The organism is Paucibacter sp. XJ19-41, assembly GCF_028462495.1.
GTDB lineage: Bacteria > Pseudomonadota > Gammaproteobacteria > Burkholderiales > Burkholderiaceae_C > Roseateles_E.
The window spans coordinates 1-41,245 of record NZ_JAQOWX010000044.1 but is presented as its reverse complement, the minus strand read 5'-3'; the positions used below and the strand labels follow the sequence as shown (position 1 = coordinate 41,245).

Here is a 41,245-nt window from a genome sequence, read left to right as displayed (position 1 = left end):
GGCCGGCGTGGCCGCCGCGCCCGCGCCGGCGCTGCAGCCGGTCACGGCCGTGCCCGAAGAGGAGCCCAAGTCGGTTGGCCTGGCCCTGCTGCTGGCCTTTGCCGGTGGCCTGCTGCTGAACCTGATGCCTTGCGTGTTCCCGGTGCTGTCGCTGAAGGTGCTGGGCTTTGCCCAGCATGCGACAGATCGGCGGGTGCTGGTGGCCGGGGGCCTGGCCTACACGGCCGGCGTGGTCCTGAGTTTTCTGGCGCTGGCCGGCCTGCTGCTGGCGCTGCGCGCCGGCGGGGCCCAGCTGGGCTGGGGCTTTCAGCTGCAGTCGCCCGGCTTTGTCGCCGCGCTGGCCCTGCTGTTCGGCGTGATCGGGCTGAACCTGCTGGGCGTGTTCGAGTTCCGCGCCGTGCTGCCGGGCAATCTGGCCGGCCTGCGCGCCGCCAACCCGGTGCTGGACCATGGCCTGACCGGCGTGCTGGCCGTGGCGGTGGCCTCGCCCTGCACCGCGCCCTTCATGGGCGTGGCGCTGGGCGCAGCGCTGACCCTGCCGACCTGGCAGGCGCTGGCCGTGTTTGCCGCGCTGGGCCTGGGCATGGCCGCGCCCTATCTGGCCGCCAGCCTGTGGCCGGGCCTGGCGCGTGCGCTGCCGCGGCCGGGCGCCTGGATGCGGCATTTCAAGGTGCTGATGGCCTTCCCGATGTTTGCCACCGTGCTGTGGCTGCTGTGGGTGCTGGGCCAGCAGGTCGGCATCGACGGTGCGGTGGCCCTGCTGGGCGTGCTGCTGGCGCTGGCGCTGGCGGCCTGGGTGTTCAGTGCACCGGACCTGGCACGGCGCGGCCGCCAGATCCTCGGCACGCTGTCGCTGGCCCTGGTGGCCGCGACCGCGCTGTGGGCCTGGCCGGCGCTGCGCGAGCCGCCGCCTGCGGCCTCGGCCGAGGCGGCTGCGCAGGGTTGGCAGGCCTGGTCGCCGGAGCGGGTGCAGGCGGCCCAGGCGGCCGGTCAGCCGGTGCTGGTGGACTTCACCGCCGCCTGGTGTGTGACCTGCCAGTTCAACAAGCGGACCACGCTGGCCGACAGCCAGCTGCTGGCCGATATGCAGGCCAAGAATGTGCTGCTGCTGCGCGCCGACTGGACCCGCCGCGATGCCACGATCACGCAGGCGCTGCGCAGCCTGGGCCGTAGCGGCGTGCCGGTCTATGCCGTCTATCTGCCGGGCGCGGCCGCGCCGCAGCTGCTGCCCGAGATCCTCAGCCTCGCCACCGTGCGTGAGGCGCTGTCTCTCTGATCTTTGCTCTGACCCTCAACCCACCCTGGAGGTTTGCATGATGATGACGATCTCGAAGAAGACCTGGATCTCCGCTCTGCTGCTGGCAGGCGCCTCGCTAGCTCAGGCCACGGCCGTGGTCGGCCAGCCGGCGCCGGCCTTCAGCATCAGCGACAGCCAGGGCAAGACGGTCAGCCTGGCCGACTACAAGGGCAAGCACGTGGTGCTGGAATGGATCAACCCCGGCTGCCCCTTCGTCAAGAAGCATTACGACAGCGGCAATATGCCGGCCACGCAGAAGAGCGCGTCCGACAAGGGCGTGGTCTGGCTGGCGGTCAGCTCGACCGCCAAATCGGCCAGCGACTATCTGCCGCCGCCGCAGTTGGAGGCCTGGCTGACGAGCAAGCAGGCGTCGCCCAAGGCCACCTTGATGGATGACGACGGCAAGCTGGGCCGTGCCTACGGTGCCCGCACGACACCGCATATGTACGTCATCGATCCGGCCGGCACCCTGGTCTACGCCGGCGCGATCGACAGCAAGCCCACGGCCAACCCGGCCGATATCAAGACCGCGACCAACTACGTCAACCAGGCCCTCGGCGAGACCCTGGCCGGCAAGCCGGTCAGCCGACCGAACTCGACAGCCTACGGATGCACGATCAAGTACGCTAGCTGATCAGGCGGTGCGCGGTCCGCGCGGACGGTCGCCACGCGCCGGTCGGCGGTCGCCGGGGCGCTGATTCGGGCGCTGATCGGGGCGTTGGCCAGGGCGACCCTCGGGGCGTCCCTCGGAGCGATTGGCGCGGCGGGCTTGGTCTTCGATAGCCTCTTGCTTGGCAATTTCCAGCAGCCCGTCCAGCTCCTCGTCGGCCACGCCCTTGAGCGCGCAGAAGTTGGCGCGGGTCAGCGTGGTGATCTGGAAGTCGTGCAGCAGGCCGGCGCGGTTGCGGCGCTGCTGCAGCTCGAGCTCGCGGCGCTCCTCATTGAGGCTGCGGCGGCGCGCCAGCTCGGTGATGGCGGCCTCGCGGTGCTCGTCGGCCAGTTCGCCGGCCGGTTGGCCGTCGAGGTCGAAGCGGTGCTTGGCCTTGCTCAGCGCGATCAGATAGGCGGTGCCGCCGGTATAGCGGCGCAGAAAGGCCGACAGCAGCTGCTTGCTGAACTGGCCCGGCGCGCGCTCCTGGATGTCGGCCTGGATGCGCAGCTTCAGCGGCTTGACCGGACCGTCGAACAGCGCCGGGAACTGGGCCTTCAGCGCCTGGGCGCAGGCGGCCGGGGACATGGTGCCGGCTTCGGCGGGCTGAGGTGACGGGGTGGACGACATAGAGCGGTCAGCAATCAACAGGAAAGGGCTGGATTGTGCCTGCTGCGCGGCCGCTCAGGCGCAAACGCGGTTGCGACCACTTTGCTTGGCCTGGTAGAGCAGGGTGTCGGCCTGCTTCATGCCGGCGCTCCACTGCGGATGCTGGGCGATATCGCAGACGCCCAGGCTGGCCGTGACCGCCAGCCCGGGGGCGATCAGGGCCCAGTCATGGTTGGCGATGGCCTGGCGCAGACGCTCGCAGATCAGCACGGCGTCGTCCAGGCCGACCCCGTCCAGCGCGATCAGGAATTCCTCGCCGCCATAGCGGGCGGCCAGGTCCTGGCTGCGGCAGTGCGCCTGCAACAGCCGGCTCAGCTGGCGCAGCACCTGATCGCCGATGCTGTGCGAGAAGGCGTCGTTGACCCGCTTGAAATGGTCGAGGTCGATCAGGGCCACGCACAGCGCACTGCCGGCACGGCGCGCGGCTTCGTGGCGCAGGTTCAGATAGGCATCGAGGCGGCGCCGGTTCGCCAGGCCGGTCAGCGCGTCTTCCATCGCGTCGCGGCCCAGGGCCTCGGCCCGCTGCGTCAGCTCCTGATTGGCCTGCAGCAGGGCCTGGGCGTTCTGGCGTGCCGTCGCGGCCTCGGCCAGCGCGCGCTCGGTCTCCAGCCGCACCGACAGCACGCGGGCGCGCTGCTGGGCGCTGTCCAGCGCCATTTCGCCACGCAGCGCATGAAAGCGCTTGTATAGCCGCAGCGCCTCGGCGAACTCCTGCTGCTGCTCGGCCATCGCCGAGGCCAGCTCGTACAAACTCACCAGCTGATTCTTGGCGCCGGCCGCCTCGCCGATCTCCAGGCCCTCGGCGGCGAGCCGGCGCGCCAGCGTGAGCTCGCCGGCCTCGCGGTACATGCGCGCCAGATACTGGGCCCGCTGCACCTTGCCGGCCTGGTCCTTGCGCGCGGCCGCCAGCTGCTGCTGCAGCTCGAAGGCCTCGATGGCCTGCTGCTGCCGGCCCAGCAAGGCCAGCGCGGAGCCCTGGTTGCTGCGTATGACCACCTGCACATGCTGCATGCCGGCCGCGACGGCAATCTGCAAGGCCTGCTCATTGAGCACCAGCGAGCGTTCCAGCGCGGCCCGCGCGGCCTCGGTCTGCTGCTTGTTCAGCAGGGTCTCGCCATGTTCGAGCTCGCGCCCGGCCAGATTGGTGCGCGAGATCGCGCGCATGCGTGGCACGCCGCTGTGCTCGGCCAGGGCCATCGCGCGCTGATGCCAGGCGATCGAGGCCTCGTCATTGCCCAGCTCGCCATAGACGATGCCCAGCTGGTTGTGGGCGTCGAACAGCAGCTCGCTATCGCCGCCCTGGGCCAGCGAGCGCATCGCCTCTTCGAGGTCGACCAGGGCCTGGTTGTTGTCGCCGACGCTCCAGCTGACCCGTGCCGCCGCGACCCGGGCGCGCGCCTGCAGCTGCGCGTCGTCCAGGCCCTGGCTCAGGGTCAGCGCGCTGACGGCATGGGCGGCGGCGAGATTGTGCTCACCCTGGCGCTGGGCCGCATGGGCCAGCCAGACATGGGCCTGCGCCTCGGCCGGCAGGTCGGCGGCGGCCGTCGCGTGGCTCAGCAGCTCCGCGGCCAGCTGACGGCATTGCTCCCAGTTCTCGGCCGTGTAGGCGGCCTGCGTCGAGCGCAGCAAGGCATACAGGGCAAGGTCCGGCGCGGCCATGGGCAAAAGAGTCGGCGAAGTGGACCCTGATGATAGGCGCCGCCGGCGCAGCGCCGGGGCGGCGCGGCCGTCAAAAAGTCTCAGGCCGTGTCATCTTTGGGTTTGACGCAGGCCGGTTTGCAGACCAGCTCGGTGCGGCCCAGCACACGCTTGGATTGCAGGCTGCTGGGCGGGCGGTGTTTGCCGCATTTGAAGCAGGAGCGTGTATGACCGCTGCCGAGGAAGGGCGAACCGCCCAGTTTGGACTCATAGCGCAGCCCGTTGTCGCTGACGCTGGTGTAGGTGTCTTTGCTCATCTGTGGTGGCCCGCTCCAAGCCGGCCAGGTCCATGGTGGATCCTGGCTTGATTACCTCTGACTTCTCACAACCCTCCAGCACATAGTAGGGCCCGGCGAGCCCGGCGGCTACCTCGCTTGCCCAGGGGTGATGTCATAAACCACCAATATCTGTGCGATTGGCGGCGGTGCCTGGGCGGATTTCGGGACAATCGGCGCTCCCAGAATGCGAGAGTCATGGCCAAACTGTTTTTCCGATATGCGGCGATTATTGGGGGTTGAGGAAATACAAACTTCCTGACGCGTAGGACTTGGAACGCTATACAGGGATGCATCTAGCCACCTCACAGCACCCCAAAGAAGCGTGATTTTGGTCACCCTCGATCTTTCTCTCCAATGCTGCGAGGGGCTAAGATGCAAAGTTCTGCATTGGGGTGGGCACCCTGGCGCAGCCCATTTGCCCTCTCAGGAGAATCGCTTGGCCCGTCTTTGGTATCGCTACGCCGCAATGAACGCCGGCAAGACCAGCTCTCTTTTGCAGGTTGCCCACAACTACGAGGAGAACGGAGAGAAGGTTCTGCTCCTCACCTCCGCCCTCGATGACCGTGACGGCGACGGCGTCATTTCCTCTCGGATCGGCCTGAAGCGCAGCGCAGAGACATACTCTCCGCGGACGGACTTCTTGGAGCGGCTGAAGGACGTCAAGGTTGCCTGCGTCCTTGTCGACGAAGCCCAGTTCCTTACCGTTGACCAGGTCCGCCAGCTCCATCGGTGGGTTCATGCGAAGAACATCCCCGTGATGTGTTTCGGCCTGCGGTCTGACTTCCAAGGGAACCCTTTCCCTGGAGCCGCTGTCCTGTTGACCCTGGCGGACAACATTGAAGAGATTCGGACTGCCTGCCGATGCGGCAAGAAGGCCACCATGAACATCCGCATCGACGAGAACGGCGAGCGGGTTCAAGAAGGAAGCCAGGTGCTCATTGGCGGCAATAGCCGCTACCGGCAGGTCTGCGCGCGCTGCTTCTACAGCTGACCATGTTCGCTCGCGTGAAGGTCTCTGTCCGGTCAGACAACACCGGCAGTTCAGTCGATGTGCCTGGCCTGCTTACCCCTGGAGGTTTGCTCACGCCCCTGTTGGACTATTTCGTCGAGAAGAGCCGAAGCCGAAGTCCATCGTGGATGGACAAGATAGTCAAGTCAGTGAGGCTCTTTTGCTACTACATACAGGCGAATCCTCATCAGCGAGACACGCGGGCTTTGTTCGACGGCTTTGACCGAGCCCTTGAGCTCGGCACGTTCAACCTGGCAACCGGAGAGGACCCCAGCGGGCTGTGTTGGCGGCCGCACAGTGCGCAGGATCGCTACGGCATCATCACTGACCTGACCCTGTTCTTCGACTGGATGGGTAAGCAGAACCCGGTGGCTGCCAACATCAACCCATTGGTCGACGCTAGCGTCTACGAACAGCGCTGGAATGCTGCCGCCCGGATGCACAAGCGTGAAAACTCCCTCCTTGGCCATCTGTGGTCAAACCCTGAGAGCGACAAGAAGAGGCGTCGATTGGAAGTTCGGCGGCTGCCAGTTGCGAAGGGCGGTGAGCCTCCGGCGTTTCCGGACGACAGGTTTGAAGACCTCATTGCAGACGGCTTCCGTATTGGCAAGAGAGTAGATCACCGCGCCATCTGCATCACGTTGCTCATGAACGGAGCGGGCTTTCGCGTGTCCGAGCCCTTCCACATGTTTGTCCAGGACGCTGGACCTGACCCAACAAACCCCGCGACAGCCCTGGTGGCTATCCACCATCCTGAAGAAGGCTTTGCACCTGAAAAATGGCGTGACCCGTCCACCGGCCGCCGGGGCACGCGCAGTGCATATCTGGCCTCTCAATATGGCTTGAAGCCGCGCAACCGCATCCGCGGACCGCTGCATGCCGGATGGAAAGGTGGCCTTTATGACGAAGACAACGCCAAATTCGCTCACTGGTTCCAGCCTTGGTGTGGTGAGGTCTTCCTGTACCACTGGAATCTGTATCTAGAACAGCTCGCGCATGTGAAGCGTGGACATCACCCATACCTTTGGGTGAACACCCTGCGAGGCGACATAGGAGAGCCCTACAAGCTGGGCACATTCATTGAAGCTCATGAGGCGGCTTGCCGGCGTATCGGTCTCGCCCCGTTGAAGGAGGCCGGTACCACTGACCACGGACATCGTCACGCCTATGGCCAGCGTGCGCGTCGGGCGGGACTCGACAGCAAGACCGTCCAGGTCATGTTGCACCATGCATCTGAAGAGAGCCAACTGATCTATACAGGTCCAGGGACCGCCGAAATCCAGGCAGCACTATCTGAAGCACATCAACGGCTCGGCGAGTCCATTCCTTCACGTTTTTTGCGCCTGATAAGCAAGGCCTGACCCCAGATTCGCACTGAATGAGCACTATTCCGCACCTTGATGAATTCCTGAAGCAGTTGCTGTCAAACCCCACGTTCACTGAGACGAAGCGGGCTCGGCTGCAGGCAATCTACGACCTTTGTGCGAAACAGTTTGCTGATGGGACGCGCAGCTTCAGGGCGGGGAGCATTGGCATGGTGCTCCAGGAAATGGGCGTCATGCCGTACAGCACGTACGCAGGGACAAAGGCTCCTGAGTACCGAGCAGTCGTTGAGGCATGGCAGGACCATGCAGACGCGGTTGACTTAGCGCTGGATGAGAACGCGGCCCCCGGTCATCCAGATGTGATTGTCGCGGAGCTTCTGGCCGACCCTAAGCGCCGCGGTGATGCCGCAGCGACGATTCGCGCGGTCCACAAGGCGTGCCGGGATCGCTATCACCGCGGCGAACTCAATTTCAGCACTGCAGCTGTGGCTCGCGAAGGTGAAGCGTCCGGCACGTTTCTCGAGAGCGCGCTGCGAGGGGGCATCAAGGTCCGAGGGTACGGACTCTTGCTGGAGGCGTGGCAACGTCTCGCTGATGAACGTGAACGCGAAGTAACCGAATCCGACACTTCACCGGAAGATGAAGACGAGCGCGGTGGAAACCGCCTCGTGAAGCCGCCGCGCTTCAGGGCATCTGTTGCGGGCATCCCGGCAGACGAGCCGAGCTTCGTTCTAAAGGAGTTGCTGCGCGGGCGCCAAGTCAAGTCGTCCACCTCCCGTCTTCTTTGCCACTTTCAAGAGGTGTGCCAGCAGCGCCTCGAGGCCGGTGAGTTCGACTTTGGCCGGTCGGCTAGCGCCAGAGCCTTCATCGAAGCCAAGGTCTTCGCGAGCAATCAGTCGCTGACGTCTCGCCTATCGGCTTCTGACCGCTTTTCTGCCCTGCTCGACGCGTGGCAAGCACAGGCGGACATCCAGTGGATCGACTTCGACCCCGACCTGCCCCCTACCAATCCCCATTCGGTGTTCCGGCGCCTGCGCGAGAAGCCGCTCAAGGCAAACATGCAAGAAACCCTGATTGGGATTCATCGCGTTTGCTATCTTCAACATGCTGCTGGGAATCTTGACTTCTCAGTCGTTAAGGTCGGAAAGCTGCTCGCGGCTATGGGGGTTATGGCAGAGGCGTCCCTCAAGAGCTCGATCTACGAGGAGTTGCGCATTCTGCTACGGGCATGGGACGAGTTTGCCCGTCCATGGCTAGCCGCGGACGGCGCGCCGCCGCCTTCGGTACGGACGAATCGTCGAAAGTCCCATAACCCGGACCTCGAGTGGGTACGGAGAGACCATCCGGAGTTCGAAGAGTTCCGGGTGCTGGCTAGCGCATGGTTGCAGACGGTGAAAGCGGGAATGGGCCAGCGCATCCAGACGCTGAATGCGTTCTTTCAGGACTACCTCACGCGCGACGACGTTCCAAAGACGCCTGCTGCCCTCTTCCTCCGTGGCAATGCGCTGCCGGATTTTGCGGACGTCGCTCTCGCTCCTGAATCAAAGGAGGTTCGAAACAACTACCTCCACGAATTCTTCGAGTGGGTGCTATTGCGAGACTTCAGCGAACATGCCGATGACGGAGAGTTGTTCGTATCGCCGGCCTTCCGCAATCCTGTCAAGCTCGCGACCAAGCCTTCCGGGCGCGGGGGGCACTCCCAATCGGTTTATTCGCCCCTTCCTTATGGATACATCCATACTCTGCGACGCATGGTTGCGCAGGGGCCAACCTTCAGGGATTGGAAGCTGGTTCAAGGCGCGCAGGGCGTGGCGGAGGGTGAAATTGGCCGGCCTGCGCCGGATTGGTACGAAATCGAGCGGTCTGAAATCGACGTGGATGACCCCGACTGCGTTTGGCGTCTGCGAACGATGTCGACGGGACGCGTCGTGTGCGAGATGTGGAGCCCGGTTAGATGGGTTGCGGTGCTTGTCAAGCTGCTGACGCCGCTTCGCACGGGCCAGGTGCGCATGCTTGATTCCGGGGAGTCCGATACGTGGAAGCTCGTCAACGGCGCGTGGGTTCTGAACGACCATCCGATTGCGGACAAGAATCAGCGCGACCCGTGGCAGCAAGGGGTCCTGCGTCGAGTGAATGACCCCCGCGATGGCGAACAGTCCGTTTCCACAGTCCTATATATCAGCACTAACAAGACCGCTGATATGGACAAGGCTGGGCCCTACAAGGGCTACACCATGGCGTGGCATGCTCCGACCGACCCGCTGGACAACGTCTACTACTGGCTTGAAAAGCTGCGCAATTGGCAGTCCAAGTACAACCCCATCAAGCGCCGGACATCTTGGCTTGAGCTTGGAAGCAAACATATCTCGGCCAAGACCGACGAACAACTGCGGTCCTACGCTGACACCTGTTTCCTGTTTCGCCAGCCGGAGGACGAGCCTGAGTTCCGCGGGCTGCCGGTCACTGATGGTGTGTTGAGCTACGCGTGGTTCAACCTGCTCGAAGCACTTCAGGCTGAGCTCGCGGAGAAGGGGGAGACCCATGGCGACGGCTCGCCCGTCACGTTCGTGGTCCGGGGTGAAAAGGGACGTATCGAGCGCAATGACTACCCGCTCCATAGCCTGCGGGTGTCGCTCATTACCGCTTTGGCCTTTGACGGCGGCGTTCCGTTCGAAATCCTGCAGAAGCTGGTAGGACACTCCCGCTTGGTCATGACCATCTACTACGCCAAGGTGGGCCATGGACGTATGACGACTACGCTAGCGCAAGCTGCCGAGAAGTTGGAGGTCAATAAGGAGGCGTCGACCATTCGCTTCCTGCGCCATACGAAGCACGACGAATTGGTCAGGACTGCCATCTGCAATAGCTCAGCGGCGCTCTCGGCCGCTATCCCGATTCATTCGGGAGAGCGCAATCCGGCTGGTTGGATGCTCATGCATCATGGCCTCTGCCTGGTTGGTGGCAACGTGAGCAAGATTGAAGACAACGCCAAGATCGGCGGCTGCTATAACGGTGGCGCCTTCCAGGGAACGGCAACCAAGGTTCACCATGCGCCAGTTCCCGGCGGCGCCCGCAACTGCGTCCGATGCCGCTGGTTTGTCACTGAGCCCCACTATCTGCAGGCGTTGTCGGCCCACTTCAACAACGTTGCCTACCGGTTTGACGAGGCGCGCAACCGAGCGGTCGACGCGGAGCTCCGATGGACGGAGCTCCTGCGCGCCAGGGCGACCGTGGAACTGTCTGGAGCGGTGTATACGGACGGAACGAAGCTTGACGCGGCCGAGCGGCTGTCCGAAACCACCGCCGTCGTCTTCAGCGACTTGGCTGAGGACTTGGTTGCGACGTGGCGTCTGATCGAACGCTGCATTGGGGTGTTGAATGCGACTTCCGGCGCGGAGGGTGGGACTCGCCTGGTGATCCAGGGCTCCGAAGCCGAGGTCAAGGCCATCTTCGAGGAGGTAGATTCCGAGCTGCTGCAGCTCAGCGGGGTCTGCAACGACGTCCAGCTCTACCCGGACCTGAATGCCGACAAGGCTGTGCTCCGCCGAAGCCAGCTGCTTGACTCTGCGCTCTTCAATGAGGGGCTGCCTCCGATGTTCATGCGGCTGAGCGAGGAAGACCAGCTCAAGGCTGGAAATGCCTTTATGCAGCGCCTATCGCGCGCTGCCTCTCCTGACGACCCTTTCATTGGGCAGCGTGAGGTCGTCAAGGTCATCGACGCAGGCAAGAAGCTGGGAGAGAGCCTTGGCATTGACCTTCGCGACACCGTGAACTCGCTCAGGTTTGGCGCCGCCGCGCCCCGTCGTGTGCTGGAGACTATCGAAGCATGACCAATCGAACTACCCCTGATGAGGCCTTTGACGCGATCCTCGCTACAGGACCCCGTCCTCAGAAGGTGCGGAACCTTCGCGAGCTGCATGAGGTCTGCAAAGCCCTGTATGAAGTCGGTCCTCGCGATTTCTCCATCAGCAACATTGGGAAGCTCTGCGAGGAGAAGGGCATCTTCAAGGGTCGCGGCCTGTACAACGACTCTGCTGAAGACTACCGCAAGCTCATCCAAGCCTGGGCGGACCTTGCCGGACCTATGCCGCCCAAACTCGTCGACAAGGAGAAGCCGTCTGAAGCTTACGTCGCCGAAATCAAGGACCCCGTCCTGCGGGTGCTCGTGAGGCGAGACCTCGCCCAACTGGCTCGAGTTACCGCCGAGCTCAACTTGCTGAAGTCGCAGAAGACCTTCGTTGTCGACAAGCGGCCAATCGTGGAGAACGTGCAGCCGGCACTGGGCAACAACGCCCTGAAGGCTCTTGAAGCCTTCGAACTGGAGGCGCTCAAGAAGGTTCTAGCCCCTAGGAGTCTGGCACGCAGGGGGTGGGAGGAGGGCAAGCTCGGCGAAATCGTGGATGAGAAAGGCCGGCCCATTTTTGAGCCCGGCTTCGCGACTGGCCTTCGCAAGCTGCTCGGAGAACTTTGAGGGCTTGGAGGCGCCTTGGTCGCGTGAGTAGCACCAAGAAGGGCTGAGCGAATGCTCCGGACATCGCGACCCAGCAAGAGTGTTGTTAGTCGCATTTTGAGAGTATGGGAGCGGTGCCATAAGCTGTGTTTTCACGCGCTATTGGCTAGCGCGCATGAAGCGCGGCCACCGTCGGAATGAGCGTAGCGGGTGACCGCGCCGCAGAGGCAGCGCGTTGCCGGTTTGAAGTAACCGTTGAACTGCTCGCCAATCATCTCCAGGACCTCGCGTCTGATGACCACGCGCCCGGAAATCCCCTCACCCACAGCGCCGTGAAATCTCAGTGACTCGCGCCTAGCCCGGCGTCCAAGACCAGCAAGAAGCCGGCACCCTCACAGGCTCGACCTGCACCCGGGGGCGATTAGCGTGCCTTATGGACGAGCGGGCAATGGCCGTTTCTCTTGAGGTGCTCAATCCGCGCCGGCATGTGACCGCCGGCGCGTTCGGATCGAGCCGCCTCGCCACATTCAACGCAGCGGAAGTCAGGGGAGCCACCAAGGCTATCCTTGATGTCGACACCCTCTTCGCCATCAATCACTCGCCCCTGGAACATAGCCTGTTTCATAACACTTCTCCTTGCACGTGGTGCCTACAACCCAGCCATATCGGGTTCTGCGGAACGGTGGCCCTTGAACCCGCCTTCTACGTTTGCCACAAGGCCCTGGCTCACTTCTAGGTTTGCCAAGGCCCTAGGGCTTAGACGCTTACAACACGTTCTTCACCTTGTTCAGCAGCGTACCTAGGAACTGGCCCCAGAACTGAGTCAGGTCGCCGTACTGCTCAACTGGGTTCGGGTTCATCGACTCGGCCTTGCCGTAGGCGATGAGCAATAGCGTCATGGCCTCGACGCTACGGCGCGCCGCCTTGACTGCTTCATCCCCAGAAACCGTCCCTGGGTCTCGTTGGGAGATAGCCTTCAGTGGTTCCCACATCTCGCGGTAGAACGGATGGCGAGTGTTGAGCCTGATGATGACCTGGTCAGCCACATGCGTGGTGCTCAGGAAGATGTTGCCCGGGAAGTTCACCGACTCGATAACGAACGGCAGCTTCTTCTTGTCCTCGATGTACTTCTGCTGCTCCTCTGGCTTGGTAAAGCCGGCGTCCTCCGCTAGCTCTTTGAGCGCCACATCAACGGGCGGCGCGTCTTCTTGAGGCTCTACACGGGGTTTCGGCATGACTGCATCGACGTCCTTAACGGCGTCGAGAAGGGCCGCATGCTCGCCAGAGGCCTCATGCTGCTCGCGGGCTGCCACTCCCCACGTTTCGTCGATCAGCTTTCGGGCGGTCGGAATGTGCTTCTTGAGGTGTTCTCGCAGCTTGTCGCGGAGTTCGCCATGGGGCTCGACGCCACGCTTCACGTTCCGAATACCAAAGTAGTCGTCGAGCTCTGGATCGAAAGAGACCTCGATGCCGATGAACCGATCCATTTCCTGGACACCTGCAGGCAGGATGCGAGGCACGTTCGAGTACGCAACTTCGCGGTTCTTCCGGACAAAGCTGAGCGCGCCTTCGTTCTCAGGGATGCGTAGCGCTTTCGCCAAGTTATCGCCACCTTTGCCGCGGCTTCGCAGGACTTCTTTCGGGTAGAGAGTCACGCGCAGACGGGCGGAATGCTGGCCGACTTTCACTGGCTCCTCGGCGATGACGGTCGCACCGTAGTGATGCAGCACACCTTTCTTCAGATCGTCGCGCTTGTACTCCTTGTTCAGTACCGTGTCGGCCCACGTGCGCTCCAGCAGCATCAGCGGGTCATGCGGGATGAGCTGCGAGTCGTTGATCGAAATCTTGATGCCGCCATCCAGGAAGTGTCGGAAGATGCGCGACAGTTCCTTCTCCAGCTCTTGGCGCAGCTCATTGAAGTCACGCGCAGCGCGTCCTTCCTCGAGACGGTCGACCTTGGACCACACCACGACGGTGCCGGTCTCTGCGGGGAAAACATGCTTCAGGTCGGCCGGGGGGGCGGCTGGAGCGGGGGCCTTCAACACGACAGACTTGCCCGAGCCCTCATCGTCGAGCGCCTCGTTCAAATCGAAGTGGACGTGCAACCACTCGGCGTCGGCCTTATCTCGGCTCCAGACGTCGATTCGGCGCCCGAAATTCAAGGCCGCCAGCTTGGCGCCGACACCGTACTTGCCGATGGTGTCTGACCGCATGTAGCGTGACGAATAGCCCAGCACCAGGTAACGGTGAAGGATGTCTGCCGGCATGCCTTCACCATCGTCACTGATGGCGATGCGATGAACGCGCTTCTTGCCACGCTCCTCGCTTTGCTCGAGCAGAACCGAGATGTTGTTGGCGTTCGCCTCGATGCTGTTGTCGATGACCTCGCCCAGGGCGGTAGGGAGGCTATGGCCGGAGTCCCGAAGCGAGAGCAGGGCCTGCCCTGTCTGGATCATGGCGATTTCGGGGGTGACTTCGCTTGTGGTGGTAGCTTTTGACATGGTGTTTCCTCAGGTTTTTGCGGCCGTCGCCATTTGGTCGGCAGCCACCGTGGACGCAGCACTGATTTCCGGGTGCGGGCGCATCAACTGCGTCCACGCCTGGTAGTCCCCCGTGCTGCAGAAGGGGCAAAGGTTCAGCTCACCCGTTGGGTGAGCGGGGTGAATTCGGTTAACGACTCCAGCGGTCAGCCGCAGCGTGTGAAACCAAGCCGACTCAAGGCGGTAAGCCTGCAGCGGGCTTGCGCATGTTTCCCACGTCACATGCGAGGCAAGAGGTAGCAATGGGTGCGCAGCCAGCCTGGTCTGCAGGCAGGTATCGGAGCGGCCGACGTAGAACGGAGCTTCTCCCCGGAGCAACATGTACACGCCGGCCCAACCCGGGGGCACCAAAGCCCTCAAGACCGAAGGAATGGCCAGAAAAGCGTGTTGACGGGGTTCGTCGAAGATCAGTTCAGCTGAGGAGTGCATAGCCGTCTCCGCGATGACCTTCAGTGGTCAGCCACAGTTCGGCTTGGACGAATTGCTCTGCGGCATGCGAGCGCAGCGTTCCGCGCCACGCCAAAAAGCGGGTACTAGCGGGGCCAAGCGGAGACGGGGATGCGATGGGCTGAGGAGGCTCAGCCGGCAATGCAAGCAGCTTGGCTTGCACCTGCTTCGTTATCAGGTTCTCGGCCTCCACCATCAGTGCCTGTTCAGCATGTGCGCCATACGCACACGCTCCGTTGAACGCCAGATCAAGCGCGCGTTCGGCAATGCGGTAGGTGGAGGAACCAGGGCGATGCTTCGAGAGAAGCGCCTGGAAAGATGCGACGGCGCGCGACTGCGCCTCGGCTTCAGTGATGGTCATGATTCGCCTTTTTGTGCACAACCGCCCCGATGGGTGCAGCCACGCCTTACTCGACTACGTGCGACCTGTTTCTGCCGCCCCACCCCTGACAGGTAGAACAACCCGGTAGCGTTCCGGACTCTAGGCGATGCCTTGTGTTGCGTCAATACGCCTGCAAAAGGGGCGTTGACTTGCGAACAGCACGCCCCGGGTCGATACTGTACACAATCACAGCATCGAGGCTGCCAACCGCACTCGGGTAGCAATCAGATGCCCTGCGACCAAGCAGTCGGGTGCTTTTCCAACGCTCAATGGGGTCTACCCGGCCGGGCTGGTGAAGTCGTCCAGTTAAACTTACCCCAAATGATTCAGCTACCTTCAGAGGCCCCGCCGCAGTTCAGCGGGCATGAGACCTTTCCCTTGCGTCAGCTATGGCTCCGCAAGGCCTATGACGCGGTGACACAGTTCGAAGAGCCCGCACCCCGGTCAGTCTTTGCGGACGAGGAGGCCATTGTTCGCTTCGGCGTCGGCAAGAACATGGCCATGTCCATCCGGTTTTGGGCCACCGCCTGCGGCATTATCGAGGACGATGGTGGGTATGTTCCGACACGCCTTGGCAATTTGCTCTTCAATAACAAGAACGGGCTCGATGCGTATTGCGAGCACACAGCCACCACATGGCTGATGCATTGGCAGGCCGCTAGCACTCACGAGAAGACCACGACGTGGTGGTTCCTGTTCAACCACGTCGTGCAGCAAGTCTTCGACCGCGAGTTCATCGTGAACTCGCTCACCGGGTTGGTGACAGAGCACAAGCTCCGCATCTCCATGGCCACACTGAAGCGTGACGTGGAGTGCTGCATTCGTAGCTATGTTCCGCGACTCGGCGGCGACTCTCCCGAAGAGATGAGCGAGCCGTTGCTCGGTGAACTCGGGCTCATTCAGCAGAACGCCAAGGGCGCGTTTGAGTTTCGTCGTGGATCGAAGCGATCCTTGCCTGACGGTATCTTTGCCTATGCGCTGTTGGACTATTGGGAGCGCATGCCGCATGCGGGGGCAGTCATGGCCTTCGACCGCGTGGCCTACGACTACGGCTCTCCTGGGCGAGTATTCAAACTCGATGAGAGCGCGGTAGCGGATAGATTGATGGCTCTTGAGGATTTGACCCGAGGTCAGATTCAATGGACTGAGCAGGCAGGCATTCGGCAGGTTACGAGAAAAGAATCGGCCCTAAAGAGTCTGACGGAATACAAATATAAGGTGCTCGAAAGTGCCTATGCGTAAGCAAACTCGACCTGCAGGCGCAGAGAAACTAATGTTGTTTGACGTCGTCACTATTTCTCGTCAGTTTCTCCGCTCTGTTCGCATCGACACTGACCTCGGACGAGAGGACGCTCTCTCCGGCTACGTCTGCCAAGGCACAGCAACGTCGTTGCTGGAGAGCATGGCCCGTCAGATCACGGAGACCCGGCAGCGGGCATTTACGTGGACTGGCCCGTACGGCGGGGGCAAGTCTTCGCTGGCACTGATGCTTTGCTCGCTGGTCGGCGCGCAGCCGAAGGTCCGCACCAAAGCCAAGCAGCTGCTCGCACTGCCCGAGGGCAGTCTCGTTCACAAGGCGTTCGAGGCGAAGGGGGACGGCTGGCTGGTAGTGCCGGTCGTCGGGAAGCGTGCCGACGTAGTCCAGGAGCTGAGCGTTGCCCTGGCGAAGGCCAAGGGCCTGCCTGCAAATCGCAAGAAGCAACCCGACGTCGTTGGTGAGCTTGTCGAAGCTGCTGAGCGTCATCCCCAAGGTGTCTTGGTCGTCATCGACGAACTGGGCAAGCTTCTTGAGGCATCCGCACAGGAAGGCGGGGACATCTATTTCTTCCAGGAGCTGGCTGAAGCGGCGAGCCGTTGTGCGGGCAAGCTCGTCATCGTTGGCATCCTGCATCAAGCCTTTGACGCCTATGCGTCGCGCCTCGGCAGGCAGTCACGTGATGAGTGGGCGAAAGTGCAAGGCCGCTTCGTGGACATCCCGCTCGTCGCCGCTGCCGACGAGGTTATCGAGCTGGTTGGTAAGGCCATCAACGTAGAGGACCCGCCCCCTCTTGGCGAGGCGTCGAAGTTCGCGGACAAGATTGCTAGCGCCATCCGAACTCGGCGTCCTGGTACTCCTGCCACGCTGGCGGCCTCTCTGCGAGCCTGCTGGCCGCTGCACCCCGTCACAGCAGCATTGTTGGGCCCCATCTCGCGCCGTCGATTTGGGCAGAACGAGCGCAGCACCTTCGGCTTCCTCGCATCGCGCGAGCCATTGGGTTTCGTCGAGTTCCTCAATGGCTACGAGGCGCAGTGGTTCACCATGTATGGCCCGGCGTTCTACTGGGACTACCTGCGCGCCAATCTGGAGCCAGCTATCGTCGCATCTCCAGACGGACATCGCTGGGCCCAATGCTGCGACGCGGTTGAGCGTGCTGAGGCGAAGGGCACGGACGTCCACGTCCAGCTGACCAAGACCATTGCGCTGATCGAGATGTTCCGCAACGGGTCAGGCCTGGTCGCGGAAGAGTCGGTCTTGGCGGTCTCGACCCCGAGCGTGGACGAGCTGCAGATTCGTAAGGCTCTCGAGGAGCTGGCCGAATGGAAGGTTCTCATTGAGCGCAAGCACCTTGGGGCCTGGGGCATCTTTGCCGGCTCAGACTTCGACATTGAAGGTGCGATCAACCTGGCTCGCGGCGAGATTGGCGAGCCAGACCTCGAGCACATCTCCACGCTCAGTGACCTTCAGCCTGTTCTGGCCAAACGCGCCTACCAGACCACCGGAACCATGCGGTGGTTCACGCGCGGCATCGTTCGTCTGGAAGACATCGAAAAGGTCGTCGAGAAGTTCGCGCTCAAGGGGGCTAGCGCGGGCGCCTTCCTCTTGTGCCTCCCTCCTCCGGGGCAGCCGGTCAAGTCGGCCGAGCACCGCGTGCGTTACGCCAGCAAGGACGCAGCCGTTGAGACGCTGCTGCTTGGCACGCCCAAGAACGCGGAGCGCATCATCGAGTTGAGCCTCGAGTTGGCGGCTTCTGAGCGCGTGATGAAAACCAGGCCGGAGCTGCACGGGGATTCTGTTGCGCGGCGGGAGGTTGTGGGCCGTATTGAGGCCGTACGTGCTTCGTTGGAAGAGGAACTTGCGGACGCTTTCGAACTCTCGAAGTGGTACAGCCATGGCACGGCCATCGAAACGAAAGGGAGCACCGTTCTTTCAGTCATCGCTTCCGACATGGTCGAGCTGGTCTACGACAAGGCTCCTCACATCTTCAGCGAGCTCATCAACCGAGAAGCCCCGTCTAGCAATTCGGTCAAGGCCCGCAAGGACCTGATGAATCGCATGGTGAGCCATGGCCATCTTCCTAGGCTGGGCTACGACGGGTACCCCGCCGACGCGGGGCTGTACTACACCGTGCTGAACGACCCGGGGCTGCATCGCGCCAGGGCGGGCGACAACTGGGACTTCGGTGAGCCGAACTTCAACAACCGGGGCAAGACCTACGAAGCCTTCTGGTGGAAGACTAGCGCCGACCTCCTTTCCGAAGGCAGGTCGCTCACTCTGAACGACCTCTATGCAGCTTGGGCGCGGCCCCCGTACGGCATCCGGTCAGGGGTCATGCCGGTGCTGTCGCTTGCGTTCTACCTCGCCAATCGGTCGTCGCTAGCGCTGTATGTCAACGGCGTTTTCACGCCTGATTTAACTGACGCCGTCGTCGATGAATGGACGCTGGACCCGAGCCGCATTCGCTTCCAACATGTCGAGGCCTCGAAGGACAAGGCCAAACTGGTTGAGGCCCTGGCAAAGACCGTCTCTGACCGGTCGAGTGCAGAGGTCGGCGCCGCGCCTTTGGACGTGGCACGCGGACTGGTCGGGCTTGTCGTTGGTCTTCCTGGCTGGACGAAGCGAACAACGACCGTGTCGTCGCGGGCGCAACAGGTTCGCGCGATGCTGCTCAAGGCGAGTGACCCGCTGCGCGTTCTGTTCTCGGATTTGCCGACATTGCTTGAGGCCCAAGACCCGGCGACCTTGAACTCACGCCTTCAGTCGGTGACCGATGAGCTGGCCGGTGCTTACCACAGCATGTTGGACGGTGTCCGCACTCACCTCCTCGACGCTCTCGACCACGCCGGGCGGCCGCTGGACGCTTTGCGCAAGCGAGCAACCACGGTGAAGGGTATGACGGGCGACTTTAAGTTGGACGCTTTCGCCACGCGGCTTGAGACTTACGACGAAGCCGATGAGACCGTCGAGTCGCTCATCAGCCTCGCTATCGACAAGCCGCAAGCAGCATGGGTCGACCGCGACATTGATGCCGCGATGGCAAAACTCGCCGAGTGGGCGGTAGATTTCCGCAAAGCGGAGACCATGGCCCCTCTCCGAGGCCGACCGTCCACGCGCCGGGTGATCGGCGTCGTCTTCGGCGCGAGCCACGGTCAGGACGCCACTGGCTTCGTCGACATCGCGGACACAGATACCCCGGCGATTGATCGCCTGGTGAAGCAGTTCCTGGCCGAAGCTCAGGGCGAACGCAAGGAGGTCATCCTGGCTGCCCTAGCGGAAGCCGGCGCCATGATGGTCAAACAGCAGGGGAAGGGGCACAAGAATGGCTGAACGTCACGTTCTGGGTCTGTCTGGTGGCAAGGACAGCGCGGCGCTGGCCGTGTACATGAGCCTGAACCATCCCGAGATTCCGCTGGAGTATTACTTCACCGACACCGGCAAAGAGCTGCCGGAGGTCTATGAGTTCCTTGGGAAGCTTGAAGGGTTCGTCGGCCGCAAGATTCACTACCTGAATCCCCACCGTGATTTCGACTTCTGGCTGAGGACCTACAACAACTACCTCCCGTCGCCGAAGACGCGTTGGTGCACGAGGAAATTGAAGCTCGAACCCTTCAAGATGTGGATTCGACCGTCCCTCGAGGCGGGCGACACCGTCTACAGCTACGTGGCCATTCGCGCCGACGAGGAGCACCGTGAGGGCATGGTCGCCCAGCACGAGAACCTCATCGTCAAGATGCCGTTCCGTGAGCACGGTATCGACAAGCCGGGGGTCTTTGAGCTTCTCGAAGGTTCAGGTCTTGGCCTGCCGAAGTATTACGACTGGCGGTCGCGCTCTGGTTGCACCTTCTGCTTCTTCCAGCAGAAGGTTGAATGGGTGCGTCTCAGGGAGAACCATCCGGAGGCCTTCGAAGCGGCCAAGGCTTACGAGAAGAACGCTCTTGAGCATGGGTCACCGTTCACCTGGAGCCAGGGCGAGCCGTTGACGGACCTTGAGCAGCCTGAACGAGTGGCCGAAATCATGGCCGATTTCGAGATTCGCAAACAGCGCGAGCTGGCTCGTCGCAAGCCCAATCCGCTCCGCGTCATTCCCATCGAGCCGATTGACATTGACGACCTGTACCTCGAAGACGAGGGCGGCGGTGCCTGCCTGGTTTGCCACAAATGAAGGGCCCGGTTGGACGATCCCTCACCTGGTCGGAGATTGACCTGGCACCTGAGTCGCCTGGGGTTTACGCTTGGTACTCCCGCCTCGTCATCTCGAAGGCGGACATCGACGCGGTCATTAACCGAGTCCGTGAGGCAAAGGAGCAAGGGGAAGCACAGGCGCGCGCTGAGGTTGAGGATGCGCTCGACCAGTTCATCTTCAGTCCGTACAGAGAGACCCCCTACCAGGTTGCGCTGCGGGGGCAACTGAAACCGAAGTTCAGCGGCGAGGTCATTCATGAGCCCAGTCGGTCCGAGTCACTTGTGGCGCGGCTGGCCGCTAACCCCGAGCGCTTCCGGACGGTCTCTGAAGTGCTGAAAACCGCTGCACCCTGGTTTACGGCTCCCCTCTACATCGGCATGGCCATCAACCTCCGCAGCCGATTGAAGCAGCATCGGAACAAGATCGTCGAACTGCGAGACTTGCAAGGGCACGGCTCCATCGACGACGCCGCAGAGGCCGGGTTTGCCAACCAGGTGGTTGCGCGGAACTTCGACCCGACCAACCTATTCGTTCATATCGCTGAGGTCAACGTGGACACCGGTGAGCACAACGACCTCGAGAACATTCTCAATCGAATCAACTACCCCATCTTCGGGAGGAACTGATATGGCAACGCTGATCGGAGGCGGCAAGAGCGCGCTCGACGTGCATCTGAATGGAACCATCGGCACGTTCCGGGTGAGTTCTGACGACGGCAAGTCGGCCGGGGTCGAGGTCCGATACCTCCTGACGCACGTGACCCTCTCTGAAAAGGCTGGTCAGGCTCAGCTGCTGAGCATGCTGGCTCCGGTCAGAGAGGTGTTTGACCTGAAGCAGCTTGGCTTCGACGAAATCATGCAGCGCGACATCGACGACGCTCGAGTCTCTCTGGAGCTGATCCCCTATCTGCTTGACACGTCCACGAGCGGCCTAATCAAGCTCTTCCCGCCCATCGTGGCCGTTGCGCTGCCGCTGAAGCCAAACAGTCGCGTTCCCGACACCAATTACCGCAAGGTTGAGCGCACGGAAGTTGATTCGCCGGAGCATGCAAGCATCAAGGATCACCGCATCACCGCCGGCGCGGTGGGCGAGGAGCAATTCGAGTTCTTCCAGCATTTCCGCAACGGTGCCCCACTGCCCGAAGGCGCACAGATGAGGTTGGCCCGCGACAACTGCACGTTGGCCATCGTTGACGGGCAGCATCGTGCAATGGCGCTCCTCGCGCTGTATCGCAACTTGACTGGTGGGTGGTCGGATGCCCGACGCAGCCCCTACGAGGGCTATTACAAGGTCTGGCCCGAGAAGGAAATCCGCTCCTACAACCTGAATGAACTGCAGCTTCCCGTCCTGATCTGCGCCTTCCCGCAGCTTGATGGGACGATGGCGCAGGACATCGACGTTGTGAGGGCTGCACGCCGGGTTTTCCTGACGCTCAACAAGACCGCGAAAAAGGTCTCTGACTCTCGGAACAAGCTGCTCAACGACCAGGACATCGTTGCCGAGTGCCTGCGGACGACGCTGTCTTACATCAAGGCTCTTGATGTCAAGGACGACACCGGCCTGCGCATCTGGAACGTCGAGCTCGACCAAGAGGGCGACCGCGTCAAGATCGTCAGCGATGCAGCCTTCAGCGGCGTCAGTCACCTGTATCACCTGACCGAGCAGTTGCTCATGAGCGGTCACGCGCGAGGTATCGAAGCTCGGGCCAAGGTGGGTGCTCCCCGCAAGCGATTGGATGAAGCGTACGAGCGACTGGGGCTCAAGGACGACCTGACATCCGACCAGCGGTCGGTGAACACCCGCACGAACTACTCCGACGAGATTGCGGACATCTTCAAGAAGCGGTGGGAGGCTTTGTATGTCCCAATCATCGACCGCGTTTTCGGCAAGCTGCATCCCTATGCTGCTTTCGCCCGCGCGACCATCAACCTGCGTCAAGAGCTCGTTGAAAGGCGAGACGCTGAGCTTGAAAAGATGCTGTTTGATGGGCAGGCTACCTCGCGTACGTTCGACGACTTCCGTGAAGGCCTGAACCGCCGATTCCAGGACAAGGAGCCGAACTGGACGACGCCTGAAATCAAGGAGACGCTCTCCCGCGTGAATGGGCTCATGGCAAGCCGGAAGTCGACGGTCGAGACTATGAAGGCACACCGAGCGCAGTTCCTGCTGGACTCCATGTCTGGCGCGGCAAAGAAGCAGGTGATTGCCGAGGGGGTCGTTGCGAGGCCCGTACGGGATGCTATCGACCGCATGTTCGGCGACGTGTTTTCGACGGTCGCCTTCCAGACTGCGGTGGTGTGCACCTATGCCGAAGCCATCCAAATCGCGTTTGGCGGCGTGCAGCATTCCACGGCGGAGCTGCTGGACGAGTACATCGAGGCCATCAACGGCTTGCTGCGGCCGAAGAACATCAACGACCTGAAGGCGCTGATGCACACCTTCGAAGGTGAGTTGGTGGTGGACCCCGAGGTCAAGTTGACCCCCGGCGGGCCGACCTTCCGCCACGTCGTTTTGCCCGGCGAACTGCAGCCTGCGGAGTGGCCGAAATTTCGCTATCTCTTGCTGGAACTCTGGAAGCCCGCCGCTGCCGAACTAAAGGCTGTCGTCGATGGCGACCGGACTCGTGCTCGGTCAGCCGTGGCTCACTCGCTTTACCGTCGTCGGCTTGCCGCATATTGCCAGGACAACCGCGTCGACGAAGCAAGCCTCACGGCTGAAGTCAAGGCCGAAATCCTGGCTAAGGCAAAGGCGATGTACGAAGAGTTCCTCACGGCTATCGCCGGAAAGAAGGTCCCGTTGGACAAGTCGTTGTTCGAGCTGTCTTCGCCGAGCACCGACTCCTCGGCAGTTGATGCTGCCGAGGAGGACACATCAGCCGATGAGTAGATCGCCCCGTGGCGGGCACGTCACAACCCGGAAAGCAAGGGCTTCCCGCAGTAGGTGACGTTGCCCCTCGAAACCTCGGAGGCGCCCAACACACGGTGGAAGTGCGTCTGCAGCCAGCAATTAGGTTCAGGGCTGCCGCCGTTCAATGTCGACGCGCACGCGGTCGACAAACGTTTCGACCCGGTGATTCGTCGAGGCTGGGCTGGCTGTCAGTGATCGGCATATACCGGCCAGTCGAGGATCGGCCTATACCGGCCAGCCATGCCGCGAACTGCCGCCCACTGTCGAAGTCCTTGGCGTCGCCGATGCTGGCGACCAATGCGGTCGCAGTCAGGGGCCCGATCCCCGGTTGAGCCAAACCCTTTCGCCTATATGGACGTCGTGGGCACTTCAAGCTGGGCGAGTGCGCTTGTGGACTGGGTCAAAGCCCAAAGTCTACTGAGACATAACGAAGATGGTCGCCGGGGCGCAGCCCCACCGCCAGTTGGATTGACCAGAGCTTTTCTGGTCCTACTCGACGCGCAGGTTGCAGTCCCGTTCCCATTGGCGTTAACCGGGACTAAGCCGCGCCGCGCGTTGCGGCTGCGGGGGCTGTAGTATGGATGTATGGAATTAAACCACTCCCCGCCGCCGCCAGCAGGCTATGCCAGCTGGTTGGACTTTGCAGTCGAGACCTTCGACACGCGGGACCCGTTCCTCGACCTGGCGTTTGCAGGTGTGAACGCTGATCGCGAGGCGATGAGAGAGGCCGCACGAGCAGAGTTGAAGCAACTCCGCATGGCGGCAGCTGCAAGCCCGAAAGGCTAGTAGCGCGCGATTGCCGATTGATCCCGACGCTGTGAAGTGACCACTGCGCGATTCGACAATCGGTGCTGAGTTTTGCAGACATTCCCTTGCGTCCCAGGGCAGCACGGTGCGCTGCTACAAGGTTGACAGCTACGAGTGGCGCATATGCCGTCTGAGAGCAGCCGACGGCCGTGATGCAGCGGATGTGTTGCTGCCGTATCCGTACCGTACCGTACTGATGTACTCGGTACCAGAACGATACGAATGCATGCAAGCGCCCAACCCGCCAGCGTCTTTGTTGCAACTGAGGTTCATAGCCTCCCCTGAATCAGCCTTGCACGCACGCTGTCGACTAGGGTTTCGACCTGCACCTCGGCCGAGACTGGAGGGAGCGCGAACCACTTGACGTCCAAAGTCATTCGATCCGGCACATCACCAAGCTCGCCACCCATCGCGACCGCAACGCGCCGCATCACCCAATCGAGCTCATCCGCGGCGAGGTCCCACCCCTTCTTCGTAACGCCGGCCCGAAAACGTCGCAGGAACTCCTCTAGGCTCAGCTCTGCGTACTCGCTTCGCTTCCATATCGCGCGCTCGGTCAACTTCGTGACCAGGTCCCTGCAGGCGTCGTAGCGCACCCAAAGCTCTTGATCGGGCTTACCGTCGACGATGAACCGGCCTTCGATCTTGCGCGCGATGAGCTTGTTCTGTACGCCGCTGAGCGCGCCGCCGCATGGGCGCGGAAAGTCTGATGGGACGTTGTCGATGGCCCGCTTGTTCGATGTCATCTTGTCTTCGTTCCCTATCGTTTGGCGCTGCTGTCCGTGGTTGGTTGGGCATGCGCGAAAGCTGGGTGCAGGCGCCGCACTGCCTCAATCCTTCAATCGAGCCTTCGGCGGCACGACTGTCAGGGCTTGGTCTAGCAAACCATCCTCCAGCAATCGGCCCTCGGCCACTTCAGTCAGGCCATCGAGAGCGGCTTGGGCAAGCATCAATCGAGCGTGTTCGGTCAGCTCCGTGAGCTGATCTTGGGCTTCGCTGTTGGATGCCCCGTTGGTCGGTCGCGAGCTCATCACAGTGCCTCGTTGTTCTAGGGTCAAGAGTACGCGCCGCTTTCCAAGCGCGCCAGTAGGTCACTGACGGTCTGTGGCCCGTCCGAGCGGAGCAGGTAGTCGCCCGGGTTCATACCGCCCAACACTGGATGTGCGGTTTGCAGCCAGGAGCCCATCCATTTCGGCGCATTGAAACCCGCAGACTTGCCCGCACGGTCGACCATCTCCTGGGCCTGACCAATCAGCCGGGCCATCCACAGCAGGCGCAACCCCTGGTCCAACTCGAGCGCTTTGCCTGGCAGCGGCGTTAGCACATGTGCGAGTGGCAGTCCGATCCATTCGGCAATGACATCTGCAGACAGTTTCATCTCGTCAGCCAGGTGGCGCACCAGTCGCACGCGCAGACCGACTTTCGCGAGCAGCACCAGTTGGTCTGGCCCGACCAACCACCAGTCACGATACTGACCTTCGAAAATCGGAACGACCGCGGTGGGATAGCCGATGTCGTCAGAAGGTTGGTCCGGAGCATCTATCAACGGCAGGAACTGGCCTGACGAGGATTCGCAGAGTCGGCAATGGGTGGCGGCGTACGCATGCTCATCGTCCAGGCCGAGCAGGATAGTCGGGCTGACTACTTGATGGACGACCCTACAGGCGGGGCAGAGCGCGAGTTGCATGTGGTGGCCGGGGAGTGATGGCAATTGGGGCGTAGCGTGCACGCGGTTTGTGCGGCTCCCGGAAGTTGGATCAACTGTTCACAGTAGCCACGGCTGGGGTTTCTGGATTGGCGCCTTTCGTCCTCGCGTGTCTAAGCCCTCTGAAGAGCTTGTGTTCATTTGACTCAACCTGTGGTGAGCGATCCACTGGCTTGTGCCCGATTGAAGTGCAAATCAGCGTAAGCCCGGTCACCTGTGATGCCGGCACTGTTGGCGCGTCGGGGCAAAAGTCAATGTTCTGGTCGTCCCTGAAGACCGCCACGGCAGCGCCGCCCAGTTCTCCAACGAGAACTTCACTGATCCTGCGTATGACCCAACTCCCGTCGACGTCGGAGCAGCAATGAAGGGTCAGGAAGGTGTTGTTTTCGAAGGAAACACCAAGGGCGAACCCAAGGCCTGACGTTGCACAAATGGTTTGGATCAACGAGTAATCGCTTGCGCCGTTTCGGACGATGGCAGTGATAAACGGCTTGGTTGTCTGGGGCCACTGGTAAGCACTTGATGCAATCTCCGCGATGTAGTCGGAGCTAGTGATGCTGAGCATGTTGGCAATCTCCGTATGGGGAATCCGGCTGGGGGCGAGCACAACGAAAGGCAAGGCGAGTGTGTGAAGCTCCGCCCCTCCGCACCAGAGAGCTAGGCACCCCGCAGACATGGGCGGGATAGAGTCAATGCATATATGCTACCTTAAAGCGGCCTACTATAAAGCGGGCTATCTTAAAGCTGTCGACTGTTAAGCTGCATGCAGCCAGACTCGTATATGTGAAAACAAAACAATACGAGCCTGCTCGAAGTCGGCTTGCACGTAACTTGGTGCGAATTCGTGGCTCCATTGGGCTGAGCCAGGAGCAGCTAGCCGACAAGGCAGGGTTCCATAGGACCTACGTGGGGCACCTTGAGCAGCAAAAGCGCAATCCGTCGCTAGAGAACGTGGAAAAGCTTGCGCAGACCCTGGGCGTCGACGTTGTTGACTTGCTGAGCTAGTGCTGGCCCTGGTATTGGCTCTTTGGGAGCCATTGATACGGGTCAAGGGGCGTCTGGCGGTATGCGTGCGGCACTTGAATGCCGGCAGCCGGCGCGATGAAACTTTGCAGACACATGTATGTGTCGACGGGTTCTTCGATAGTCGCTAAGATGTTGTCGTGCAATGGATTTTTTGGCGCATCCTTGGAGCTATGCATGGATAGGCCCCAAGAGCAAGTATGAACGCCGGCAAGTCCACCGCGCTGCTGCAGGTGGCGCACAACTACGAGGAGCGCGGCCACCGCGTGCGCATCTTCACCTCGCAGGTGGATGACCGCTACGGGCGGGGTTTCGTGACCTCGCGGCTGGGGCCGCAGCGCGCGGCCGAGCTGTTCGGCGCCGAGACCGACTTCCTGGCCGAGAACGCGGCGCAGCCGGGCGTGGCCTGTCTGCTGGTCGATGAGGCGCAGTTCCTCGCCAAGGCCCAGGTCTGGGCCCTGCACGAGCTGGCCCATGTCCACAATGTGCCGGTGATCTGCTACGGCTTGCGGACCGATTTCCGCGGCGAGCTGTTCAGCGGTTCGGCGGCGCTGCTGGCGCTGGCCGACGAGATGGACGAGATGAAGACGATTTGCGACTGCGGTCGCAAGGCGACGATGAATGCGCGGCTCGACGCCGAGAACCGCCGCATCACCGAGGGCGCGCAGGTCGAGATCGGCGGCAACGCCCGCTACCGGGCGGTCTGCGGGCGCTGCTTCCGGCTGACGGCGTGAGCGCGGGGCTCAGCCCTTGCTGAGTTGCTCGTCCAGTTCCTTGCAGCTGGGCGCGCAGACCGGCTGCGACTTGCCGAGGAGCTTCTTGGATTTCAGCATCGCCCGAGGGCGGTGCTTGCCGCACAGAAAGCACGACATGGTGGCCGCGCCGAAGGAGGAGGTCGCCGCAAACGGCGAGCCCGGTGCTTTAGAGCGGTAACGCAGACCATCTGCTTCGATGGTCGTTTTAGTACTGTCCTTGGCCACGCTGGTCCTGGGTAGTAAGAGAAAGGAATGCTCGCGACGGCGGGCGGCAAGCCGCTATTTTCGTCGATCTGGCCGTCACGCCCTGAGGGCGCTATTTTCCATCATGTGCGGGCCCTCCGGTGAAGAGTCGGGAAAGCACGGTATCGGCGCGGTGGCGGCTGCCTAGAATCGCGCCGATGGCCGCCCCCGACGATGCTCCCGCCACGACCACCGGCCAGACCGCCAGCGACTGCCTGGCCCAGGCCCAGCGCCATCTGTCCGAGGGGCGTTTGCGCGAAGCCCAGGCCCTGGGGGAGCGCGCCCAGCAGCTGACCCGGCGCAGCGCCGATCTGCGCGGCGAGGCCGCCGCGGTGCTGCTGATGGCCCAGGCCGAGCTGATGGGCTCGAATGTGCGCCAGGCCTGGCGCAGCAGCCGCAGCGCCGCCCAGCTGTTCCGGCGCGCCGCCGACGAGGCCGGCGAAGCCCGCGCGCTGGCGCTCAACGCCAATGCCTGCAGCACCTTGGGCCATGGCGAGGAGGCCTTGGAGGTGGCGCTGCGCAGCACCGCGCTGGCCGATCGCAGCGGCGATCTGCGCCTGCGCGTGCTCAGCCACAACTATCTGGCCGTCGCGCTGATGTGGAACGCCGATTTCGACGCGGCCGATACCGCCTTCGAACGCACCTGTGCGCTCGCGGTGGGCCTGGGCGATGACCTTACCGCTCGCTGGCAGCCGCTGGGTAACCGCTGCACCAGCGAGCTGTTCCGACAGTTCGGCCGCCGCCATCTGCAGGGCGAGGCGATTTCGCTGGAGCGCTTGGAGCAGCTGCTGGAGCCGGCGCGTGCGCTCGGGCCGCTGCGCCAGGGCGCAATGCTCAACGGCGCATCGCCGGTGATCGCGATGTTGATCGCCGAGTGGCTGGAGGGTTTCGCGGCCTGCTGGTCGGGCCGGCTGGAGCCGGCACGGCGCCATCTGCAGCGCAGCTTCGAGCGGGTGCGCCAGCTGCGCTACTCGCCCTGGTTGCATGCCACCGTGATGTGGTTGCGCAGCGAGATCGCCTGGGCGGCCGGCCAGTGGGACGAGGCGAGCCAGGCGGCCAACGAGATGATTGCAATCGCCACCCTGGTCGAGAGCGAGAGCCTGGCGGTGCGCGGCCATGAGCTGGCCGCCCAGGTCTATGCGGCCCAGGGCCTGCACCATCAGGCGGTCGATGAGCTGATGGCGCTGCGCCGGCGCGAGCAGGCGATCCGCGCCGAGAGCCTGGCGCACCGCAAGCAGGTCTTGCAGGAGTCGCTGCTCCTCAGCTCCCGCTGAAGCGGGGTGCGCGCTTGGCCTGCCAGGCGGCGACGCCCTCGGCCAGGTCGGCCGAGGCATTGGCGCGCTCGATATCGGCGCGCAGCGCGTCGGCGTCGAGGCGGCCCTCGGCGATCGCGTTCAGATGTTGCTTCATGCCCAGCAGGGCCAGCGGCGCCATGCCGAGCAGGCGCTCGCACAGCGCGGCGCTGGCGGCGCTCAGGGCTGCGCCGTCGTCCAGCAGCTCGTCGAGAAAGCCGCAGTCATGCATGGCCTGGGCATCCAGGGTCTGGCCGGCCAGCAACACGCGCTTGGCGACCTGCAGGCCCAGACGCGAGACATAGCGCTGCAAGCCGCCGCGATAGAAATGCAGGCCCAGCCGCGCCGCCGGCACGAACATCTCGCTGCTGCGCACGCCCAGGCGGAAGTCGCAGGCCAGGGCCAGATCGGTGGCGCCGCCGTAGATGCCGCCCTGGATCGCAGCAATGGTGATCGGGCGGGCGGCCTCCCAGTCATTGCTGAGCGCCTCGAACAGCGCGCCGGCATCGACGCCGGGCACCGCAGCGATATTGAAGCCGCTGCAGAAGTGCGGGCCCTGGGCATCGAGCAGCAGCACGCGGATCGCCGGGTCGGCATTGATCTGGCGCAGCTGTTCGCGCAGGGTCTGCAGATCGATCAGCTCCAGCCGGTTCGCGACCTGGGGGCGGCGCAGCGTGATGCGGGCGAGGGGGCCATCGATCTTCAGCAGGGGGCTGTGGGCGGGCATGGTGAGGCTTTTCTGTTGCGGCTTCGGGAAGGCGCGAGTCTAGGGCGCTGATCGCCCGATGTCCCAGCATGGTGCTGGGGTAAGCACCAATCGCCCCGGCTTGGGGCCTTGTTTGCACGCGGCGCGGGCAGGACGCTGCCCACTTTTGACACAGTGGCCAGCGGGGTAAAAGCAATTTCGACCGACTGGTCGGACGAAAGTTTGCCATTTGTCAATGCGGCCTCGCACTAGGACTTCGCTAGGGGTTTTTGTTTAGAGTGCGCCGAGACAGCCCAGCCCGGGCGCAGGTGGTGTGTTGATGGACTTCACGATTGCAAGCATCCTGATGCTGGACGGAGTGACCAACGGGGCGATCTATGCGCTCCTTGCCTTGGCCACGGTGCTGGTTTTTGCGGTCACCCGCATCATCTTCATCCCGCAGGGCGAGTTCGTCGCCTACGGTGCGCTGACGATGGCCGGTCTGCAGCTGGGCCACACGCCCGGCACGATCTGGTTCCTATTGGCGATGGCGCTGGCGGTGGCGGTGCTGGACCTGGTGGCCGGCCTGCGTGCCGGCAAGCCGGCGGCCAAGCTGCTGCTGGCGGTGCTGCGCGCGGCGGCGCTGCCGGTGGCGATTGGGCTGTTCGCGCTGTGGGCCGCGCCGCAGAAACTGGCGCTGGGCTGGCAGGCGCTGCTGACNGCGGTGCTGGACCTGGTGGCCGGCCTGCGTGCCGGCAAGCCGGCGGCCAAGCTGCTGCTGGCGGTGCTGCGCGCGGCGGCGCTGCCGGTGGCGATTGGGCTGTTCGCGCTGTGGGCCGCGCCGCAGAAACTGGCGCTGGGCTGGCAGGCGCTGCTGACCCTGGCCATCGTGACGCCGATGGGCCCGCTGGTCTACCGCCTGGCCTACCAGTCGCTGGCCGATGCCTCGGTGCTGGTGCTGCTGATCGTCTCGGTGGGCGTGCACTTCGCGCTGACCGGCCTGGGCCTGGTGTTCTTCGGCCCCGAGGGCTCGACCAACCCGAGCTTCTGGGACGCCAGCTTCGATCTGGGCCCGCTGACGCTGTCGGGCCAGACCCTGATCATCATCATGAGCGCGGCCTCGCTGATCGTGCTGCTGTGGCTGTTCTTCGAGCACAGCCTCTACGGCAAGGCCTTGCGGGCCACTGCAGTGAACCGCCTGGGCGCGCGGCTGATGGGCATCTCCAGCACCAGCGCCGGCCAGCTGTCCTTTCTGATGGCGGCCTTCATCGGCGCGCTCTCCGGCCTCTTGATCAGCACGACGACGACGATCAACTACGACAGCGGCTTCTTGATCGGGCTGAAGGGCTTTGTCGCGGCGGTGTTTGCCGGCCTGGCCAGCTATCCGGCCGCCGCCGTCGGCGCGCTGCTGGTGGGCCTGCTGGAATCGTTCAGCTCCTTCTGGGCCAGCGCCTTCAAGGAGGTGATCGTGTTCACCTCCATCCTGCCGGTGCTGCTGTGGCGCTCGCTGCGCGACCCGCACAAAGACGAAGAATGAAGTGAGCACCATGATGCAAGCGCGCAAATTCCTCCCGCTGGCGGGCCTGGCCCTGCTGATCGTCCTGCCCCTGCTGCCGGTGCCCGAGTACTGGATCACGCAGATGAACTACATCGGCCTGTTCGCGCTGGTGGCGCTGGGCCTGGTGCTGCTGACCGGGGTCGGTGGACTGACCTCCTTCGGCCAGGCGGCCTTTGTCGGCCTGGGTGCCTACACGACGGCGGTGCTGAGCACCGGCTACGCCACCTCGCCCTGGCTGGCCCTGCTCGTGGCCCTGGGCGTCACGGTCGTCGTCGCTCTGGTGCTGGCCCTGCTGACCCTGCGCATGTCGGGCCACTACTTGCCGCTGGCGACGATTGCCTGGGCGCTGAGCCTGAACTACCTGATGGGGAATATGGAGTTCCTCGGCAAGTACGACGGCATCCAGGGCCTGCCGGCGCTGGAGCTGTTCGGCTGGAGCCTGCGCGAGGGCCGGGCGATCTATTTCCTGATCTGGGCCTTTGCGATCCTGGCCGCGCTGGCGGTGCGCAATCTGCTGGACTCGCGGCCCGGCCGCGCGATCCGCGCGCTCAATGGCGCGACGACGATGGCCGAAGCGATGGGCGTCTCGACCTTTCGCTACAAGGTCCAGATCTTTGTGATCGCGGCGCTGCTGGCCGCCGTCTCGGGCTGGCTGTTCGCGCATTTCCAGCGCACCGTGAATCCCAGCCCTTTCGCGCTGAAGATGGGCATCGAGTATCTGTTCATGGCCGTGGTCGGCGGGGTCGGCACGGTCTGGGGTGCTTTCATCGGCGCCGGCATCGTCAAGATCATCGAGGATCAGCTGAAGGAAGTGCTGCCGGCCCTGTTGGGCAGCAGCGGCAACTTCGAGATCATCGTGCTGGGCGTGGTGCTGGTGCTGATGCTGAAGTACGCGCCCAAGGGCTTGTGGCCCTATGTGACCGGCTTTGCCACGCGCTGGCTGCCGGCTGCCGAGCGCGAGCGCGACTGGGCCGACGCCGCCCCGCTGGCCGCGCGGCCCAAGCCGCAGTCCGGCGAGCTGCTGCTCGATGTCGACAAGGTACGCAAGCAGTTTGGCGGCCTGGTCGCCGTCAACGATGTGAGCTTCCAGATACGCGCCGGTGAGATCGTCGGCCTGATCGGCCCGAACGGTGCCGGCAAGTCCACCACCTTCAATCTGATCACCGGCGTGCTGTCGCTGACCAGCGGAGGCGTGAGCTTCCGGGGCCAGGCCATCGGCGGCCAGGCCTCGCGCGAGATCGCACGGCGCGGCATGTCGCGCACCTTCCAGCACGTCAAGATGATTGCCGACATGACGGTGCTGGAGAACGTCGCGCTGGGCGGCTATCTGCGCAGCAGCAGTGGCGCGGCGCGCGCGATGCTGCGTCTGGACCGCGACGAGGAGCGCCGCCTGTTCAAGGAGGCCGAGGCCCAGCTGAGCCGCATCGGCATGGCCGGCCAGATGCACGAGCTGGCCGGCAATCTGGCGCTGGGCCCGCAGCGCCTGATGGAGATCGCCCGCGCGCTGTGCACCGACCCGGCCCTGCTGCTGCTCGACGAGCCGGCCGCCGGCCTGCGCCATAAGGAAAAGCAGGCGCTGGGCGAGGTGCTGCGCCAGCTCAAACGCGAGGGCATGAGCATCCTGTTGGTGGAGCACGATATGGAGTTCGTGATGGGGCTGACCGATCGCATCGTCGTGATGGAGTTCGGCACCAAGCTGATCGAGGGCACGCCCGACGAGGTGCAGGCCAGCCCCGCAGTGCGCGCGGCGTATCTGGGAACGGAGCATTGAGATGGCCAACGATTTGCTGAACGTCACGAATCTACACGCCGGCTACGGCCGCGCAGAGGTGCTGAGCGGGCTGAACTTGCGCCTGCCGCAGGGTTCGGTCGTCACCGTGATCGGCCCCAACGGCGCCGGCAAGAGCACCACGCTGAACGCGCTGATGGGCGTGCTGCCCGCCAAGGGTCAGGTCTTGTTCGACGGCGAGGACATCTCGACGCTGGGCCTGGAGGAGCGAGTCATGAAGGGCCTGGCCCTGGTGCCGGAGAAGCGCGAGCTGTTCACGACGATGAGCGTCGAGGACAACCTGGTGCTGGGCGGCTTCCGCCCGATGCGCCTGGGTCAGCGCGATTGGCGCGAGGGCCTGGAGAAGGTGTTCGAGCTATTCCCGCGCCTGAAGGAGCGCCGCGCGCAACTGGCCGGCACCCTGTCGGGCGGCGAGCGCCAGATGCTGGCCGTAGGCCGTGCGCTGATGGCGAAACCCAAGGTGCTGATGCTGGACGAGCCCAGCCTCGGCCTCGCCCCGCTGATCGTCAAGGAGATCTTCCGCATCGTCGCGCGCCTGCGCGACACCGGCGTCTCCATCCTCTTGATCGAGCAGAATGCCCGCGCCGCGCTGGAAGTGGCGGACTACGGCTACGTGCTGGAAACCGGCGAGATCGGGCTGGAGGGCCCGGCATCCGAACTGGCGCGCGATCCGCGGGTCATTGAGACCTATTTGGGGGCGGCGAAGAAGGTGGGGTGAGCCGCAGGGTGTCTGTAAGTAAGGCGGGCTTCAGATGCGTGACTTGCCGCCGCATCTGGTTCATTAACCCGGCGCGTTCGGATACCCTCTAAGCCAATCGGCGAACTGCCCGGTTTCAGGCAGCAAGCCTTCGAGCTTTTCATCGATTAACTCGACTCTGTTGATCTTCGGCCTGCTCATTCCATGCTTCGCGACGGCTTGATCGGCTAGCAGTTTGCCGTGGAGCATTAGGTCCTCGCATAGCAGTCTCGAGGCGAAGATGCATGTGTCCACATACAGACATAGCGCCGTAATCGTCCCGTCGTAGCGGCCGTCCCGACCTTGCTCACCTGGGAGTCCGTGCAAGAAGGCTGCCAATTGAATCGAACGAAACTGTCCTTGTCTGATCTCCTCAAGGAGGTCATTTCTTCCAGCAATTGAATCATCCAAGAGTTTGCTGTACTCGGCTAGCATCATCATCGCCCCGAGTGGACGCCCCGTGACGCTCAGTTGATTGATGAAAAGGTTCTGCAGGGAACTGCTTGAAAGTTTGAGGGGCAGAATTAGCGAAAGATTCGGCACGAGTCTGTGCTTCAGGTCTGGTTGATGCTGCCGTGCGCGGAAGAAAAGTTCCAATTGCTCGCGCTCAGTTTTGTGGCTGTCTGCGAGCGGTTTGATGTGTTGCTTCTTCGTGCTGGCAAAGCTGTTGACAAAACTGCTTGCCATCGCGATCGCGACATTCGTGCTGCGGATCTCGGCCAGCAGTTCTCTCCTCGATACTGCCTTTTCTGCCTCCCGATGAGCCAACCAGGAGCCGCCAAGAGCACCGGCCGCGCCGATCAAGGCGCCGAGCAAGGTTCCAAAGGCGTTGTTGCCAAACAAGTCAGAAACTGGCTTCCAATTCTGCCCACCATCCGTCACAGCAACTAGCATCGCAAACAGAATGACGGCTAACCAGAAGAGGTAGCGGCCCATTCGCTCCGTCATTCGCGGGGGCCTGTCGTCGCAATCACGCACCGGCATTCTTCCTCGATCAAATGCGGCAAGTAGGCCTCGCTCAGTGTGAAGCTGCCTTCGAGCCGGGCCGCTAACTCAGCATTCATGCTTCGACCTCCTCCTTTAACAGTACGGCCAGTTCGGGCGGGAGCCGGTACTGCTTTCGGTGTTTATCTCTCATTGCGTCATTCTGGCATTGCGCGTCTCGTCGGTATAGTGACGTGGTGTCACTAAGCATTAGCTGGCCGCCGTTGGGTACATGTTTAGAAGCCGAGGCATGACCCCGGAGCTTGGAGCTACCTCATGTGCTGGACTTTGACTGACTGGGCCAACATGGCGACCATCATCGGAGCATTGGCGATTCCGATCGCTGCACTTGCCCTGTGGGTGCCACTGCATCAGCAAACGAAACTTACTCGTGTCGCGAATGCGCAGGCGCTCACCGAGTTGGCGGCTTCTCTAAACTTGCAGCTAATTCAGGACGCGGCCGTTGCATCCCTCTGGGTTGAGGGGCCAGAAAAGTTTGACGATTACTCCAAGCTTGACCAGTTTCGGTACACGTCGCTGTTGATTTGGTGGTTGCTTCTCCATGAGAACGTGTTCATACAGAAGGAGAGCAAGCTCCTTGACGACATGACTTACCAAGCATGGCAAGCTGATTTACGCAAGTTCATCGCGGAGCATCATCTGTGGAGACACTGGGCATCCCTTAAGAAAAACCTACATCCAGACTTCGCGCTGTATGTAGAGGGGTACATGTCCGCCGGGGCGCCCACATTGCCGCATGGAAGTTCTTCCCTCAAGATCTGACCCCTGAGCTTTCAGATCAAGCGTCGCCACGCAGCCGCCAACGCGCCACGGCCCGCAAGAACAGATGGGCCGCCACAAAGCTCACCGCGATACCCAGCGCGTAGGCGCTCACGGCCAGTCCACCACCGGCCTGATCGGGGCGCAGGAAGGGGTAGGGGTACCAGCCGGTGGCCGAGCCGCGCAGCATCACATAGCTCAGATAGAGGGCCGGGAACAGCAGCGTCACACCCAGCGATCTCGCGCTGACCGCCAGGCCGTGGTCGGCGGCCGGTGGCCGCAGCCACCAGTCCAGCAGCATTGCGCAAGGCATCAGCGTGTGCAGCACGAAGTTGATCCAGGGCCGCAAGGCGCCCAGGTCCACGTCGCGCAGCAGCACGGCGAACACCAGACCCACCACCAGCATATTGGCGATGGAGCGGGCGCGCAGCCCTTGCCAGCCCGGCCGTGTCGCCAGGCGGCCGCCGTTCAGCAACTCGTCCAGCGCCAGCACCAGCAGCACGCTGGCCGCCAGCAGATTGGACAGATTGGTGAAGTAGCTGAAGAAGTTGACCGGGTCCATGCCCAGGGTCAGGCCGATGCGCAACTGCCAGGCGATGGCACCCAGCGTGAGCAGCGCCAGGCCCAGGCGCAGCAGCCCCAGCGGCTTCGACGGGCTGAGGTCGGGCTTGCGGCTTGGTGCTTGCATCGGCTGCTCCAGGTACGGTCACTGCATGGATAGGCACGCCGAGATGGTAGCGGGCGTGTTCCGATTGCTGCGCGTGGCAAGATCGAAGGCGGCCTAAACTGAGTGCCCTGTTCTTGCTGGAGACCCATGATGGAATTGATCGGCATGCTGGACTCGCCCTATGTGCGGCGGGTCGCCATTTCGCTGCAGTTGTTGGGCCTGCCGTTCACGCATCGCTCGATCTCGGTGTTTCGCGGCTTCGCGGAATTCAGTGCCATCAATCCGGTGGTCAAGGCGCCCAGCCTGGTGTGCGATGAAGGCACGGTGTTGATGGATTCCAGCCTGATCCTCGACTACGCCGAGGCCATGGCCGCTCCGGGGCTTAGCCTGATGCCCGCCGAGCTGGCCGCACGCCGCCATGCGCTGCGCCTGATCGGCCTGGCGCTGGCGGGCTGCGAGAAGACCGTGCAGATCGTCTACGAGCGTGCGTTGCGTCCGAGCGAGAAGCAGCACGCGCCCTGGGTCGAGCGCATCCAGGCTCAGGCTCGGGCCGCCTATGGCGCGCTGGAGGCCGAACTGGCCCGCCAGCCGCTGCCCGCACCCGCCTCGGCGATGAATCAAGCCGGGCTGACCACGGCCGGGGGCTGGCACTTCACCCGCGAGCTGGTGCCCGAGCTGGCGCCGGCGGCGGACTTCCCCGTGTTGACAGCCTATTCGGCGGCGGCCGAACGGCTGCCCGTGTTCATTGCCGCGCCGCACGGGGAGGCGACCTATCGGGGCTGAGGGGGCGACACGCCCGGACCGTTATCGATTCCGTTGGGTGGCGGGCGCTTCGTTCAGCCAGTTCTGGGCTGTCTTGAAAAACGCCAATATGCTGCCATCTGAGCCTTGTCAGGGCGACGACTCGCCGCCCAGCCCTACGAGGTCCCATCCATGGCCATCGCCACAAGCCGTATCGAGAACCTGATCGCGATGACGCAGCTGCTGGAGCGCGTCGACGCCAACCCCGCCCTGGTCGGCGCCGCGCAGTACCGCAAGCTGGTGCAGACCGTGCAGGCGCTGATAGACGCCGATGATCTGCCGGGCGACGCCCTGCTCGCGGTGCTGCGCGCCAGCCCGGCGGCGGCCCAGCTGTACGAGAACCTGCATTACGAGCGCTCAGGCCTGTCGCAGTCGCCGCTGGAGCTGGCGATAGCCTCGGAGCTGAGTGCCCGTCGGCTGCTGAGCCGGCTGCAACAACACAGCCGCGACGCTCAGCAGGGCTTGGTGCCACCCTCGAACATGGCCTGAGCCCGCTGCCGGACCTGCTCCGGCGTCGGATCCTCGATGTGGGTGGAGATCATCCACTGGTGGCCGAAGGGGTCGGTGATGCTGCCGCTGCGGTCGCCCCAGAACTGGTCGGCCACCGGCATGATCAGGGTGGCGCCGGCCGCGATGGCGCGCGCCACCGCCGCATCGACATCGGGCACATAGGCCACCACGCTGCTGCCGGTGCCGCCCACCGACAGGGGGCTCAGCGCCTGGTACTCGGGCCGCTCCTCGGTCAGCATGAAGCGCGCCGGGCCGACGCTCAGCTCGGCATGCATGGGCTTGCCGTCCGGCGCGTCGAGCCGGAACACCACGCTGGCACCGAGCACCTGCTGGTAGAAGCCGATCGCGTCGGCCGCTCCGCGTATCACCAGATAGGGAATCGCGCCGCGCGACTCGGGCACCGGCTCGACCGCTGCCAGCTCCGCGCGCAGCCGGTCTTCCTGCGCGCGCAGCTCCGGCGTGTACTCGGCGCCGAAATCCTCGGCCTCGAAGATCTGGCGCAGCTCGATCTCGCTGTTCTCGCCCATCGGCGTGGGGCAGCGCTTGGCCCATTCGATGGCTTCCTCGCGCGACTTGACCTGCCAGATCCAGAAGCCGGCGACCAGCTCCTTGGTCTCGGCGAACGGCCCGTCGATCACCGAGCGCTCCGTGCCCGAGAAACGCACCCGTGCGCCCTTGCTGCTGGGGTGCAGGCCCTCGCCGGACAGCAGCACGCCGGCCTTGACCAGCGCTTCGTTGAAATTGCCCATCTCGGTCAGCAGCTGCTCGCTGGGCATCTGGCCGGCTTCGCTGTTCTTGTCGGCCTTGATCAAAACCATGAATCGCATCTCGTCTCTCCTTGAGGTGGTGGTTGGCTACATTCCCACGACGAGGCAAGGCTAGACAATTCGACATGCCGTCCCAAAAGTTTTTGAAAGAAAACGCTTCAGGCCGAGGCCAGTAGCACCGGCCAGCGGGCGCTGATGTGCTGGCCATCGAACACCAGCAGGTCGCCGAACTGCAGCAGCACGGCCTCGCTCTGCTGCGGGCGCAGGAACACCTGGTCGTCGGGCCGCAGCGCGACCCGCTCGGACGCCACCATCACCTGCTGGTTGCTCGAGTGGCCGTACAGCCCGCTGGGCTGCAGCCCCGGCGGCGAGACCGGCCGGGCCAGCCAGTGCCCGCCATGGATGGCCAGCGCGCGGGCTTGGTTCGGGTCCCAGGCCCGCGCCAGCCGCGACAGCCATGTCGCGCCCTCGGGCAGGCGGAACTGCGGCCAGCTCTTCAGCACCGGGGTTGCGATGAAGGCGGCCGGCCGCAGATCGGCCAGCAGCGGCTTCTCGAAATCCAGCGGCAGCAGCGCGGCCGAGCCGACCGCCACCTCGTTGGCCACGCCCTTGCCGTCGTGCAGGCGGAAGGTCGGCGAGCCGGCGGTGTTGAGCGTCAGCCGCTCGCGCCGCTGCGGGCCCAGCGCGGCGTTGGCGGTGTCCATCGCCGCGCGGTAGCGGCGCTGTGCCTCGTCCCAGGCGGTGGCACGCATGCCCAGCGCATCGGGCAGGGCCGCGACATGGGCGTCATAGCCCATGAAGCCGCTCCAGCGCAGCGCGCCGGCCTTGAGACTGGCCAGCGCGGCACCGAGCTCGCCCCGGTCCTCGAAACCGCCACGGTGCAGACCGACATCGATCTCCAGATTGATCTTCAGCGCCTGGCCGCCGCGCTGCTCGGACAGCTGGCGGTACTGGGCCAGGCGCTGCGGCGTGTCGACCAGCCACTCGATGCCGGAGCCGAGCTCGGCCGGCAGGTCCTGCAGCACCGCGGCAGCGGCCGCCACAGGCAGCGGCTTGCCCATCAGCACCTGGGCCTGCGGCCTGGCCTGCAGCAGCTGCAGCAGCTGGGCGGCGTTGAACACCATCACCCGTTCGCTGTTCCAGGCGCGCGCCAGCTCGTCCATCAAGGGCAGGCTGGGCAGGCTTTTCAGCACGGCGCGCAGCGCCATGCCGGTTTGGGCATGGGCGCCGATCGCGGCCAGATTGGCGCGCAGCCGCGGCAGGTCGATCACCAGGCTGGCCTGGGCGATGCCGGCCTCGCGCAGCGCCGCACTGAGGCGCTGGAAGTAGTCGTCGTGCGGGCCGCCCTGCTCGGCGGGCCGGGCCAGCCAGGCGGCTGCGGGCAGCGCGAGCGCGGTGCCCAGCAGCAGGCGGCGTTTCTTGCTAGCCATGCGAGCCTCCGAGCAGCAAGTGCTTCAGATGCGGATTCAGCAGGCGGCCCTGCGGGTCAAGGCCGGCGCGCAGGCGCTGGAAGTCGCCGAAGCGCGGGTACATGGCCTGCAGCTCGGCGCGGCCCAGGTCGTGCAGCTTGCCCCAGTGCGGCCGGCCGGCGTGGCGGCGGAACACCGGGCCCAGCTCGCCGACCAGATAGTCATGGGCCTCGCCCTGCAGCGCATGGCAGGCGATCGAACAGCTGTCGCGCTGATGGAAGGGGCTGAGCCAGGCGCCATCATCGCGGCCGCGGATGTAGCGGAATTCGATGGGGAAGAAGACCTCGTTGCGCCGCTCCAGCGTCTGCACGATCTCGCGCAGGCAGGCGATGCCGGCGGCACGCGGCACGTGGTACTCGCTTTCGTTGAAGCGGGTCGGCCGCACCGTGCTGAGCTGGCGCCAGGACCAGTTCAGCGAGCGCTCGGGCGCGGCCTGGGCGATCAGCTTGGCGGCGGTCCAGCGGCGCAGCTCGGGCCAGCGGCCCAGCCAGTCGCGCAGGCGGCGCAGATCGCGCAGCACGTCCTCGTCGGCCGAGGGCGGCGCATAGGGCTCGCCGGCCGCCACCTCGGCATGGGTGATGGCCGCGCTGTGGCCGGTGAAGGGCAGCACATAGAGCTCGAAATGCCGGTGCGTGCGGGCCAGCTCGGGCGCGCGCTCCAGCAAGGCCTCGGTCGGCTCCAGCCACACATGGCGCTGCAGCAGAAAGCGCGGTCGCACGGCCAGCGTGTACTCGGTGATCACGCCCAGGGCGCCCAGCGACACCTGGGCCGCGGCCAGCAGCTCGGGGTTCTTGTCGCGGCTGCACTCGAGGATTTCGCCGGCTGGCGTGACCAGGCGCAGGCCCTGCACCTGGGCGTGCAGGGCCGGCAGCTCGGCGCCGGTGCCGTGGGTGGCGGTGGCCAGCGCGCCGGCCAGGGTCTGCACATCAATATCGGGCTGGTTGTGCAGGGCCAGGCCCATGCCGTCGAGCGCGCGAGCCAGCTGGCCGATGCGGGTGCCGGCCCGCACCCGCAGCGTCTGCGCGGCCTTGTCGAGCGCGACGATGCCGCTGAGCTTGTCCAGCGACACCAGGCTGCCATCGGTGGGCACCAGGGGCGTGAAGGAATGGCCGGCGCCGACGCAGCGCAGCGCGCCGCTGCTGCGGGCCAGGGCCCCGGCCAGCTCGGCCTCGTCGGCCGGCATCAGCCACTGGCTGGGCTGGCAGCGCGCGCTGCCGGACCAGTTCTGCCAGGGGCGGGCGCCGCTCGCCTGGGCCTGTGCCGTCGTCGGCAGCAGACCGCCGCCCAGCGCGGCTGCCGCGCTCAGCTTCAACCAGTCACGTCGTTGCTTCATTGGGGCTTTGCTTTCGTACTCATGAATTCAATCAGCGCGCGCAGGTCGGCGTCGCTGCAGTCGGCGCACAGGCCCATCGCCGGCATGCCGCCCAGGCCCTGGCGGCTGCTCAGCAGCAGCGCTTCCATGCCCTTGGCCAGGCGCGGTGCCCAGGCTTGCGCGTCGCCGGTCAGCGGCGCGCCGCTATGGGCCCGGCCATGGCAGGCCAGGCAGGAGCGCTCGTAGACGGCGGCCAGGCGCGCCTCGGCC

At 63.8% G+C, this 41,245-nt stretch carries 38 protein-coding genes and 2 pseudogenes; 21 read left to right on the top strand and 19 right to left on the bottom strand.

The annotated features are described in order from the left end of the window. Together PO768_RS13310 and PO768_RS13305 are read left to right on the top strand one after the other, a co-directional pair. Window positions 1-1,276 (top strand): protein-disulfide reductase DsbD family protein (locus PO768_RS13310; RefSeq protein ID WP_272646440.1); only part of this gene is annotated, 1,276 nt, incomplete at its 5' end. 37 nt (window positions 1,277-1,313) lie between these two features. After that, window positions 1,314-1,931, top strand: coding sequence for a thioredoxin family protein (locus PO768_RS13305; protein WP_442953227.1), 618 nt, complete (start codon window positions 1,314-1,316; stop codon window positions 1,929-1,931). Here PO768_RS13305 and PO768_RS13300 read toward each other — a convergent pair whose 3' ends face one another. The 3 genes from PO768_RS13300 to PO768_RS13290 form a co-directional block, all read right to left on the bottom strand. Further along, window positions 1,932-2,534: a ProQ/FinO family protein gene (locus PO768_RS13300; RefSeq protein ID WP_272646439.1), complete on the bottom strand. Its 603-nt coding sequence runs from the start codon at window positions 2,532-2,534 to the stop codon at window positions 1,932-1,934. It lies immediately after the preceding gene. Window positions 2,535-2,630: 96 nt separating this feature from the next. Beyond that, entirely contained in the window at window positions 2,631-4,274 is a 1,644-nt protein-coding gene (locus PO768_RS13295) for a diguanylate cyclase (protein ID WP_272646438.1), read from the bottom strand. An 80-nt stretch (window positions 4,275-4,354) separates the two neighbouring features. Beyond that, the gene (locus PO768_RS13290) at window positions 4,355-4,570 is read right to left on the bottom strand and encodes a hypothetical protein (RefSeq protein ID WP_137944707.1); all 216 of its coding nucleotides are present in this window, start codon (window positions 4,568-4,570) and stop codon (window positions 4,355-4,357) included. A gap of 457 nt (window positions 4,571-5,027) precedes the next feature. Here PO768_RS13290 and PO768_RS13285 point away from each other — a divergent pair, with 457 nt between their 5' ends. The 5 genes from PO768_RS13285 to PO768_RS13265 all read left to right on the top strand — a co-directional run bounded on the left by PO768_RS13285 (window position 5,028) and on the right by PO768_RS13265 (window position 12,111). Beyond that, window positions 5,028-5,582, top strand: coding sequence for a thymidine kinase (locus PO768_RS13285; protein WP_272646437.1), 555 nt, complete (start codon window positions 5,028-5,030; stop codon window positions 5,580-5,582). A gap of 2 nt (window positions 5,583-5,584) precedes the next feature. After that, a complete protein-coding gene (gmtY, locus tag PO768_RS13280; protein WP_272646436.1) occupies window positions 5,585-6,961 on the top strand; it encodes a gamma-mobile-trio recombinase GmtY in 1,377 nt (458 codons plus the stop codon). A 17-nt stretch (window positions 6,962-6,978) separates the two neighbouring features. Continuing rightward, complete coding sequence (gene gmtZ, locus PO768_RS13275) at window positions 6,979-10,755, top strand: gamma-mobile-trio integrase GmtZ (protein ID WP_272646435.1); 3,777 nt, start codon at window positions 6,979-6,981, stop codon at window positions 10,753-10,755. After that, window positions 10,752-11,396 (top strand): gamma-mobile-trio protein GmtX, encoded by a 645-nt coding sequence (gene gmtX, locus PO768_RS13270; RefSeq protein WP_272646434.1) that lies wholly within the window; start codon window positions 10,752-10,754, stop codon window positions 11,394-11,396. Before gmtZ ends, gmtX begins: the two co-directional genes overlap by 4 nt. A gap of 427 nt (window positions 11,397-11,823) precedes the next feature. Next, window positions 11,824-12,111, top strand: coding sequence for a hypothetical protein (locus PO768_RS13265; protein ID WP_272646433.1), 288 nt, complete (start codon window positions 11,824-11,826; stop codon window positions 12,109-12,111). A gap of 28 nt (window positions 12,112-12,139) precedes the next feature. Here PO768_RS13265 and PO768_RS13260 read toward each other — a convergent pair whose 3' ends face one another. Together PO768_RS13260 and PO768_RS13255 are read right to left on the bottom strand one after the other, a co-directional pair. Next, window positions 12,140-13,876 (bottom strand): ATP-binding protein, encoded by a 1,737-nt coding sequence (locus PO768_RS13260; protein WP_272646432.1) that lies wholly within the window; start codon window positions 13,874-13,876, stop codon window positions 12,140-12,142. Window positions 13,877-14,327: 451 nt separating this feature from the next. Continuing rightward, window positions 14,328-14,723, bottom strand: coding sequence for a hypothetical protein (locus PO768_RS13255; RefSeq protein WP_272646431.1), 396 nt, complete (start codon window positions 14,721-14,723; stop codon window positions 14,328-14,330). A gap of 342 nt (window positions 14,724-15,065) precedes the next feature. Here PO768_RS13255 and PO768_RS13250 point away from each other — a divergent pair, with 342 nt between their 5' ends. The 5 genes from PO768_RS13250 to PO768_RS13230 are packed head-to-tail and all read left to right on the top strand — an operon-like array spanning window position 15,066 to window position 23,071. After that, window positions 15,066-15,986: a DUF4007 family protein gene (locus PO768_RS13250; protein ID WP_272646430.1), complete on the top strand. Its 921-nt coding sequence runs from the start codon at window positions 15,066-15,068 to the stop codon at window positions 15,984-15,986. A gap of 34 nt (window positions 15,987-16,020) precedes the next feature. Further along, complete coding sequence (locus PO768_RS13245; protein WP_442953226.1) at window positions 16,021-19,329, top strand: ATP-binding protein; 3,309 nt, start codon at window positions 16,021-16,023, stop codon at window positions 19,327-19,329. Beyond that, the gene (locus tag PO768_RS13240) at window positions 19,322-20,164 is read left to right on the top strand and encodes a phosphoadenosine phosphosulfate reductase family protein (RefSeq protein WP_272646428.1); all 843 of its coding nucleotides are present in this window, start codon (window positions 19,322-19,324) and stop codon (window positions 20,162-20,164) included. Before PO768_RS13245 ends, PO768_RS13240 begins: the two co-directional genes overlap by 8 nt. Further along, on the top strand, window positions 20,161-20,811 hold the full coding sequence (locus tag PO768_RS13235) for a GIY-YIG nuclease family protein (protein ID WP_272646427.1): 651 nt from the start codon (window positions 20,161-20,163) through the stop codon (window positions 20,809-20,811). Before PO768_RS13240 ends, PO768_RS13235 begins: the two co-directional genes overlap by 4 nt. 1 nt (window position 20,812) lies before the next feature. Continuing rightward, window positions 20,813-23,071, top strand: a complete 2,259-nt coding sequence (locus PO768_RS13230) for a DNA sulfur modification protein DndB (protein ID WP_272646426.1) — start codon at window positions 20,813-20,815, stop codon at window positions 23,069-23,071. A gap of 235 nt (window positions 23,072-23,306) precedes the next feature. Here the strand turns inward: PO768_RS13230 and PO768_RS13225 are convergent. The 5 genes and pseudogenes from PO768_RS13225 to PO768_RS13205 form a co-directional block, all read right to left on the bottom strand. Next, window positions 23,307-23,420: pseudogene (locus PO768_RS13225) on the bottom strand (transposase); the annotation flags it as partial. Between the two features lie 748 nt (window positions 23,421-24,168). Beyond that, the gene (locus tag PO768_RS13220) at window positions 24,169-24,645 is read right to left on the bottom strand and encodes a hypothetical protein (RefSeq protein WP_272646425.1); all 477 of its coding nucleotides are present in this window, start codon (window positions 24,643-24,645) and stop codon (window positions 24,169-24,171) included. A gap of 84 nt (window positions 24,646-24,729) precedes the next feature. Then, a complete protein-coding gene (locus PO768_RS13215; protein ID WP_272646424.1) occupies window positions 24,730-24,930 on the bottom strand; it encodes a hypothetical protein in 201 nt (66 codons plus the stop codon). A 23-nt stretch (window positions 24,931-24,953) separates the two neighbouring features. Beyond that, window positions 24,954-25,586, bottom strand: coding sequence for an antitoxin Xre/MbcA/ParS toxin-binding domain-containing protein (locus tag PO768_RS13210; RefSeq protein WP_272646423.1), 633 nt, complete (start codon window positions 25,584-25,586; stop codon window positions 24,954-24,956). Window positions 25,587-25,656: 70 nt separating this feature from the next. Further along, window positions 25,657-26,169, bottom strand: coding sequence for a hypothetical protein (locus PO768_RS13205; RefSeq protein WP_272646422.1), 513 nt, complete (start codon window positions 26,167-26,169; stop codon window positions 25,657-25,659). Window positions 26,170-26,387: 218 nt separating this feature from the next. On the opposite strand from PO768_RS13205, the gene PO768_RS13200 reads away from it, so the two are divergent. Together PO768_RS13200 and PO768_RS13195 are read left to right on the top strand one after the other, a co-directional pair. Then, on the top strand, window positions 26,388-26,609 hold the full coding sequence (locus PO768_RS13200; protein WP_272646421.1) for a helix-turn-helix domain-containing protein: 222 nt from the start codon (window positions 26,388-26,390) through the stop codon (window positions 26,607-26,609). A gap of 218 nt (window positions 26,610-26,827) precedes the next feature. Continuing rightward, on the top strand, window positions 26,828-27,361 hold the full coding sequence (locus tag PO768_RS13195) for a thymidine kinase (protein WP_272646420.1): 534 nt from the start codon (window positions 26,828-26,830) through the stop codon (window positions 27,359-27,361). A 9-nt stretch (window positions 27,362-27,370) separates the two neighbouring features. On the opposite strand, the gene PO768_RS13190 is transcribed toward PO768_RS13195, so the two are convergent. Then, window positions 27,371-27,607 (bottom strand): hypothetical protein, encoded by a 237-nt coding sequence (locus PO768_RS13190; RefSeq protein ID WP_102766008.1) that lies wholly within the window; start codon window positions 27,605-27,607, stop codon window positions 27,371-27,373. Between the two features lie 176 nt (window positions 27,608-27,783). Between PO768_RS13190 and PO768_RS13185 the strand changes: the two genes are divergently transcribed. Beyond that, the gene (locus PO768_RS13185; RefSeq protein ID WP_272646419.1) at window positions 27,784-28,899 is read left to right on the top strand and encodes a hypothetical protein; all 1,116 of its coding nucleotides are present in this window, start codon (window positions 27,784-27,786) and stop codon (window positions 28,897-28,899) included. Here PO768_RS13185 and PO768_RS13180 read toward each other — a convergent pair. Next, entirely contained in the window at window positions 28,886-29,644 is a 759-nt protein-coding gene (locus tag PO768_RS13180; protein WP_272646418.1) for an enoyl-CoA hydratase/isomerase family protein, read from the bottom strand. The genes PO768_RS13185 and PO768_RS13180 overlap by 14 nt on opposite strands. A gap of 298 nt (window positions 29,645-29,942) precedes the next feature. Here PO768_RS13180 and PO768_RS13175 point away from each other — a divergent pair, with 298 nt between their 5' ends. Genes PO768_RS13175 through PO768_RS13165 form a run of 3 tightly spaced genes read left to right on the top strand, consistent with a single transcriptional unit; the run spans window position 29,943 to window position 33,667 of the window. Further along, entirely contained in the window at window positions 29,943-31,139 is a 1,197-nt protein-coding gene (locus PO768_RS13175) for a branched-chain amino acid ABC transporter permease (RefSeq protein ID WP_442953225.1), read from the top strand. 13 nt (window positions 31,140-31,152) lie between these two features. Continuing rightward, entirely contained in the window at window positions 31,153-32,931 is a 1,779-nt protein-coding gene (locus tag PO768_RS13170; RefSeq protein WP_272646443.1) for a branched-chain amino acid ABC transporter ATP-binding protein/permease, read from the top strand. A 1-nt stretch (window position 32,932) separates the two neighbouring features. Next, complete coding sequence (locus PO768_RS13165; protein WP_272646417.1) at window positions 32,933-33,667, top strand: ABC transporter ATP-binding protein; 735 nt, start codon at window positions 32,933-32,935, stop codon at window positions 33,665-33,667. Window positions 33,668-33,730: 63 nt separating this feature from the next. Here the strand turns inward: PO768_RS13165 and PO768_RS13160 are convergent, their stop codons facing one another. Then, a complete protein-coding gene (locus PO768_RS13160) occupies window positions 33,731-34,621 on the bottom strand; it encodes a hypothetical protein (protein WP_272646416.1) in 891 nt (296 codons plus the stop codon). 354 nt (window positions 34,622-34,975) lie between these two features. Here PO768_RS13160 and PO768_RS13155 point away from each other — a divergent pair, with 354 nt between their 5' ends. After that, window positions 34,976-35,452: a hypothetical protein gene (locus tag PO768_RS13155; RefSeq protein ID WP_272646415.1), complete on the top strand. Its 477-nt coding sequence runs from the start codon at window positions 34,976-34,978 to the stop codon at window positions 35,450-35,452. A 16-nt stretch (window positions 35,453-35,468) separates the two neighbouring features. On the opposite strand, the gene PO768_RS13150 is transcribed toward PO768_RS13155, so the two are convergent. Further along, a complete protein-coding gene (locus tag PO768_RS13150; RefSeq protein WP_272646414.1) occupies window positions 35,469-36,137 on the bottom strand; it encodes a Pr6Pr family membrane protein in 669 nt (222 codons plus the stop codon). 129 nt (window positions 36,138-36,266) lie between these two features. Between PO768_RS13150 and PO768_RS13145 the strand changes: the two genes are divergently transcribed. Beyond that, complete coding sequence (locus tag PO768_RS13145) at window positions 36,267-36,899, top strand: glutathione S-transferase family protein (RefSeq protein ID WP_272646442.1); 633 nt, start codon at window positions 36,267-36,269, stop codon at window positions 36,897-36,899. A gap of 150 nt (window positions 36,900-37,049) precedes the next feature. Beyond that, window positions 37,050-37,406: a hypothetical protein gene (locus tag PO768_RS13140; protein ID WP_272646413.1), complete on the top strand. Its 357-nt coding sequence runs from the start codon at window positions 37,050-37,052 to the stop codon at window positions 37,404-37,406. Here PO768_RS13140 and PO768_RS13135 read toward each other — a convergent pair. From PO768_RS13135 to PO768_RS13115, 5 genes and pseudogenes are all read right to left on the bottom strand, one after another. Beyond that, window positions 37,370-37,795, bottom strand: coding sequence for a VOC family protein (locus tag PO768_RS13135; RefSeq protein ID WP_272646441.1), 426 nt, complete (start codon window positions 37,793-37,795; stop codon window positions 37,370-37,372). The two genes, PO768_RS13140 and PO768_RS13135, sit on opposite strands and share 37 nt — an antisense overlap. A 48-nt stretch (window positions 37,796-37,843) precedes the next feature. Further along, window positions 37,844-38,254: pseudogene (locus PO768_RS13130) on the bottom strand (YciI family protein); the annotation flags it as partial. A gap of 98 nt (window positions 38,255-38,352) precedes the next feature. Beyond that, a complete protein-coding gene (locus tag PO768_RS13125; RefSeq protein WP_272646412.1) occupies window positions 38,353-39,624 on the bottom strand; it encodes an alanine racemase in 1,272 nt (423 codons plus the stop codon). Then, window positions 39,617-40,996, bottom strand: a complete 1,380-nt coding sequence (locus PO768_RS13120; protein WP_272646411.1) for a D-arabinono-1,4-lactone oxidase — start codon at window positions 40,994-40,996, stop codon at window positions 39,617-39,619. Before PO768_RS13120 ends, PO768_RS13125 begins: the two co-directional genes overlap by 8 nt. After that, window positions 40,993-41,245, bottom strand: a 253-nt coding sequence (locus tag PO768_RS13115; protein WP_272646410.1) for a c-type cytochrome, incomplete at its 5' end; no start/stop codon positions are given. The genes PO768_RS13120 and PO768_RS13115, both read right to left, overlap by 4 nt.

Excerpts from the sequence above, each read along its gene's own strand:
- PO768_RS13120 (WP_272646411.1), bottom strand. The coding sequence starts at position 40,996 with ATGAAGCAACGACGTGACTGGTTGAAGCTGAGCGCGGCAGCCGCGCTG.
- PO768_RS13240 (WP_272646428.1), top strand. The coding sequence starts at position 19,322 with ATGGCTGAACGTCACGTTCTGGGTCTGTCTGGTGGCAAGGACAGCGCG.
- gmtZ (WP_272646435.1), top strand. The coding sequence starts at position 6,979 with ATGAGCACTATTCCGCACCTTGATGAATTCCTGAAGCAGTTGCTGTCA.
- PO768_RS13230 (WP_272646426.1), top strand. The coding sequence starts at position 20,813 with ATGGCAACGCTGATCGGAGGCGGCAAGAGCGCGCTCGACGTGCATCTG.
- PO768_RS13165 (WP_272646417.1), top strand. The coding sequence starts at position 32,933 with ATGGCCAACGATTTGCTGAACGTCACGAATCTACACGCCGGCTACGGC.
- PO768_RS13185 (WP_272646419.1), top strand. The coding sequence starts at position 27,784 with ATGGCCGCCCCCGACGATGCTCCCGCCACGACCACCGGCCAGACCGCC.
- PO768_RS13160 (WP_272646416.1), bottom strand. The coding sequence starts at position 34,621 with ATGGGCCGCTACCTCTTCTGGTTAGCCGTCATTCTGTTTGCGATGCTA.
- PO768_RS13235 (WP_272646427.1), top strand. The coding sequence starts at position 20,161 with ATGAAGGGCCCGGTTGGACGATCCCTCACCTGGTCGGAGATTGACCTG.
- PO768_RS13290 (WP_137944707.1), bottom strand. The coding sequence starts at position 4,570 with ATGAGCAAAGACACCTACACCAGCGTCAGCGACAACGGGCTGCGCTAT.
- PO768_RS13220 (WP_272646425.1), bottom strand. The coding sequence starts at position 24,645 with ATGACATCGAACAAGCGGGCCATCGACAACGTCCCATCAGACTTTCCG.
- PO768_RS13155 (WP_272646415.1), top strand. The coding sequence starts at position 34,976 with ATGGCGACCATCATCGGAGCATTGGCGATTCCGATCGCTGCACTTGCC.
- gmtY (WP_272646436.1), top strand. The coding sequence starts at position 5,585 with ATGTTCGCTCGCGTGAAGGTCTCTGTCCGGTCAGACAACACCGGCAGT.
- PO768_RS13255 (WP_272646431.1), bottom strand. The coding sequence starts at position 14,723 with ATGACCATCACTGAAGCCGAGGCGCAGTCGCGCGCCGTCGCATCTTTC.
- PO768_RS13295 (WP_272646438.1), bottom strand. The coding sequence starts at position 4,274 with ATGGCCGCGCCGGACCTTGCCCTGTATGCCTTGCTGCGCTCGACGCAG.
- PO768_RS13170 (WP_272646443.1), top strand. The coding sequence starts at position 31,153 with ATGCAAGCGCGCAAATTCCTCCCGCTGGCGGGCCTGGCCCTGCTGATC.
- PO768_RS13300 (WP_272646439.1), bottom strand. The coding sequence starts at position 2,534 with ATGTCCCCGGCCGCCTGCGCCCAGGCGCTGAAGGCCCAGTTCCCGGCG.
- gmtX (WP_272646434.1), top strand. The coding sequence starts at position 10,752 with ATGACCAATCGAACTACCCCTGATGAGGCCTTTGACGCGATCCTCGCT.
- PO768_RS13250 (WP_272646430.1), top strand. The coding sequence starts at position 15,066 with ATGATTCAGCTACCTTCAGAGGCCCCGCCGCAGTTCAGCGGGCATGAG.
- PO768_RS13140 (WP_272646413.1), top strand. The coding sequence starts at position 37,050 with ATGGCCATCGCCACAAGCCGTATCGAGAACCTGATCGCGATGACGCAG.
- PO768_RS13265 (WP_272646433.1), top strand. The coding sequence starts at position 11,824 with ATGGCCGTTTCTCTTGAGGTGCTCAATCCGCGCCGGCATGTGACCGCC.
- PO768_RS13180 (WP_272646418.1), bottom strand. The coding sequence starts at position 29,644 with ATGCCCGCCCACAGCCCCCTGCTGAAGATCGATGGCCCCCTCGCCCGC.
- PO768_RS13145 (WP_272646442.1), top strand. The coding sequence starts at position 36,267 with ATGGAATTGATCGGCATGCTGGACTCGCCCTATGTGCGGCGGGTCGCC.
- PO768_RS13260 (WP_272646432.1), bottom strand. The coding sequence starts at position 13,876 with ATGTCAAAAGCTACCACCACAAGCGAAGTCACCCCCGAAATCGCCATG.
- PO768_RS13205 (WP_272646422.1), bottom strand. The coding sequence starts at position 26,169 with ATGCTCAGCATCACTAGCTCCGACTACATCGCGGAGATTGCATCAAGT.
- PO768_RS13195 (WP_272646420.1), top strand. The coding sequence starts at position 26,828 with ATGAACGCCGGCAAGTCCACCGCGCTGCTGCAGGTGGCGCACAACTAC.
- PO768_RS13210 (WP_272646423.1), bottom strand. The coding sequence starts at position 25,586 with ATGCAACTCGCGCTCTGCCCCGCCTGTAGGGTCGTCCATCAAGTAGTC.
- PO768_RS13215 (WP_272646424.1), bottom strand. The coding sequence starts at position 24,930 with ATGAGCTCGCGACCGACCAACGGGGCATCCAACAGCGAAGCCCAAGAT.
- PO768_RS13150 (WP_272646414.1), bottom strand. The coding sequence starts at position 36,137 with ATGCAAGCACCAAGCCGCAAGCCCGACCTCAGCCCGTCGAAGCCGCTG.
- PO768_RS13305 (WP_442953227.1), top strand. The coding sequence starts at position 1,314 with ATGATGATGACGATCTCGAAGAAGACCTGGATCTCCGCTCTGCTGCTG.
- PO768_RS13125 (WP_272646412.1), bottom strand. The coding sequence starts at position 39,624 with ATGGCTAGCAAGAAACGCCGCCTGCTGCTGGGCACCGCGCTCGCGCTG.